Raw genomic sequence first — 57,671 nt, forward strand, 5'->3', positions numbered from 1 at the left:
AAAACAATTATTTCTGACAGCTCAACTAATATAACACCGAAAGCAGCCCCTGTCAACAGTTAATTTCATAATTTGACAAACTTTTTTATTTCCACCTTAGAGTGTGTTTCAAACACACTCCAGGATCCACCCAGTCCACATCAGACATTCATCCCATCTGACACCTGGATTCCATCCCTCAGCCGCCCAGTCACAGCCAATTGCCAGCAAAGCTCAATAATTCCTATCGAGCGACATTTGCAGGATCTTTAGAAAATCTAAGCCCCGCAAGATCGGTAAATGCTTTTAGCTGATCTTGCGGGGCTTAGCTCTTCTTCCCCTCTATCTCATGAAATTATAAACCTTTTTAACATAATGCCTGATCGGATAAGAACTATATCCATACACCCCCGTCATCCAGCCAGCCCAGTCAGCTTCCGGATCATAATATCTATTATCAATCCTTACCCAACAATGCCCCGTAAATCCATCCGGCGCATGATCTCTGGTTCCCGGTATTCTGCCATCAATTAATTCTATCTTTTTATATCCCAGTTCTTTTGCAAATGCTGCCAATGTGCTGGCAAATCCATAGCAATTTCCAACTTTGGTATTAAGCATTGACAAAGCTGTCTTTCTGCACCATCCTGCTTTTTTTAAATCAGGATCTGATCCACCATACTGAAATCCGGCGTCATCTACAATGTATTCCCAACAGGCATGTAATTTCTGATTTTTACTCATTTCAGAAGTTGTAAGTCTGGAAACCAAATTCATTACCCGCATCTTCAACAATGCATTTGTATCCTTTCGCGCTTTTCCACTTGATGTAAAATATAACTGTCCATCTTCCCGTGTACGATTCTGATAACATCTTCCTTTAGAATCCGCATAATATAAATCATTATGATAAATAAAATATCCTGTTTTCGGTTGACCATTATCTGAAGCGATACAATACTTTTTATTCAGAACAGTCCGCATCTTTCCCTTCTGATTTTCCAAAAGATGTCCATTCTCATCAAAAACATATGCTTTATTTCCAATCTTACTGCCACCTATATATGCATATCCATCTTCACCAAAATAATATTTATATCCCTCATATCGTTTCCATTTATTTCTTACCATTTTCCCTTTATAGTAATAAAATATTTTATTTCCTTCCACACGCAATTCTCGCACTGGCGTTTCCACTGGTGTTATTTGAGGAATCTCTGATATGACTGGTATTGCTGTATCTCCCTCAGCGCCATGTACAGGAATTGTTAATACACTGACAACCATCGCTATGCCTAATAATATTTTTATCTTTTTCATGTTTTTTCACGACCTCATATCACTTTGTCAATTATATACCATATTATTACTATTCACTTCATTTTCCATGACATAATATTTCTGATCTCTCAACTGAAAAGCAGACAACCGGATTATAATTCCAGTTGTCTGCTTTGTATAAATCAACCTTTCAGTCTGCACACCATATCCCACAGTGCTTTTGCAGAGTTAAAATTCTCCGGGATAATATCTGCAGGAGTGATCGTAATGTCATAAGTATCCTGCAATTCACTTACAATAGACAGAATTGCAAAGGAATCAAGAATTCCATCATCAATCAAAGTATCACAGTTTCCAAAATCTGCATCCGGCTGGATCTCTTCCAGTAATTCAATTAATTCTTCCATTTTTTCATATCTCCTTATTTTTTATTTTTTCAGCAATTCCATTATTTTTTGGTATTGCCATGGTCTTTTATTTCTCTGAATTTAAAAGATCTGTATGTATACCATCCCGCACCATGCGCAGTCCTTCTCCCTCTGTCCAGAAATAGATTCTTGGAAGAGGACGGCTGAGGAATAAATAGATTCCTTCTGTGACGGAATAAGCACCTACCCGTTCAAATACCAGTATATCATGAAGTTGCGGTTTGTGAAGTGGAAATCGCTTTACGACCACATCGCTGACCGTGCAAAGTGCGCCGCAAAGATTCCAGGATTCTTCTTCTCCCCCTGTCTTCTCATTTCCTTCTGTATCAAGCTGTGTACAGTACGGCTGCTTCATTGCCATAGCCTGTCCATAATAATTCAGGTGATTGATACCACCGTCCATGATCACATACGGCTGTTCTTTATTCACCTTCATATCCACGATTGATGTCACATAATATCCACAGGCTGCTGCCAGAAATCTTCCCATCTCAAGAACAACCTTACCCTTGAAATTAAGACTTTCCAGAAGTACTCTGAACTCACTCAGAACGTTCTCCACGTCCTCGCTCTTATCCTTCTTAAAATATGGAACAAAAAACCCCGGGCCATACTCAAGCACCTGTGCTTCAAATCCACTTTCAGATTTCAGCTCCCCGATAAATTCATCTAGATGCTCCAGCTCTGTTTTCATCTGACTGAGTTCTTTCTTCTGAGTTCCGGAATAGAACTGAAGACCTTCTATCTCAATCCCCTGATAATCTGTTCTGTCAGAAATAATCTTCCTGATATCAGATTCATCTACACCAAACTGATTTCCGCTTGTCATGCGGATCAGCACCGTAATCTTCATGCCAAGTCTCACTGCAGTATCATTCAGAATCTGTAAATGCTGCAAAGACTCTACAGTATACACGCCCTTTCCGCCATATGTAGAAAGTACATATTCCATATCTTCGGGGTTCTTATACACACCCGAAAGAACAATTCTTTCCATCGGCACACCAACACGCTCACAGATTCTGAATTCACCTGGTGAGCACACTTCAAATGTCGGAACTACATCCATCATGGGTCCTGTAAGAAAAGGATTTGCCTTCATAGCATAACATAACTGTGCGCTCTCTCCAAGACAGATCTGCACTTTTTTTACAAATTCCTTCATCCTATCCAGGTCAAAAACATAAGCTGGAGTTGGAGTATGTTCTTTCTCAATCAGCTCTTTTATAAATCCATAGGAACTCATTTCTTTTCCTCCTGATACATAGCTGTAAGAGCTTTTCTGTCAATCTTTCCATTCTTTGTAAGAGGCATGCTCTCCACCTGGCGGAATACATTCGGAACCATAAAAGCAGGTACATACTGCCCCAGCGCTTTTGCCAGCGGTCTTCTCTCGATATCTCCTTCATAAAAAGCTACGATCTTGCTCTTAACTGTATCAAAAATACAGCAGCTTCTCACAATCTCCGGAACCTTATCCATAGCAGCCTCGATTTCTCCAAGCTCAATACGATGTCCCATATGCTTAATCTGGAAATCCTTACGTGTTGCAAAGCACAACTCACCACGCTCATTATAATAAGCAAGATCACCAGTTCTGTACATTGGCTCCAGATATCTGTCATTCAGTGGGTTCTGAACAAAGACCTTCGCAGTCTGTTCTCTGTTTTTGTAATATCCCAGTGCAAGTGCACTTCCGGTTACGCAGAGTTCACCATTTTTATTTTTCTCTGTGATCAGCTTGTCTTCTTCATCCAGAAGGAATACTTTTTCATTTGGAAATGCCTTGCCCATAGGAAGTACATCTCCAGGCTGAAACTCCCTGTCTACAATATAATACGTACAGTTACATGTGATCTCAGTTGGTCCATAAATATTTACATACATAACATCCGGCAGATATTTTCTCCAGATATTCAGATGTTTCACAGGCATAGCCTCTCCTGAGAAAAGAATCTTCTTAATCTTATCCGGAACTTTATATTCAAATCCGTTCAGAGTTGAGATAATACACAGCGCAGATACCGCCCACACCAGCGTAGTCACTTCTCTCTCGATCAGATAATCAATCAATTTCATCGGGAAAGAGAATAGCTGCTTCGGAATAATCTGGACAGTTGCTCCTGTCTTCAGTCCGGAATAAATATCTTTAACAGATACATCAAAATCCCAGGGTGCCTGATTTCCCATCACATCTTTATCTGTGATATCAAAAAGCTCTGTAAAACAATCGATAAAATCAAGCACTGAACGATGTCCTACCACAACACCCTTGGGAACTCCTGTTGACCCGGAAGTAAAAATTCCATACAACGGATCCACATCCAATGCCTGTTCTCTAATCTCATTTAACACAACTTCATTCTCCTGCTCGGCTGCAAGATCCGGAGCCATCAGAACCTTTCCTTTGAACTCCAGTTTCTCCAAATCCTTCAGATATTTCTCAGATGTAACGATCACATCACTGTCCAGAATTCCAAGAATCTGCTGAAGTCTGCTCGCCGGCTGTTTGGTATCCATCAGTACATAAAAGCATCCTGCATAAACAGCACCCATGAAAACTCCGATGGTTTCTACGCTCTTCTCCATAAATACAGGCACCGGATTTCTCGGTGTGAAATGTTTCGCAAGTGCAGTTCCTGTTCTGCGTGCAGTCTGCTCCAGTTCTTTAAATGTGCAGGATGCATGTTCATCTGCAAAAGCTGTCTTATCCGGATATTTCCGTGCGGATTCTTCAAGATATTCCAGAATACTTGTCTTCATATGTAATTCCTCCCCTCTGTACTTCACAAGGTTTTTATATTAATTTATTACTGTCTTTTTGCAGCCTTGAAATTACTTCCTCTGTCCGGCACTCTCCAACACCTGTGCCAGCACTTCAGAGTATTCTTTTGCAGCATCCCCATTCATATGTCCGTCATAATCTGTATATGCTTTCAGGTCATGTGTAAATGCCTTAAAATACTGCGTATTAAAGTTAAGATACTCTACGCCCTGTTCTTCAAAGAACTGCCCGAAATATTTCCATGCTGCATTATAACTGTCACTGTAATCCTTCAGAGTATTTATTGGAATTGGCGTAGTTACTGCCACAAACTCTATATCATTTTCCTTGCAGAATGAAATCAGCTTCTTCAGATATTCCATGTTTTCTTCATTTACCTTACCCTCTTCATAGAGCTTCGGTTCTGATTTCTTAAGCTTCGTCACATCCACCGGATATCTCTCAATAAATCCACTTTCATGATATTCCTGAGAATCACTCTTCAGATGAGATACGCCATAATCACCGGTTACTTTCTGAGTAAATGTATCTTTGACTTTCGGTAATTCATAACTGAGAGAATATTCATACCATGGGAAAAGCACAGTACGGAAATTACATTTCGCAATAGAATTCCAGAAATATTCTACCTTTGCTTTTGAAAATGGAAACTCATGATAAAAAAGCAGGTAGTTATTTCCTTCTTCCTTTTCAGATACAAAATATCCCGGGTCAACCTCATAGATAATTCTCTTCGGATTCTGTTTCTCTTTGATCAGTTTAATCAGATAATACGCATCGATTCCATACTCGCCGCCAACGCAAAGATTATGTCCACTGCGTCCGGTAACTTCCTGCATCACCTCCGGATCAATATCCATCTTTCCATGGGAAGTTCCCACGATAATGTCATCAAACTGCTGTGTCACAACTGCATGCACATCATTTCTCATAAATGTACATGGATAAAGTGCCAGGTCAAGTGCTGCCAGAAGAGCCACACACACGACCAATACCAGGAACGTTTTTAAAACTTTCTTAAAATTGTGCATAAATAAATCCTCTCGCTACTGCTGTTGATCCGAAGAATCCGATGGATGCCAGCAGACAAAAATAAATTGCTACAGTAATTGGCAGACTCAGTCCTGCAAGTGATTCTCTTATCTTCATGCCACGTTCCTGAAGGACACTTACGATAAACAGAATCATGCAGCCAACCGCCAGAATTGCCAGTGCATAAGGCGTAAAGGCAGTACCTTCTTTACCAGCCGGAATCAGGAGTAACTGTGACGGAGTAAACTTAGTCATGGAAAGTTTCATCATATGAAACGCCTGTCCCACTGTATCTGCTCTGTCAAAGAACCAGCTGATATTTACAAGAATAAACGTACGGATGATCATGAAAACATGATACCAGTTCTCTTTTCCAGTGATGTTGAATTTCTTTTTCCAGTTTCTGTAATACTCTGCCATAAGTCCGCTGAAAGCAATAATGATACCGTTATACATACCATACACAATGTACTTCCATGCCGCCCCATGCCATACACCAACAACGAAGAATACAATCAGGTTTGCAAGACAGATTGGAAGGGTACGTCCCGTTTTTTTGCCAAATACTTTCTTGCCCCATTTTCCGAATTTACTCATCCATCTGGATAAGGTAACCGGATAGAACACATAATCCTTCATCCAGGTTCCAAGTGTAATATGCCAGCGATGCCAGAAATCTGTAATAGAAATGGAGAAGAACGGACGCTTGAAGTTTTCATCCAATTCTATTCCAAACATAGAAGCGATACCAATTACTACATCCATACCACCGGAAAAATCTGCATACAGCTGAACGGTGTAAAACAGCACTCCAAACAGCGCCAGTCCACTGTACTGATCCGGATTGTCAAAAATTGCATCAACAAACACTGCTGCCCAATCCGCCAGAATCATCTTCTTAAAGAAGCCCCAGAGAATACGTTCAAAACCTCTGGTAATATTTTTCCCCTCAAATTTATGAGGCTCATAAAGCTGATGTGCCAGACGGCTGTATCTTCCGATCGGTCCCTGCAGAATCTGTGGAAAGAAAGATACGAATAACGCATATTTCACAGGATTTTTCTCTGCTTCACATCTCTTCCAGTACACATCCAGAAGATATCCGGAAGACTGGAAAGTATAAAACGAAATACCAAGAGGAAGCAGAATATCCATTCCCCTTAAATTCATGTGGAATAAAGCATTCAGGTTCTCAATCGCAAAATTCGTATACTTTACGACACCAAGCATTCCAAAATTTAACAGTAACCCAAGGACCAAAAGATTTCTTGCACCTTTATGGCTTCCTTTCGCTTCTGTTTTCTCAACAACAAGTGCGATCAGCCAGGTAACCAACGTGGAAAAGAGAAGAAATCCTACGTAGCGGACACCACCCGCCAGATAATAGATGTAGCTGAAACATAATAAAACCAGCCACTGGAATTTGTGAGGCACGATATAATAAACCAGTACACTTGCCGCCACAAACAATAAAAACAAGTTTGAAACTAATGACATGATCTATCTCCCTGAATATGTACAACACTGTCTGCTTTATACTCACCAATGCAACTCGTAACAACGTAATTTATTTTATATGATCAGACAGTAATACATTCCTTATTTTTCTGACAAACAAAGGCACCGCACTATAGTATTATGTCGTAACCGTTCATCACCCTCTTAAGATAGTAACCTTTCGAACAGTTACATTATATCAAATAATGCAGCGCCCCTGTGTTTAATTATTCTTAAATTTCCTTAATTTAATAATCCATCATCCAGGCATCCGTCTCCGCCATCATCGGAACCGCCGTCGTCTGATCCGCCATCATCTGATCCATCATAGTCGTAATCGTAATCTGAATCATAGTCATAATCAGTATCGTAGTCGTAATCATTGCTGTAATCATAATCATTGTTGTAATCATAATCACTGCTATTGTCATAGCTCTGAGTTGACTGAGACTCTGATGCCTGTGCAGCTGCCTCTGTTGGTTTCGGAGCTAAAGCTTTCTCTGTTTCCAGAGTATTGAATTCTTTCTTCTGGCTGATACTGTCAAATACCAGATATGCGATATCTCCTTCCAGATGAAGCTCTGCTTCTTCTGTGTCACCAAATGGGAAGGTATGAATTTCTGCTGTTGTTCCATCTTCAAAAGTTAACTGAATGTTATATTTCGGAATTTCTTTCTCAGCATCATCTTTGCCTTCGCCGTCAGATTTTTCATCTGTCTTTGCGGTATCATCTGCTGTGTCTTTGCTGCCTTCGTTTTCTTTATCCTTTGCGTTTGGATCAAACCAGAGAACCCTTTCCTCGTCTGCTTCAAACTTATCTTCCTCTTTCAGGAAGTTATCCGGATACTCTTCGTCTTTTTCATTCTTTACAGCAACACCGGTGATTACTTTGCCTGTTGTATTTTTCAGTTTTACAGAAAATGCTCCTTCCGTATCCTCTTCCGGCTTCTCACCGATTGTCTTTAAATCTTCGTCTTTATTCTCATCAGCTTTATCAGCATCTTTCGTATCATCTGCTGCGTCTTTGTCTTCTGCTGTGGAATCCTTATCTGCATCTTCTGAAGTCTCAGTCTTTGCTGTAGTGTCTGCTGCCATAGCTGCCTGGCTGAATACAAGGCTGCTTCCAAGTGCTGCCATCATAAATGCTGTTACGATTTTTCTTTTCATTGCTTTAATCCTTTCTGTCATTCTTTATTGCTTTTATTTCCTCTGTATCTCTCTTTGCTTTTTTCTGTTTCATTCAGAATTCAAAGTTCATAGAGACAATCGAGATGATTTTCAATTAAAATAACTCCAATTATCTGTGATCTGCTTCGACTATATCTAATTTACTCTCTTATGATTATTATCATATTGATAAGTATTCTTTGCACCATATCTGAATCCATATCCTGTATATTGTTTACCTTTTGATTTATAATCATGGTAGAAGTTTGGATCATATACATAAGGTATTGTTTTGCCATTAGATTTTTTATCAATTTCTACCCATCCATGAGGACCTTTTCCTTTTTTGGTTAAAACATAGCCTTTAACATAATGAGCATCATATCCCGCAACCTTAGCCATCCAGTAGAAAGTAGCTGCCATTACATAGCAGTCTCCTGTTCCTGTCTTAAATCCATACAGACCATATTCAGTTGGCGTTTTCTTTGAAATCTTTATATTTCCTGCATATTGTAAAGATGCAGACCAGTTAAATGCCTTTCTCAGATTTCCTTTACATTTTATAAGTCTGATTGCCGCCATTGTTTCAACTGTTGATAATTTAGTTGCCTGGCCATTCTTTTTAATCTTATAGTAAGTTTTAGAGTTAAATTTGTAATATGGTTTGTTTGTTACAAGCTTACCATTTTTATCAAAACAATAAGTATATTTACCAATCTTCTTTGCCTTGTTTACAACTTTCTCTCCGTTTTCATAGTAATACTTAACTCCATCAACGGTTTCCCATCCGCTTTTTACGGTTGGCTCTGGAAGCGGCGCCGGAGCGATTGTTGTATCATCTGATGTATCGTCTGATACATTATCAGCAGTTGCTTCTACATAATCACTAACAGTTGACTGATCTGCCATAGCTGGCATTGCAGGTGTTACCGCCATAATTGAGCTGAGTAATAATGCGGTGAGCTTTTTTCTGTTCATAATCCTTTTCCTCCTTTTTATCCTAAAAGCAGCCGAACGAATAAGCGCATCCTCTTTCGCTGCTTATACTTGATTTACACTTCTATATGTTATCCCATCTTACTGTCTTACCGTAATACTTGCGACAACTTCTGCACTGCTTCCTTTTCCGGTTGGGCGTACAACATTTAACTGTACATAACCATAAACATATGTGACATCTTTACCGTTTCCATCCAGCATACAGGTATTAGACTTGCTTACTGTACATTTCTTATATTTTCCAAGAACTTTCTTGATCTTTGACGCATTATTCTGTTTCGCAAGTGTAGAGGTTGCTGCATATTTTCTGTATAAAGATGTTTTCTTATTATCTACAGCTCCTGTCTTAGGATTGAAGTAATACAGCTTTGGAATATCGTACTTGCTTATACGTCCTACGCGGATTCCCTTCACTGTATGACCACTTACGTCAAATCCATAATATACTTTATCAATCTTCTTAATCAGAATACCATATTTACCAACCGTATCCTTATCTGCCTGATAAGCAGCTCCGTTTTTTCCGAAGTAATAACGGAATCCACTGGAAGTTACTCCCCATGTCATAGTAACCTTCTGATTATTTTCATCATAACCATATCTCTTACCTGTTTTTTTGTCCGTTTTTACCTTAACAGTCTTAACATCCTGTGCTGCATGTACCGTCACTGTTTCTGCTACAGTAGCTAACGGTGTCAGCATAAGAAGCATGCAAAGTACGACTGCAAGGACTTTCTTTAATCCTTTCATTCTTCTTTCTCCTCTCAGAATTTAATTCTATATTCTACTGTGTATGCAGGACGTGTAGCTGCACCAAATAAGGTTCCGTACATATTGTCATAGTAAAGTCCATTGATTGTTACAAAACTATGTCCGTCCGGAATCGTAATGACATATGGCTCATATCCCAGTTCCTTCGCGATTGCTGCCACACTGCTGGCAATTCCATAACAGTTTCCTGTCAGACCATTCTGGAACATCTGAAGGGCATATTTATAAACCCAGTCCTTTGTCTTAAATTCCTGCGGTGTAGGATCCATATATCCTACAAAATTCGTATAAGCCATAATGTAATAGAAGCATGAACGGAACTTTTCATAGTTGCTTGCATTGGCATTACTATGGCGTTCAATAAAGTTTCTTGCCGCAAGTTTGCATCTCGCCTGTGTCAGATTTGATGCATACCCGTTTTTATTAAACTTAATTCCGCCTACGGTCTCATTTGTTGCGCACTTGCCGTTCTTATACACATAGTACATTTTACCATTCAGTTCATTCCAGCCTGTAACGACCTTTCCCTTGGCATTAACGAAATATTTCACGCCATTGACATTCACAATCGTTTTCTTTCCTGGCATAACTCTCTGTGCATATTTATTAAATACATAATAAGTACCATTTACTTTATAAGATCCATCATGCGCAGCAACCCCATTTGATTTAAGCCAGTAAAGTTTGCCATTTACTTTCTTCCATTTACTTTTGACTAGTTTGTTATTTACATAATAACGATATATACTGCCTTCCTTGCGCAGTCCGTTTTTCGGTTTCGGTTTCACTGTTGGCAATGGCTGAATCGGCGTCGGCGTTACTTCTGGTGTCGGTGTTACTTCCGGTGTCGGCGTTACTGTCACTGTTGACTCACTTCCACCATCCTGTGGCAAATCTACTGCATATACACTGCCTGCTCCAAATGTGAGCGCTGCAGTCAATACCGCAGCAGCCAATGACACTTTTAATCCTGCAAAACTTTTTCTCTTCTTCATCATTCGATTCCTCCTGATCAGTTTTTCTGACTGCATCCTCCTTTGTGTTTTATATTGCAATTATAGTATATTGGAGAGGGTATTTCAATTCATCAGATAATTTTTTTACACAAAAAACTGCCGGATTTTCTGCAATTTTAAAAAATCCGACAATGATTTGTAGTTACTGTACGATTACCATTTTTACCTCACTCCAGTTAGAATTATTTCGTATACCTGATACACAAATTCTAACATAATATTTCTTTCCAGATTCCAAATCATTCTTCACACAGACTTTTTTATCCGTATCATCCACAATCGCTTGCTCCATCTCTGTAAAATCTTCTTTTGTAGTGAATTGTATCCAATAATATGTCGCAGGAGCATCATATTTCCATGTAACTTCTATCGTTCCTTTTGACTTACTTGAACACTCCCATTTTTCTATTGGCTTCGGAATGATCTCAAAAGTTGTAAAACCAGAAATGACTCCGGCTTCACTTCCAGAGTAAAATGTTTTACACTCGGTTTAGAACTGATAAATTTGAAACCATTTTCTTTTGCATACTTTTCTACACTTGTACCTGCATTTCCATAAATCTTAAATCCATTTATTTTTTTCACAGAACCAATCTTAGAACCGTTTCTATACCCAAACGCATTTGCTCCAATAGTTACATTTCCATATAGATCCTGTAGTTTAATCGATGTAGCCCCACAATTCATAAATGCAGAACTCTGGATTTCAGAAACTCTGTAAGATAACGAAATAGTCTTTAAATTTTTGCAATCAGCGAAAGCGCTTCTTCCAATAAATCTTATCTTTGGCATAGAAATACTGCTCAATTTTGTACAATTCGAAAACGCAGACATAGATACCGTCTCAACTGATGGCAATTTTACATTTGTTAATGCGCAATTTGCAAAAGCAGAAAGACCAATACTTCTTACTTTCGGCATATACACTTTTTCCAGATTTCTACATGCTGAAAACGCAAGATTCCCAATACCTAAAATACTTGGCATAGAAACACTTCTGATTTTTGTGCTGTTAAACGCATTGATACCGCGAATGTATAAAACCTTTTTGCCTTTTATTGTTTCAGGACTTTTTACATCTTCCTATTGCACTTCTATTTTTCATCTTAAACTACCATACAGGACGCTATCTTTAGCATTACTATTCATATTTTTATAAAATTCCGATGAATATTTTACATAAACTGTATTATTTTTCTTATTATATGTATAATTTGCTGTATATGATGTATTTACCTTTTGTGGATTGTTGCTTCCCGCCCAGCTGACATAATTATCTGTGTAATACGCTTTTATTTTATTCGCACTAATCACCTTATAATATCCCGTATCTTTATTTCTCCAGCCAGTCTGACATACTGTTCCATTTGAATTAAAAACAGTTGTATATTGTGAACTAAATTCCATTGTCCAGTCACTTACTCTATTCTTCCAGATTTTTTTACTCCAAGATGGAGCTTTCGCCACTGCAACCTTACATTTTTCTGTTTTTCCATTAGTGCGCACAGTCACTATCGCATTTCCTGCTTTCTTTGCCCGGAGTTTTCCTGTTGAAGAAACTGTCACAACTGACTTATTGCTGGATTTCCATACATACTGCACAGGTTCTGTTGCATTTACTTTTAACTGAAAGGTTTCTCCTATTTTTAGTGTTACCTTCTTTTTCTTAAGCGAAAATAACGATGCATTCGCATTAACTGAACATGCAACCATTATTATCGTTAATATAGCTGTTAAAATAAACGTTATTAACATTCTCTTTTTTCTTTTCATAGTTCTTTTTCCTCTCTTTCTGCAGTTAAATATAAGATTTTTTAGACCATCATTACTAAAAATATTTTAAAATTTATTGTCTGCATACATAATACAAAAACTACCTCTACATGTAAGCTTCCCTATATATATAACGTTTTTTCCATCATATGTATATGCATAACATTCATCAGCTATTTTAGCTCCTTTAAAATCTAATTTCGATCTTTTTCCACAAAATAATTTTAACATTCTGTGTTTATCCACACAATATGGGGCATATTTTGTGGACAGTATTGGTTTATTATCTGTCCACATATTTTCATGTGAAAATCCTGCCACAAGATTCCTTGATTTCTCATTCATCTTTGTATATTTCGCCCCTTGACGAAAATGCCCTCCTAAGGTGTATCATAAGCCTGTGTTAAAGGAGGTAAACTATTATGTTTGAGACATTAGAAGAAAAAACCGAAGAGAAAGCAATGGTGCAGTTCCTTGAGCGCTTTACAGACTATCCATTTCTGGTAAAGTTCAAAAATTCCGAGTATCACATCGGAGAGGGGGAACCTACATTTACAGTAAATTTTAAAAAAGTAATTCCTCTCACAGATCTAGTCAAGAGTACTTCTCTTGCATTAGGCGAAGCTTATATGCGTGGAGATCTTGACATCGAAGGAAATCTTTACGAAGCACTTGATCATTTTCTTGGACAGATGGGTAAATTTTCAACCAACGAATCAGCCTTAAAAAAGATCATGTTCAGCTCCACATCAAAAAAGAACCAGGAAAAAGAAGTAACCAGCCACTACGACATTGGAAATAATTTTTATAAATTATGGCTGGACGAAACAATGAGTTATTCCTGTGGTTACTTCATTCATGAAGATGATACGCTATATCAGGCACAAGTAAATAAAGTAGATTATATTCTTAAGAAATTACATCTTGAAGAAGGTATGAGTCTTCTGGATATCGGCTGTGGATGGGGCTTTCTGTTAATCGAAGCCGCTAAGAAATACAAAATTCATGGCACAGGAATCACCTTAAGCCATGAACAATATGCTGAATTCCAGAATCGTATCAAGGAACAAGAACTGGAAGATTATCTTACTGTCGAATTGATGGACTATCGTGATCTTCCGAAACATAATTATCAGTTTGACCGCGTTGTCAGTGTTGGTATGCTGGAACATGTCGGACGTGATAACTATCAGCTCTTCCTTGATTGTGTAGAGAAAGTTCTGAAACCAGGCGGATTATTCCTGCTTCACTTTATCAGCGCACTCAAAGAACATCCGGGTGATCCATGGATCAAGAAATATATTTTCCCAGGCGGAACTGTTCCAAGTCTCAGAGAAATCCTGAATCATATGGCAGAAGATAATTTCCATACACTGGATATCGAGAATCTCCGCTTGCATTACAATAAAACTTTACTCCATTGGGAAAAGAATTTCCGCGACAATATCGAAAAAGAAAAAACAATGTTTGACGAATCATTCCTGCGTATGTGGGATCTCTATCTGTCAGCATGTGCCGCAACATTCCATAATGGAATTATCGATATTCACCAGATTCTCATGACCAAAGGCATTAATAATGATCTGCCAATGACACGTTGGTACTAAAAATATAAAAATACTGTCTGGATTTCGAGTATGAAATCCAGACAGTTAATAAAGTCTCTATATTTTTTATTCCATTATTTGATATTATACCCCTGACTGTTCCAGAAACTTGTTGGATTCGGGTTATTTAATATAGAATCACCAACGCTCTTACTTGCATAACTTTGTCTTCCATCTCTTACTTCAACATGTGTATGAGCTCCTGAACTATATGATATTCCTCTCCATGCCTCTGTTGCAATCTGCTGACCTCTGGAAATAGTCTGTCCGACCTTCAGAGAAAGTGGTGCTGAATGAAGATAAATAATAGTTTTATTACTTGCCGCATTATAAATCGCTATTGTTGATAACCCTCTTCCTCCATTATATCCATACGCAACTCTTACTACTACGCCATCAGTCAATGAATATACTGGTTTTCCAATTCCATATTTTATGTCAATTCCTTCATGGCGGCCACTTGTTGTCCTGTATCCATCAAATCCACAAGAGATATATGCCGCATTGGATTTATACAATCCATAACTCAAGTTTACTTTTGTATTATTATTATTCTGAGTTGTAGATACGGATGTCAGTTTCCACTTCTGTGCGTTTGTACGGTTTCCGGTATATACCCATACATTATTTCCATTTTTTACCTGTCCATTTTGCACATCAAGATAGCATCCATTTGCATTAATAATATAATAGTATCCGTTTCCAGCATCAACAAAGCGCCATTTCTGCGCATTTGTATTGTTCTGCTCCCAAATCTGGACATTTGTTCCACTTGCACTTCCACCGCCGTTTACGTCCAATGATTTGCCGGAATTAACATCTTTTATTCTGTAATATCCATTTCCCAGACTTATAACATTCCATTTTTCATTATTGGTATTATGATAAGGATAGATCTCAACATTACCGCCATTAAATGTCGCATAGTTATTTACGTCCAGAACATAATTCGTATTTAATGCTGTTGCAATTTTATATGTTCCGTTTGCAATATTTGCACTACCGTTTCCACTATTTGTGTTTTTAATATAAGAATTGGCATTTGCATTCGTAACAAAACCATATTTATATCCATTTGATACAGGATATTTCACCTGTGTATAATCTCCATACGTTCCCAGAATCGTAACCTTATCTCCTCTTGAAATATATCCGTATGAATATCCATATGGTCTGCGGTATGTCGTTACCTGTGCACTTGCAGTATATGTATTGCCTGATGTTCCTGTCAGAATCGCATTTGTTGGAATATATCCTGTCTTTGATCTTGATCTGGATATCGGATAAGAAACTCTGCAATAACGATCTGTAACACTCAATACTGTGATCTCATCCGAACCATAAATCGTTCCGTAACGCCAAGTTAATCCAGAGTTACTATATACGGTTGTATTGGCATTGCGAATCAGATAACATTTTCTCGTATATGCAGCATATGTTGGTATATTTAATACCATAGATACCATTAGAAACGCACAAACAACTGCTATTACACTTTTTAATCTTTTCTTTAAATACTTCATTCTAAACTTTCTCTCCTTCCCATAATAAAACTTTTTTCGTTCTTTTTCAGTTCTTAATTTTCTTTCTCATCCCCCTTCCATCTTAAATGCAGTCAGATTATTAGGTATTTCTTTCAAAATATAGTTTAATATTCCTTGCATTTTTATAATGTATCTGATTTATATAAATTTATATTATCATTTTTTATTTTTTCTCACAATATGGGGCATTTTTTGTGGACAAAATTTTACGTATAGCTGTTACACTATAAGATTTTGCTAATGACTAAAACTACAAAAAGTGATATTATGATTTTATAAAACCGAAAGGACGTTTCAGTTATGTCAACATTTTCAGAGATTTTGAATAATCTCAAAGAAGAAAAAAATATAAAAGTCCAGCCACTTGCCCGCTATTGTGAAGTGGAACGCTCAACTATATATAAATTTATGAACGGAAAAAGACTTCCGGGAAGTATTGACATTGTAAAAAAAATCGCACAATTCATGCAGCTTACCCCTTCCGAATCTGAGCTTCTTGTGAATGCCTGGAAAGAATCTCAGATGGGTAAGCAATATCATTCCCGGAAAAGTGTAGAGGACTTTATATGTCATTTTCCTTCCAGATCAGATAAACCTTTACCGCCTATAGCTCCGTTACCTTCATCATCCCAGGTGTCTGATAATACATTTGTTGTGCTCTCATCTCAACAATATATTGACAGTTATGTCCATCAGATGATTTTGTCAGAAGCAGGAAAGCCAAATGGCAAAATAGGTATGTTTCTTCAGCCAGATTATCCATTCCCGTTCCGACTTCTCGCCAGCCTTAATCCCACTGGCAATTTAGTTATTGAACATATCTTGTCTTTAAATAACAATCCACAAAAGCAATTATGTAATCTGCAATATTTAAAAGAAATATTTCCAATTTATACTAATGGACTTGATTACGAGACTTGGTATTTCTACAACAATACCCAGCATAATTTTTACTGTCTTTCAATCATGCCATACCTGATTCTTACTTCTGATTCCGCAGTCATGTGTACTGCTGATTACCAGACTGGTTTGTATTATCGGGATCAGGAAACTGTCCGCACTCTTTGGAAAATATTTGAGAAAAACCGTAGCCAGTGTCAGCCACTTTTTAAACCAATACCGATATCCCCTGAAAATTATCTGTCCGTTTTTCAGCATATTGATGATGCCAAAGATGATCCTGACAAAAAAATCATCGGACTTCAGCCTGAAGCTTGCATGACACCTTTTATCACTGGAAAACTATTGGAAGATGTATTTAACCATGATCTTCCTCAGGCAGATATTATGCTTTCTATGATTGAAAAGATATTTTTAACCAACAAAAGGCGAGTAAAATCTGGTAAATTTTTAATTTATTTTACAGAAGCAGGTATGAAGCACTTCGCCGAAACTGGGTTAATTGAAGAATTTCCCGATGCTTTTTATCATTCTTTTACACCCAAACAACGATTGCCACTTTTAGAAGAAATTAAAGCCTGCTGTCAGAAAGATTATTATCGTATTTTAAAAGGTCCACTTCAATACCTTCCGGCAAATTTACATTTGTGTGTAAGAGACTCAGATTGTGAATTAACTTATCACACAAGTAATGGAAAAACTATTTTCCTTATCGTTTGCGAGTCTCAGTTTTTTCAGATGTTCAAAGATTATCTGGAGCAGATGGATAAGGAAAGTTACTACTCCCCAGAAGAGGCCAGTACATTAATTCAAAATATAATCAACACTCTTCTCTGAATAATCAAGTAAATATTCGTAATACACTTTCGCTACGTAGTTCTCCAATAAATAACTACGCAGATTACTCAAAATACAAGACGTCACATCCTCATACTGTTTTTTATAATTATACCTCTTACTATTCTTAAACTTGATTGCATAAATAAAGAAAAGAGATTCTATCAGTCATTTAACATTTAAATCTGATAGAATCTCTTTTCTTTATATTAATATTTTAGTTTTCTATTTTTAACAATTCTATGCTCTCATCCATTCTGGTACAATAATAGTCACACATTTCTTTCATATTAGAAATATGTTCTTCATTACTGACGTCATAAACGCCAATCACCTTAAATCCAGCTTTCTTAGCAGTTTCAGCTGCATGAAACGCATCTTCAAATGCTACTATATTTTCAGGTTTTGCCTGCAGAGTCTCTGCTGCCTTCAGATAGATTTCAGGCTCATCTTTTCCGGCTCCTACTTCTGTACAAGTATAAATCCACTCAAAATATTTCAGAATTCCATTTCTATCCAGCGCAGCTTCCACAAGCTCTTTGTTTCCTGAAGTAGCAACCACCATTCTTATCTGTTGTTTACTCATCCACTCCAGTGTTTCCTTCACACCAAGCTTTAAAGGTGCTTCAAAGCGATAAAAATCACTTACTATTTTCAGAACTTCTTTTACGATCTGCGGTACATTTTTCTCAAGTCGGTATTCTTCCTTCAGATAAACAGCTCCCTGCTCCAGACTCATTGTATGTAACACATCTCCAAGCCCGTCTTTCGCCATAATTCCCAGACTTATAAGATATCGTTCTCCAATATTCTCCCATACAGGCATGGAATCCAACAACGTTCCATCTACATCAAAAATCGCACCCTGAATATTATGAGCAATATTATTCTCTATGGCATTTACAGTACCAGTCATATGATTTTTATTTTCCATTACTGCTAACCATCTGCATCGAACGCTGCTTCAGATCTTTCGCAGCTTCTGTGATATTCTCCTGCGCGAAAATCGCACTGATCACTGCAATCCCATCTGCACCATATCCGGAAAGTTCGTCCACATTGTCCTTAGTGATACCGCCAATCGCTACTACCGGAATTTTAACCGCCTGGCAAATATCTCTCAATGTTTCATGTGAAACACCAGTTGCATCTGTCTTAGTACTGGTAGTAAAGACAGCTCCCACACCCAGATAATCAGCTCCATGCTTCTCTGCAAGAAGAGCCTGTTCAACCGTCTTAGCAGATACACCAATAATCTTATCTGCGCCCAGTCTCTTACGTACATCTCCGGCTTCCATATCGCTCTGCCCCACATGGACACCATCTGCATCGATTGCCTTCGCAATTTCTACATTATCATTAATAATAAACGGAACTTTATACTTTCTGCATAACTCCTTAATCTCTCTGGCCTCTTTCATAAAGAGTTCTTTATCCAGATTCTTCTCTCGCAGCTGCAGAAAAGTTACCCCGCCCTGCAAAGCTTTCTCAACCTGTTGATAAAGAGATTCACCGTTAAGCCAATGCCTGTCTGTAATCGCATACAGAACCATGTCCTCTTTTCTGCAATTCACAATATCAGTCCTCCATCATATGGATTGCATCTGTCGTTTTCTTATACTGCTCTTCTACTTTTGCAAAAAGTTCTTCACAACCGTCGGTTTCTCCTCCTCTGAGCTTTTCTGTAATATTAAAGCTAACCTGATAGAGATTGTCAAATCCAAGGTTCTGGCATACACCTTTTAATGTGTGAGCAGCACGAAAAGCCTCCTCACCATTTCCCTGTGCCAGATTATCCTTCAGGCTCTGGAAACTTCCATCATCCAGAAATTTCTTCGCAAATTTTTTAATAAGTCCCTCACTTCTTAATCTTCCAAGAACGCCTTCGTAATCAGCACCCATCTGTTCATAACACTCTTTTACAGTCATATTTTTCTCCTCTTTATTTCTATTAACATCCTTCTTCAGAAAAGAATCTATACACTACTATCCCAAAATCACAAACGTATTTTTATCATTCCTATGTAATAAGATTTCTGAATTTCAAACCCGCGACTCTATAATCCGCCAGTTTCTGCAACAGCACTATTTTATCACACCATGTAGCCATTCTCAAGTATTCTTCCAAAAAAGCACTTCTTAATCTTTCACAAAAAAAGGGCTCAAAAATCGACATTTTACTCTGTAAAGCTTTAATAGCATAAAAAGGCACTTCCATATGTAATCATCTGTCACATAAAAAAGTGCCCATTTAATATTTTAAGTTTCCAATGAATTAATTATTCCTCTATTGTTCTATCTTTCGGATTAGTTTTATCTGAAGAATCCCTGACTCTGGAAATATTGGATAAATGGATTATCACTCTCATCTGAATCATCTGATTCCTGATCATCCTCGTTTCCGAAATCTTCCGTTGTATCTTCATCGGAATCGTCTTTAGAATCCTTTTTTTCTTTTTTCTTACTATCTTTACTGTCGCTGTCTTTTCCGGCATCAGTGTTTTCATCCAAAGTTACCTTAACAGTATCTTCTTTATAACTTGCACCGTCCGGAACCTGTACAGTCAGCTCTACTTCTTCACCTGGCTCATAATAGGAAAGATATTCAATGAGCTGGTTAATGCTGGAAACTGTTTTTCCATTAAACTCAGTGATAACGCTGTTTGATTTCAGCCCTGCTTTATCAGCAGCTCCGCCTTCTGTTACTTCTGATACAAATACACCTGCCGGAATTCCATACATCTGAACTGCCTCAGAGCTTACAGATGCTCCCTTAATTCCAAGTACGCCATGTTCAGAGTCATCCAGTTTATCTCTGGAAGTCTCATTCATCAGGTCCTGAAGAATATCTGTTACATCAGAAATTGCAATCGCATATCCCATACCTTCAACTTCTGTAGATGCAAGTTTTGCAGAGTTGATACCTACAACTTCGCCTTCCATATTTAAAAGAGCACCGCCACTGTTACCAGGGTTGATTGCTGCATCTGTCTGGATCAGATTTACACCGTCACTGCTGTCATCGCTGCCATCAGTTACTGTACTGTTTTCAGAATCCATTCTACGGTTCTTAGCACTTACAATACCAGTAGTAACAGACTGTCCATATCCAAGAGCATTACCAATCGCAATTACCTGCTCACCAACTTTAAGGTCATCGGAACTGCCGATCTTTGCAACAGAAATAGCATCCATTGTATCATCCTTAATATCATCCAGTGCTACAGATACAACCGCAAGGTCTCTCTCTTCATCAAAACCCTTTACAGATGCCTCTACAGCATTTCCATCTGCAAATGCAACAGACAATGTATCTGCATCCTCTACTACATGGTAGTTTGTAGCAATCAGAAGTTCATCATCATTCTTACCTACGATAATACCTGAACCACTGCCCTCTACTTCCTGTTCCTGCTGCTGTGGAGCATACCCATACATTCCGTAAATTCCATAATAGCTCTGTACTTCCTGAACTGATTTAGTTGTGATAGATACGATAGATGGAAGTACCTCTGCTGCGATATCAGATACATCCAGACTTCCTGTTGTCTTGCTGCTTGTATCTTTACTGTCATCTGCTTTAGAATCGCTCTCATCTGAATCTGCTTCTTTTTCAGATTTAGCAAATGTTAAAGTTGTCTCATTTTTATTTGATGCAGCCTCTACTGTTGTTGCTCCATCCCATCCTGCAAGTTTATTTACTCCCTCAAAGCTTCCTGCTGCAAGTCCTCCTGCAAGCACTGCACATAAGCTAAGTGTAAGACCTTTCTTAACGATCTTTCTGATTTTATCATTTCTATTGTCTTTATTCATCATAATAAAGTCCCTCCCTGAATCTATATCAAATCCATAAAACAATATGTATTTTTTTGTTTTACTTTTATTTCTCTCTGTTTCCTTTTGATGCTTCTAAGTATAGAAATCATTTGTGTTCTTTGTGTGGGAAAAATGTGTTTAATTTGTGACGATTTCATATGTTTCCGCTTTACTTCCGATACATCCTGGAAATTCTTTTTACATTATATCCCGGAATCTGTGCTTTCCAGTTTCCCACCTGACTGCTTAATACCTTTTCCGTATACTTCAGTGAATTGGAACTATCCATATTACTAAAGACATTAAATGCTGTTTTCTTCTTACCGTTGGCATCTTTTAATCCCATTGCCAGACCCTGAGCTACTTCATGAGCCTCATCTTTATAGCTTCTTACAATAAATGCATCAATTATCGGATTGCAAGCCGCCTTATAATATGCCAGCGCCAATGCTGCTGCCTGATTTGCCTGTCCACCTGTAGAAGAAAATCCCTGTTCAGAAAGAATCACTCTCGTATTGGAACCATATCTGCTCTTCACATAATTAGTCAGCGTGTCAATATTTCTCATTGTAATGAATGTTGTGGAATTGACATTGCTGGTAAACATAGATGCATTTGCCCCGGACCAGAACTGAGGATCTGAAAGCGGTTGATTATAAGCATGATACGCCAGATTCCAGTTAACATTCTTCTGCATCTCAGAAATTTTGGTTGCAAAATTATCTAAAGTTGATTTTGCGCTGTAGCAGACACTGAATGCATTTTTCTGGTTCCAGCAGTTATCAAGGCAGATAAATACTTTAGAACTTCCACGGCTGCTGCGAACTGCATTATACAGACAGCGGAATGCTTCACTGTACATGGAAATAAATTTAGAGAAGCTTACATTTCCTACATAATAATAACCACTTGCACTATTCACTTCATTTCCCAGAATCCAGTTACTTATATAGCAATTATTTCTGCCGAATTTCTCTCCCAGATATGCAAACATTGCCTCCATTGTCTGTCTTGTTGCAGCGTTGTCTGTATTCCATCCATAGTAAGCAGTCTCTGCATATGGGCTGTTTCCGGTTGTCAGACTCTGTGTACTTGCATTCTTGTCAATACTGATCTGTGCCGTCACCTGGATTCCTTTTGCATTACACTGCTGAACCAGATATTCATATCCATACAGCCCATTAAAATGGTATGTCTTTCCGTTATACTTATAGGTTTCTACCCCACTGTCTTCTCGCATCAGATCTGATATATACAGATTAAAAAATACGTTCTTGGACTTTGTATCAGTCACTTCGTTAAAATTCGTAGCCTGAATTCCTTTTTTTGTTTTTGGTACAAAATATGCTGCTGTATTTGAGCTAAGTTTCTCTGGATTGCTGACATAACTTTTGGAACTGATTACTGTATAAGCAGTCTTGGATTTCTTTACTCCCACTGCAAATTTACCCTGCGCATATTCCAGATGCCCGGAAATATCCAGTTTAAATGTAACTTTTCCATTTGACATCTCAGGTTTCTTAACCTTAGCTGCCGCTTTCTTCACCTTGCCGGAATTGGAATCTACATATAACAGATAATAATAATTATCCACACTTTTTACATAATTGGCAATATTGGCAGATGCAGTGATTGTCTTTGCTTTTGTTCCTTTCAGTGCAGTCAGTGACGCCGCCTTTACTGAAGGATTAACTTCCTTTATCCACTTTGCATATAAAGTAACCCCGCCCTTTGATCCTTTTTCAATCACATCTATTTTTTGTTTGTACTTACTGTCTGTATACCATCCCACAAAATGATATCCTGAACGTGCGGGCTTTTTTAGTTTTATTTCAGTCTCTCCAGTATACGTTTTGGGGTTAGACGTGCTGTTTTTTCCCTTATTAAGTTTATATGTAATTTTATACTCTGCTGCTTTTTCCCAGATTGCATATAATGTTATGGTTGTTCCGGTTGTCGTTTCAGGTGTTACCATTCCTTCTGCCTTCGACTCTTCTGTTTCTTCTGTCCATTCAGATTCTTCAGCTAATGATGCACTTTCCATTTTTTCTTCTTCAGCGGATAATATCTGTGCTGTATTTCCAGCACTTTCTACCGTTGGATTCAGACCTTCTGATTCCATTTCTCCCATTTTCTTATCTTGTACCGCTGAATCCGTATTTGCCGAATCTAAGTTTTGTATTGCCGGATTTTCACTTTTCAAAAGCTTGCTGATGGAATCTCCCGGTTTATAGGCTTCTCCGCTTCCATCTTCTTTTGTATTCCATTCTTTAAAAACATATCCGGCTTTTCCTTTTAATGCTTCAGGTGCTTTTGCATCATTAACGTCTGCATATGCTATCACATACGTTTTTTCGATTTTCCCTTCACTGTAAAGCTGTATTGTATATCCTTCAACTGCCTGCCCGGTATTTACTTCTTTTTCCTTTTCAGACTGTTCTGGCGTTTGTTCTTTTGTATCATTTAAAATAATATTTTTCGATCCATTCTCTCCGTCTGATATATCCTCCATTTTCTTCTTTTTTTCAGATTCTCCTGTATCAAATTCATATTTTTCGTTATTCTTATCACCTGTTCTATTTCCCAATTCACTTTCCGAATTATCTCCAAACACATCAGCTACCATTTCACTGCTTTCTGCCGAAAACTCTGATGCCCACAATATCTGCTGCGGTACACCAGATGGTATTATCATAGATGCTGCCAAACCTATTGCCATAAACTTTTTCCATTTTCTCATGCTTTCTTTTCCTCTCTTTACATGCCAAATATAAGAAGCCTATCGGATATTCACAATCCATTTTTGCTCCCCAGCCTTCTCAAACAACTACTTTATAATTTGTCAAGAGTCACCTGATTATTATAGCAATTCTATATCTAATAATTAGCTTTTTTTATAGTATAACATTTAAAAAATCTTCATACAATGAAAAAGAACTACTGGTAAAAAAATTATCAAGTAAAGTAAAAAAAACTGTCAAAATTAACTTTTTCGCCAAAAATCTTTGGAGAAATCAGTTAATCTTAACAGTCTTTTTTCGACTTTCATGCTATTGCCTAATCAACCGTTCCTATTTTGTTTAGCGGCCAGTAACGAACTGCTACTTCTGCCACTATCGCATCTTTCTCTACAAATGTATTCTGCCAGTATCTTGAGTCCATACTATGATTTCTGTTATCTCCCAACATGAAATAACAACCATCAGGAACCGTATACGGTCCAAAGCTTCCCTCTGGTGTTTCCGGGCAAAAGCTGTCATCTAATGGTTCTTCCGAATCATTGATGTAAACTTTTCCATCCACAATATTTACCGTTTCACCAGGCAGGCCAATTACTCTTTTTACAAAAAGCAGAGATGGATCATCCGGATATTTAAATATTACAATATCAAATCTCTCCGGATCCTTCGTCTTATATGCAAGGCGATTACCAAATACCCTGTCTCCTGTCATAATTGTCTGTTCCATAGATCCTGACGGCACTCTTGCATTGATATATACAAAGTGTCCTAACAGGAATGCTATAACAAAGACAAAGAGAATAATCTTTGCATAGTCCCATAAATCTTTCCAGACAGACTGACCTTTGTTCTCCTGCTCTGCCTGGCTTTTTTCTTCATTTTCCATCTTCCGTCGTACCTCCAAAATTCATGCTATTGCATCATTTATCGATAATATAACATTTATTATCTTTAAATATGTAATAGCTGTTTTGCAAACGATGCATTGGATATAGTTTATCACATCTGTTCCATATTCACCACTTAATTTTTTATAAAATTTGCCGTTCATGTTTCACGTGAAACATTATCTTTTTAAGGATTTTCTATCATAAAAAATGAGCGTATGTTTCACGTGAAACATACACTCATTTTTAGTCAAACGGATATTTTGTTAAATCTCCTGCTGATAATGTTCCAGGAAATCTCTGATTTTTCCTGCTGCTTCTTTTAAAACCTCTATTCTCGGTAAATAAACTACCCTGAAGTGATCCGGCTGCTGCCAGTTAAATCCACCACCATGTACAAGCAGGATTTTCTTCTCTTTTAACAGATCCAATGCAAATTTTTCATCATTTACAATATTGAATTTCTTTGTATCAATCTTAGGGAACATATAAAATGCTGCCTTGGGTTTAACAGCAGTAATTCCCGGAATATCTGTCAGCGCATTGTAAATATACTCCCTCTGCTCATAAATACGTCCACCTGGAACAATATAACTTTCTACACTCTGATGTCCTCCTAATGCAGTCTGAACAATGGACTGTGCCGGTACATTAGAACAAAGTCTCATATTTGAAAGCATCTTGATACCTTCTATATAATCTTTTGCAATTGCTTTATTACCGCTAAGAATCATCCATCCAATTCTAAATCCGGCAATCATATGTGATTTTGATAATCCACTAAAAGTAACACAGAATAAATCCGGAGCCATTGATGCAATAGAAATATGTTCTGCATCATCCATTACCAGGCGGTCATAAATTTCATCAGAGAAAATAATCAGATGATGTTCTCTGGCAATATCAACAATCTGCTGCAATACTTCTCTTGGATATAATGCACCTGTTGGATTATTTGGGTTGATAATAACAATTGCTTTCGTTCTGCTGGTAATCTTTCTTCTTATATCATCCATATCCGGATACCATTCTGCCTGCTCATCGCAGATGTAATGTACAGCTTTTCCTCCTGCCAGAGTAGCACATGCTGTCCATAACGGATAATCCGGAGACGGAATTAAAATCTCATCTCCATTGTCTAACAAAGCTGACATACTAAGATTTATTAACTCGCTGACTCCATTTCCTGTATAAATATCTTCGATTGATATATTAGGAAGTTTTTTCAGCTGAGCGTACTGCATGATTGCTTTTCTAGCAGAAAATAAACCTTTTGCCGGAGAATAACCTTCACATTCTGTCAGTTGCTGTCTCATATCATAGATAACTTCATCCGGTGTTCTGAATCCAAACGGTGCAGGATTTCCAATATTCAGTTTCAAAACCTGAGTTCCTGCATCTTCCATACGTGCAGCCTCCTCTACAACAGGACCTCTTACGTCATATAGTACATTGTTTAATTTTGATGATTTCTTAAATTCACGAACCTGTGCTTCCTCAACTGCCTCATTATTATTTTCTTTCATATTATTATTGTTATAATCAAATTTCATATTTTCCATCTGAAACTCTGCCTCGTTTGTCTCTTTCTTTAATGTTTCTACTGTTACATCATTTCCTTTTAACCAATCGGCATCTACCTGTAATGTATTTGCAAGAAAATGAAGAATTTCTGATCTTGGAGTTGTTTTTCCACTCAAATACTGGCTTACATGGCTCTTTCCAAGCTTTACACCCTGCTCAGCTGCCGTCTTAACCAGATCAATCTGCTTCATATTTTTCTGTTCCATTGCTATCTTCAATCGTTCAGCAAATTTATTATTCATATAAAATTACCTCCCAGCTTACTTCTCAACGCATAATATTGTTTATTTTACTATAATCAAACAAATAAAATCATCAGCTTTACTACTTACTTGATTCAATAAAGTCAAAGGATATTCGCAATCAAGGCAGGGGGACTTCCTTGATTTTGTCAAATTAGAAGTAATAATTTTCATATCTTTCCATATATTATATATAGAACCAAAATATATCTTCCCCCAGAAACTTTTATCACTCTTCGTAAAAACTATTATTATTTTAAAAATATGTCCAAATAAGTTCAACATAGTTCACTTTTTTATGTTGTGCAGCCATATGTTCTGTTCATTTTGGAACCCGCAAGATTACGCGGTTTTTACTTTGTCATTATACTATAATTGAACTAAAAATTCAACGATAACTTTCACATTTTTTTGTAATTCAATTGGCCCCTACTTTCAGTTCAATTTGTAGTTTAAGTTTATTTTGAACTATATTGAACATTTTATTAACATGTTTAAATATTAGTTCAATTAGTTCATTTTATTTATTGAACCAATATTTGAACTTATTCTGAACTTTTCTTCATGTTTTAGTTAATGGTTCACTCATGTTCAATTTTAAAGTTCAAGCATGGTTCAGCTTATTTTCCCATTTATTTCGCTATTTATTCAAAATACCCTTATTATCACGCTTAATACGGTTCAATTTTGCTAATTTTTATCTTATATCCTATATTTTTATTCTTATTTTAATGATTCCGAAGTGACTTTTTATATTCTTCATCCCAAAAGAATTCTACCTATAGGATTCTTCGCCTTCGATGAACCCCTGTAAGCAGCATTCGCTTTCTGCCGCAACGTGCTCCCACCTGATAGGACTTTTTGATGTGATTTTATGTAATAGTACAGCGAATATTAAGTAACTGCTATATTGACTTGTCTGATTTTTCATCTGCGACGTTGTCGTCAATCGCCGTAGCCACCGCTACGCCTCATTCCTCCGCCTTGCAGCTGAAGAAATCATTCTGCGTCAATATAGCAGAGACTTAATTTTCGCTGTACCAGGAAATTTATTGGGGATTTCTATTACATAAAATCACATTAAAAAAATCCCCTGCTCTGTATAAAACAATAAGCAAGGGATTTCTTTGATGTCAGTCACATAATAACTACACATCTCATATTTAATTTTTATTCGGTACTGTAAATTATTATGCTTATATCTTGTCAATCGGATATTCGCAATCCGCTTCCGCTACTTGCTCATAACCGAATAACTGCTTCGCAGTTTATCAGGAGGGGCTTGTACCCCTCCTGATACAAGCAAGTCCCCACCCACTGCTTATTGCTCTTCGCAATTGAAGCAGGGGACTTACTTGATTCGGTTAAATTCACTCAATCTCAGTGTTCAAAGTATATTGTAGCACTATTTATTGTACTGTAAATATTTCCTATCCTGTTTATAATCCTTTTAATACTCAGGTTTTACAATTTTACCTGCCACAGCACAAGCTGCTGCTGTTTTTGGAGATGCCAGATAAATTTCTACTTTTGATGTTCCCATACGGCCAAGGAAGTTTCTGTTATTTGTGGCTACTACGCGTTCTCCGTCTGTAAGAATTCCTCCTGTACGACCACAACATAATCCGCATCCAGGATGTGTGATAATAGCTCCTGCCTCTGCAAGTACATCCATAATTCCCATATCTATCGCCTGACGGTATATTTTGCGGCTTGCAGGCGTTACGATCAGTTTTACATATTTTGCTACCTTCTTGCCTTTTAAGACCTCTGCAGCGGCTTTAAGGTCCTCCAGACGACCGTTTGTGCAGGAACCAATGAATACCTGATCAATTTCCGTTCCTTCAAGGTCACTTACATCTCTGATCTTGTCTACCTGAGAAGGACATGCCATAACAGGCACAAAGTCTTCTGCGCGATATGTAATCGTCTTCATATATGTTGCATCTGTGTCTCCTGAAAGGCTTTTCTGGAAATCATTTAACTCTATCTCGCAATATTCTGCTGTCTTTTCATCCGGTGTAAATAATGCACATTTAGCACCTGCTTCAATTGCCATGTTAGCCATTGTCATACGGCTTGCAACTGTCATGTTTTTCACTGTACTGCCAGTAAACTCAAGCGCTCTGTAAGTTGCGCCATCAGCTCCCAGATCACCGATCAGACGCAGAATAATGTCTTTTGACATAACATTCTCCGGAAGTTCTCCGTCAATTACTACTTTGATGGTCTCCGGAACCTTGATCCACATCGTTCCTGTTCCCAGGATACTTGCCATTTCTGTATATCCGATACCTGAAGAAAATGCACCAACACAACCATAAGTAGTTGTATGGCTGTCTGTACCAAATACAATATTTCCTGGTTTTACATAGCCTGCTTCTGTCATTAACTGATGACAGATTCCGTCACTTCTGTGAACATTTTTCATGCCATATTTTTTTGCAAAAGCATCTCCTGCATGGAAATGCCTTGTATCATCTAACTGACTTGCAGGAACCAGATGATCATAGATAAGGACAACTTTATCTGGATCCCAGAGCTTCGTAAAGCCCATTTCCTCGAACTTTTCCGCTACGAATGGAATAAATATGTCATGAATCATAACTCTGTCTACATTGACCGTTACGATGTCTCCTGGCTTTACTGTTTTTCCAACATTATTTCTTATGATTTTCTCAATAACTGTCTCGCCCATTTACTTCTCCTTTCTCATTAATCCAGTCCGTTTAATTTACGCATGGCTTTTACAAGTCCGCCTGCCTGGATAATACTCATCAGATTCTCCGGAAGAGAAGCGATTGGATACTGTTTTCCGTTATAATCTACGTGTTCATTCATTACTACAGTTACTTCATCGCCTTCTTTGATATCATCATGAATATCTGGCTGCTCAATTAATAAAAGACCATTGTTAATGGAATTTCTGAAGAAAATTCGTGCAAAGGACTTCGCAATTACGCACTGAATTCCCAGTGCTTTGATAATTTCCGGTGCCTGTTCTCTGGAAGATCCGCATCCAAAGTTCTTTCCGGCAACAATAATGTCACCTTTCTGAATCTGACCTGCCAGTTCCGGACGCAGAGGACTGAATCCATACTGTTTCATATCGTCAATTGTTTTCAGTGCCAGATACTCTGTAGGAATAATGATATCTGTATCAATATCATCATCCAGTACCCATACCTTTCCTGTAAATTTTTCCATAATCTTACCTCTTTATTTCTATCTGCATATTTATGATATCAGGGGCAAAAGACCTTTTGTCCCTAAAATCATATTTATTATAAGTTTCACGTGAAACATTTTATACTTCACTTGCTAACGCAATCTTTCCGGCAATAGCAGATGCTGTAACAGTTGCAGCTGAACCCAGATATACTTTTGAACTTGGATGTCCTGCACGTCCTTTGAAATTACGTGTTCCTGTACTGATCAGGACTTCATTTTCGCCGATAACACCCTGGCAGCTTCCCCAGCATACACTGCAGTTCGGGTTCATAACAATGGCTCCAGCGTCCATAAACACATCCAGAAGGCCTTCTTTTAATGCCTGACGGTAAATAGTCTGGCTTGCAGGCACAACGAGGAATCTGACGCCCTCAGCCACCTTCTTGCCTTTGATGATTTCTGCCCCGACACGAAGATCTTCAATACGTCCATTGTTACAGGAGCCAAGGAAAGCTTCATTAATTTCAATTCCACATGTTTCTTCTGCCGGAACTACATTATCTACAAAGTCCGGTTTGGCAACTACAGGACGAACTTTTGATAAATCAAATGTATATTCTCTTGCGTAAACGGCATCCGGATCACTGTGATAGATAGCTTTTGGCTCACGTCCATGTTCTTTCAGATACTCAATCGCTTTCTCATCTGCTTCGAAAATACCAGTCTTAGCTCCGGCTTCTACTGCCATGTTGCAAAGCGCCATACGATCACTGATGCTGAGTGTTTTTGCGCCTTCCCCTGTAAACTCCATAGCCTGATAATTACATCCATTTGCTCCGATTTCACCGATAATAGTGAGGATTAAATCTCTCGCATAAACTCCTTCCGGAAGTTTTCCGATAAGATTGAATTTTACACTTTCAGGTACCAGAACCCATGATGTTCCTGTAACCATACCATACAGGAAATCTGTGCAGCCTACACCTGTTCCGAATGCTCCCAGCGCTCCATAAGAGCAGGTATGACTGTCTGCACCAAAGATCAGTTCACCTGGACGAACATAGTTCTCGATCATAACCTGATGGCAAACTCCCTTTCCTTCCCAGAAGTCAATATTATTTTCTTTCGCAAAATCTCTCATTTTCTTCTGAGAAGCAGCCGTTTTCGGGCTGTCTGAAGGTACATTATGGTCCACGACAAACACAAGTTTGCCTGGATCTGCAATATGCGGATTTTTTAATTTATTGCGGTACATATCAACGGTAAGATGTGTTGTTCCATCATTACTCATTAGACGGTCAAGTTTAACTGTATGGATATCTCCCGGTTTTACGCTGTCAACACCGGCTGCCGCAGCAATAATCTTTTCTGCAATTGTCATTCCCATCTTATTTTTCCTCCTTATTCAGAGATGCGATCAGGCCGCCCTGATTTAAGATATTCTGCATATACTCCGGAAGTTTTGTGCAAGAATAAGTTTTTCCATTTGCTTCAACCGTTCCCTCTGACATATGAAGAATCATCTGATCACCTGTTTTCACTTCGTCCGGAAGATCTTTACAAACAATTACCGGCAAACCAATATTGATTGAATTTCTGTAAAAAATTCGTGCAAAAGATTTCGCTACAACTGCCTGTACTCCCAATGCTTTTAATACACCAGGCGCCTGCTCTCTGGATGAACCACATCCAAAGTTCTCTCCACCTACTACAAAATCACCAGATTTTACTTTCTTTGAGAAATCCGGATCCAATGATTCAAAAGCATGTCCTTTCATCTCATCCAGATTCGGAAGTAGCAGATACTGTGATGCTATGATCTGGTCTGTATCCAGATCATTATGAAATTTGAAAATTGTCCCTGTTTCCATAAAAATCATTTTCCTTTCTGTATCATTTATCTTTATGATTTGTCTTTATCATTTATCTCGCTTTAGCGATTTATTCAGATAAACTCTTTTCCTATTTTAGCACAAAAGACTAATGATTGAAAACGTCTTTTACAAAAATGGCCTTTGCATTTTTTTCTGCAAAGACCATAATAATTTTACTTCTATCAATTTTATCAAATCACATGTTTGTCACAATTTCTGTAATCAACTCTTTAAATGACTTCGCTACGCGATCTGCTGTTTCCTGAACTTCTTTGTGATTGAGTTCTTCTTTGGAAATTCCTGCTGCATCTCCACCCCATTTCTGTGCCAGTCTTACTTCTGCCGGAGTTTCATAGTTCGGGCCTGTAAACTGAACGTATACACCCTCCTGAAGCTTAACGCCACATTTATCTGCGCATTTTCTGATCACATCCTGTAAACGAAGGCTGTATACTTCGCTCATATCCGGAAATCTTGCACCAAGTTCATCGATATTCTCCCCAATCAGCGGACTAGGTACTCCTGTTGTAATGTGATCTGTAATCATCATAAAGTCTCCAGGCTTATATTCCGGGTTTGCGCCGCCTGCTGCGTTTGTCAAAATGAGTTTCTTTGCTCCCATCATTCCCATCAGTCTTGTTGGAAGTACAACATCTGTCATTGGATATCCTTCATAATAATGAACTCTTCCCTGCATGATTACTACCGGAACACTCCCAACATATCCAAATACAAATCTGCCTTTGTGCCCTGCTACTGTTGAAGTCGGGAAGCCCTCGATATCTGTATAATCAACAGTAGCCTCTATCTTGATCTCGTCTGCAAAGTCACCAAGTCCTGATCCCAGGATCAGTGCTACTTCCGGTTTAAAATCTGTTTTCTTGCGTACACTTGCAAGGCAAGTTTCCAATTTCTCATATAATTTACTCATTTACTGCTAAATCTCCTTTATTACTTCTTTCTTTTTCTGTTATGATTGACACTTGCTAATAAAAAGATTAGCGTATAACGCCCTCAGCCGAAACATGTGTCATGTGAAACAATCTCTGCATCATTTTACAGCTTCAGAAACTATCCATATTATCATTGACAATCTGTCTAAGTCCCTCATATTGCTCCTGAGTAATCAATATCTGATTTCCTTTTTTAATGATCAGTCCATCACCAGCAAATTTCTTTACTCCTCTGCTGACACTTTTCAGGCAAAGTCCTGTCTCATCAGCAATATTTTGTCGGCTTTCGTTGATGCAAAGCTGTCCATTTTTGTTGAATTTCTCAAACCATTCTACCAAAAGAAGCGCCAGACGATCCGCTCCCTGAAGGAAAAGATACAGTCTGTTTCTCCTACTCTCTTCCAGCAGAGATTCACATGTAATCTTTGATTCCAGTCGAAAAATATCTATATCTGCATAGATCCATTTTTCATATTTAGCTCTTGGCAATTTCACAACTATACATTTCGTCTCTGTTTCCCAGGTAGTCTGATAATTTTCAAGTTCCATGATTACTTCCATTCCACCCAGTGCAATCAGATCCTTCGGTTTCATAAAGTCATACGCAATTCCGGAAATTCGGTAATCTGTGGCTTTTGCTCTGCCCCTTCCAATAAAAAAATCGTATCTGCCGGTTCATTCTCTCTGATAAAAGTGGTCCCCGGCTCCAGTTCTTCGCTCTGAAGCAAGTCCATAACCCACAATGGTGCATTGCGGAAATAAAATTCAAATTGTTTTTGTCTTTCTCTATCCACTTCTTTCAGAAACGGCAATGCGTCATGTAAATATTTGTGCTTCATATGCATTCCTATACCTTCTGTATTTTTATAACTGTTATTTACATTAATTCATTTAAAATAGAATGTCCGATTGTTCCCTCCGGCATTTCTACGCCAAAGTTATCTGCTACGGAAGCTCCGATCACAGCGAATGTATCTTCGTCCTTAATCTCACCACCGTTTTTCATGCTCTTGGAGTAAGCAATAAATGGTACATGTTCTCTGGTATGATCTGTTCCTGTATAAGTCGGGTCATTTCCATGATCCGCTGTGATAATAAGCAGATCATTTTCTCTCATTTCCTCTAGCAGAACGCCCAGATTCTTATCAAATTTTTCAATTTCTTTCCCATATCCTTCTACATTTCTTCTGTGTCCCCATAATGCGTCGAAGTCTACGAGGTTAACAAAACACAATCCTTTGAAATCTTTTTTGCAGATTTCAATTGTCTGCTCCATTCCATGTACAGAACTGTCAGAATGATGTGTCTCTGTAATTCCCTCTCCGCAGAAAATATCGTTGATCTTTCCTACCCCGATCACGTCGAAGCCTTTATCCTTAAGCGCATTTAAAGCAGTAAGTCCTGTAGGTTTCAGGGCATAATCATGACGGTTGCTTGTACGTTTAAATTCGCCTTTTTTCTTTCCTACATATGGTCTTGCAATAACTCTTCCAACTCTCCATTCGTCCCTCAATGTAATCTCTCTGGCGATCTCGCAGCAGCGATACAGATTCTGAAGATCAAATGTTTCTTCATTTCCGCAGATCTGAAGTACAGAGTCTGCAGATGTGTAGACGATCATTGCGCCTGTTTCAATTTCCTCTTCTCCCAGTTCCTCGATAATCTCTGTTCCACTCGCACTTCTGTTTCCGATAACCTTTTTACCGCACTGTTTCTCCAGTTCAGCAATCAGTTCTGGTGGAAAACCTGTCTCTGTAAAAGTTTTGAATGGTTTCTCAGTCTTGATTCCCATCATTTCCCAGTGTCCGGTCATAGTGTCCTTACCATTGCTTGCTTCACTCAGACACATATAACGTCCGGCCGGGCTTTCCACGCCTGTCATATTTCCTGCCGAATGGAGATTCAGCATTCCTAATTTTGCAAGATTTGGAATTTCAAGAGAACCCATTTTCTCAAGAATATGTCCAAAAGTATCTACCCCCGTGTCACCAAAATTTGCTGAATCCGGCATTGCCCCGATTCCCAGAGAATCAAGTACAATTACAAAAATTCTTTCATAATTTTTCATGTTTTCTTATCTCATCTCTTATATTTTGCTGTTATACTCCGGTACAGCCTTTCTTTTACAGCTTCTCCTGCAAAGACCGCATCTACTGCATTTCTCATCAGAAGCAGGACCTCCTCATCCCGGATTCCGTATTGTTTTTGAACAAATTCCAGTTCTTTTGTTAATGTTGTGTTGCTGACAGTTCTGTTATCTGTATTGATAGTAACTTTCAGACCTGCGTCAAGGAATTCTCTGAGCGGATATTCTGCTGTACTCTGTACAGCTTTTGTCTGTAAATTGCTGATCGGGCACATTTCGATGCCGATTCCTCTGGCTGCCAGCTTATGCTGGAGTTCTTTGTTTCCTCTCATTGCAATTCCATGACCGATTCTGCCCGCTCCGATATTTACTGCATCTATAATATTCTGCGCATTTCCACATTCCCCTGCATGAATTGTAAATGGCATTCCGATTTTATGTGTATTGTAAAATAGATTCATAAATTCAGTCATGGGATATGATGCTTCTGCACCTGCAAGATCTGCAGCACATACGCCGAAGCCCAGATATTCGCGGGCAGTCATTATCATTCTGCTGTTTTCTTCTTCACTGTGATGTCTCATAGCGCAGGTGATCACACCAAATTCTATGCCAAAATCATCTCTTCCCCGTTCCAGACCTTTCAGTAGTGCTTCAATAACTCTGTTGCAATTCATCTCTTCTGTCACTGACAGCAAAGGTGCAAAGCGAATTTCTGCATAACAAACGTTTTCTCTGCTCATGCCTCTCAACACATCATATCCGGCTTCTTCCAGCCCTTTTTCATCCATAATGCATTGTCCCGGCAATGTGAATTTTTCCAGATATTGTGCAAGACTGGTACAGTCATCTGATACACTCAGTTCCTCCTGGTGTACTTCTCTTCCCAGACGCTTTTCTATATATTCACGACTGAGTGCCCCATCCAGATGGCAGTGCAATTCTATCTTGGGTAATGCGATCAGTTGTTCCTGTGTCATGATGTTTCTCCATTTCGTATTTCGTATATACTTTAGTAAGTGTTTGGAAAAAGGCTTTATGCCAGGTTCATTGGACCGAATCCCAGTGGCAGCAGCTCTTTCAGGGTATAAATATCATAATGTTCCTTATCCACTGCCAAAACAATCTTAAACGCCTCCGGGTTACAAAATTCCATCATTACCTGTCGGCACACACCGCATGGAGCCGCGTATTCGGTCAAAACACCGCCTTTTCCGCCAACAATGCAAATCGCATCAAATTCCTTTATCCCCTCGCTTACAGCCTTAAAGAACGCAGTTCTCTCAGCGCAGTTAGTAGGTGTGTATGCTGCATTTTCAATATTACACCCTGTATAGATTTCTCCATTCTTCGCAAGCAGTGCTGCGCCAACTTTAAAATTGGAATATGGTGCATAAGAAAATTTCAACTGTTCAATTGCTGTCCCGATTAATTTATCAATCATCGTTTTGTCTAAATTCTGCATAATCTACACCTCCCGTTAATTACTGTCTTTATTTTTCATTATCAAATACTTACCTTGCGTAATTATTATGTCAATCGGATATTCGCAATCCGCTTCCGCTACGTGGCTCTACACCGAATAACTGCTTCGCAGTTTATTGCTCTTCGCAACCTCCGCAGGGAACTTACTTGATTCGGTTAAATCAATAACCAGTTGCTTCTTCATTCTTTACAATCTTAATGATTCTGCTCGTTCCCAGTCTGTCTGCACCCAGAGAAAGAAATTTCTCAGCATCATCCAGAGAAGAAATACCACCTGCTGCTTTCATTTTTACATTTGGTCCAACGTGTTTGGAAAACAGTTCGATGTCTTCAAATGTTGCTCCGCCACCGCCAAATCCTGTTGACGTTTTGATATAATCAGCTCCCGCCGCTGTTACGATCTCACACATTTTGATTTTCTCTTCTGTAGTGAGGAAGCAGGTCTCAATGATAACTTTGAGATTTTTTTCTCCGCATGCTGCTTTGAGAGTTCTGATCTCGTTCTCAATCAGATCATATTTCTTATCTTTTAACCATCCGATGTTAATTACCATATCAATTTCCGATGCACCGTTTGCAATGGCATCTTTGGTCTCAAATTCTTTCGTTGCTGTTGTTGTATTTCCATTTGGGAAGCCAATAACTGTGCATACTGCCATTTTTCCGTTCATGTATTCTGCTGCTTCTTTTACATAACATGGAGGAATACATACAGATGCGGTTCCATATTTCATTGCATCATCACAAATCTGCTTAATTTCTTCCCATGTGGATGGTTGAAGAAGTAATGTATGATCTACATGTTTTAAGATTTCTTTAATTTCCATTTTTACTTATCCTCTTTTCTTTCTGTCACTGCCAGTTCCGCTCGTTGCGATTATTCATTCATACTCACCAGCTGCTATTTAGTCTGATCTTCTTTAATCATTTTTCTTATGGCCTCTACAGCTACACGAATAGCCATATCTGTGTCGTGAACTACCGGATTCTCCAGACCAAGTTTCTCTCTCTCCTGATTTGCTACTACCATGAAACAGGAACCTGCTCTTACACGAAGCTTTCCGGCTACGATAAAGAGAGCTGCGGATTCCATTTCGGATGCAAGGCATCCCATACGTTTCCATGCCTCCCATTTATTGATAAGTTCATAGCTTACAGGCATTTCTTCCGGCTCATGCTGACCGTAGAATGCGTCTTTACACTGCACAACGCCTGTATGACACGGGAAACCTTTTTCTTTTGCAGCCCCTACAAGAGCATTAATCACATCAAGATTTGCTACCGCAGGATATTCGATTGGCGCATATTCTCTGGTAGTTCCTTCCATACGGACTACACCTGTGGCAATCACTACATCACCACTCTTTACTTCCGGCTGCATTCCTCCGCATGTACCAATTCTCACAAATGTATCTGCACCGCAACGGTACAGTTCTTCCATTGCTATGGATGCGGATGGCCCACCAATTCCTGTTGATGTTACACTTACCTTTACACCGTCGAGTGTTCCTGTGTATGTAACATATTCCCGGTTATCCGCGATCAGCACCGGATCATCAAAATACTGTGCAATTTTGGCACATCTTTTGGGATCTCCCGGCAGGATCACATAACGTCCTACTTCGCCTTTTGCCACCTGAATATGATACTGTCTACTTGCGTCTTCTGAATAATTTTTCATGGTCTTTCCATCCTTACTAAAGTTTTTTCGTAACTGTTCAGTAATTTTCTATCCTGTGATAAGATAATTCTTATTGTTTTTAACCCAAACTGAAAAAATACCAAACAGCTACAATTCAATTTTTCACGTGAAACATTTTTCACTATTTACTTCCATTCGTATTTATTTTATACGCTTCCACGGCTTTATCTCTGTCCTTTATCGTACGGGATACCCTCTGCTTTCGGTGCTCTGGAATTCTTTGACACAAATACAAGAACAATCAGCGAAATAATATACGGAAACATATTGTATAAGGTACTTGGAAGCTTTAATGCTACCAGTACGTCAAATCCTGTATAAACATTTGAAAGTGCACGGAACAGACCAAACAGAAGTGCTGCAAGTCCGATATTCACCGGTTTCCACTGACCAAAGATCATAACTGCAAGTGCAAGGAATCCAAATCCCGCAACACCATTCTCAAATTTCCATTCACTGACACCGGCTGTAATATAAACCAGTCCGCCAAGTCCGCCCAATACTCCAGAAATCAAAACACCTGCATATCGCATTTTGTAAACGTTAATTCCTACGGAGTCTGCTGCCTGCGGATGCTCACCACATGCCATAAGACGGAGACCAAACTTAGTCTTATATAATATGATATATGATGCGACAAGAATCAGCAATGCCAAAAGCATAAACCAGCTAAATTCGAACTTCCCAATGTTTACAAGAAATGCTTTTTTTGCTTCTTTGTACGCAACTGTTGAAGAAACATTATCAATACTTTCTGACATATTGATAGTTCTTACAATTACTACTGCTGCTGCCGGTCCAAGCAGATTCAATGCTGTACCTACAAGTGTCTGATCTGCATTAAAATGAATTGCCGCAACACCAAGAAAAAGAGAAAATACCATTCCTACGATCACACTGCCAAAGATTACTACCAGAATCACCAGAGGTGTCGCCATAGTTGACGGAATATATTTCATCATCAAAGCTCCTCCGAGAGCTCCCATAACCATGATTCCCTCAAGACCGATATTTACAACACCACTATGTTCAGAAAAACAGCCGCCAAGTGCTACCAGAATCAGAACAGATGCAAATATTAATGTATACTGGAGTAATAAAACCATTATTTTTCTCCTCCTTTCGCCTGTTTTGCGGCTGTCTTCTCGTCTCTTTTATCCAGATAACGATTAAGCCAAAGTTTAAAGAAGAATACAAATCCGCAACGGTAAATGATAAATGCTGAGATCAGATCAGAGATCTGTGTACAGTACATTGTTTTGTCTACATAGCTTCCACCACTCGTAATGTGCTGGATGAAATAAGAAGAAAAGATTGTACCAATCGGATTCAGACCGCCAAGGAATGCTGCTGCGATTCCATTAAATCCCATTCCCGGAACGGTTGTCTGCTGTACCATCCAGGTTTCAATGCCACTCGGGTAGAAAACTGCATCTCCAAGGCCTGACAGACCTCCGGCGATCATCATTGTTACAATAGTGTTCCTCTTTTCTTTCACACCACAATATTTTGCGGCATTTTTGTTCATTCCGGTTGCTTTTAACTCGAAACCAAATTTGGTTTTTTCAAGAACAACCCATACAACAACTGCCATAATCACTGCAATTGGTAATCCAATAGTCACAAATTTGTTTCCGGAAAAAGCTGATCAAGACCGGCATTCGGCATGAGCGCACTTTTATTTCCACTTGAAAGATCAATGGTATATGGTGTGGACTCTGCTTTTACCTGCGAAAGCAGCATATTTATTCCATACAGTGAAATCCAGTTAAGCATGATACAGGAAATAACTTCATTTACGTTAAAATATGCTTTCAGGAATCCGGAAAGTCCACCTGCCAATGCCGCCAGCACAACAGCCACAATCAAACATATATACCACGGCATTCCGAATTTCAATGCAAAGCACAGAGATGCTCCTGCTCCTATCACATACTGTCCGGCTGGAGGGCATATTTTGTCCGAGATTATTATGTAGAAATGGATTTTGATGATAATATAGTAAAGACGGAAGTATTTTACTTGCCAGAACATCAATAACAAATATGGGAAAGAGGTGGTACTACATGGGAATAATTAAATATTTTAGAAAAAAGTACTGGGAAGCAGCCATTTTCAGAGGTGGGCGGCGTATACCATTTACCTGTGATGGATTAACAGCTGTTCCTGATAGCGCCTATGCACTGTTTACAGAAAAAGAATTGGAAAAAATTTACTACGATAGAAATGAATTTTATAAGAAGCTAATGCAGATGATTGTTACGTACTAACCAAAATTTTCTATTTGCAAATTATCTGAAAGGATGTAATATAGTTCTAAACAGTCCAACCATTAAGGGAGGCATTTCCATGAAAGCACATAAATACTGGTCCATCGGTGCGCTGGTTTCCATGATCGGAACTTGCTACACTGGCTATAAGGATATGAAATCAGCTCATAAATATTTTGCATTCAGTTCACTAATCTGCATGACTATGGCCATTTACTCAGGTCATAAAATGATTTCTGGCAAATCCGGAAAAACTAAAGAAATCGTAGCTAAAGAAGCTGCGGAATAATAAGGGGAATAGGGGAGTATTCCATTATATGAGGGAATAAGGAGCTCTTCTCTTTCAGGCTCCCGCCCCCCCTCTTCTCATACACACTCTCAGGAAGTTTCCATATCTGTTCTTAATATATATATGATATATAATATTTGTTTACACATCTACTCTCTTATGCGAAATAACTTTTCTGAATTTTTAGTTGTTAATTCAATTATTCTTTCTTTTGTAGTTCCTCGAATAGACGCTACTTTCTCTGCAATATTCCATAAAGAAATTGATGTATTCGGCCCTATTCTCTCTGGTAGATTAATATACGGAGCGTCTGTCTCAAGAACAATGCTTTCTTCAGGCATGAAACGTACCGCTTTCCCTAATTCCTCTTCATAAAATATTTTGCCGCCAATTCCAAAATAGTTTACTCCCATATCGTAGTAACTCTTCGCTTTTGCAATATCACCGTCAAAGCAATGATAAACAGCACCAAATTCCAACGGATGTTTTTTGAAAATAGAAATAGCATCCTTGTCAGCATCTACATTACATCTATTATATTCCAATTCTTTTTTCGCTCCAGAGCGAATATGAAGTATTGCCGGAAGTTGATATTTATTTGCATAGTCAATAAAAATTTCAAAAAATTTTTTTTGTAACTCCTGATGTTCTAAACAAAAGCTTGAATAACTATAATCCAGGCCTGTTTCTCCAACCGCAATACACTTTGGACTACTAAGCAATTCCGCATACTCGTTCCACCGTTCTTCATTCCATTCATGGACTTCTTTTCTTAAATATTTAGGGTGAGAAGCATGTGCATAATAAATCCACTTATACTCTGGCTTATCAAATAACCTTTTCATTTCGAAATTCGTCCAATAATTAATTGCAGGTACGATACATTTTTTGATATTAGATTTATAAATCGCTTTTAACAATTCTTCCCTATTTATTTCATTAGGCATATTATCAAAACACTTATGAAAATAATGTGCGTGAGTGTCAAAGATATAGCAACTGTCATCTAATAAGCAACTATCACTCAAATTATTGTCTCTCATTATTTGATTACCTCTACATTTTATCTTTTCATCCAAATTACGACTGTTCTCTTTCTAATACGGTTTCCCATGACAGCGGGACTATTATGTCACCGCTGTTTCGGTCAGGTACCGCCTGACTCTCTTCAGATGGGCTAATCATGTCTACCATCAGGTGCTTTTCCAAAATCATCGGGCCCGTTATAATAGTAATGATCATAATGTCCTTTTCCATCTCCACGTCCCCATACATCAATTCTCGTGTCACTCTCTCGAATCAATTCGCCATTAGGACCTTCATATGCACGCACTCCACGACCAGCATCCAGAATATCCTTTTCCAGCGATTGATCGGCATATCTCGACGTATCATATGTTCCATTAAACTTTCCATCCCAATCACTCATCTTTTAATCCTCCTGCATTAATTATTTGTGGTTTCCCACGACAGCCCGTCTTCTTAACGCTGTTTCGATCAATTACCATTAGATTCTCATCAGGTGGGTTCTAATTTATTTTCAAATTTCATTTATACGCTCATTAATTTCACAAATGTCCTAATTCGGCATTTCTATTCCCAAATCAAAAATCGTCATTTGATAATATTCGATTTTTTCACAAGAAAAAAGTGTGAATCGATGTCTTTTCTTAAACTGATTTATGTATTCCCATAATTCTTTTTCTATTTCATCTCCTGTCTCATCTAAACTATTAAAAATCAAACTGTACGGATCGTAATAAAGCCCTTTTATTTTTGAATATGTTTCTAAGAACATATATACTTTTTTATCTGGCAATGTATTATATTTTGCATAAAGTTGACATATCACATTATTTGACACCTCAATAGTTACAAAAGAATCATCTGGATTCATTTTTCTCCTTAAAAACAAAATAGTTGTATTTCCAGCAGCATGCAATTCAATATAATCCATCAGGCAATTTCTTTGGTGGATTGCCTCTATGCACATGTCAACTCCATCTTGTGGCATTGTTATAACATATTCATTATCACAGTACTCGTAATACCTATTTTTATAACGTTCTCTTATTAATGTATTTTCGTATGTTTTACCAATCTTATATTCATAGGCTAATGCCAGACTCCTTATTTCTTCCTCGACATTTTCCGGCCTTGGCAAACGAACTTTTATCTCCGGCATCTTATCTTTCAACTCAAAAAAACGTCCATACTTATAAACAATTTCATCTCCCACCTGTTTCTCAAGTTTATTATAAAGTGCTCTATTAAACCCCTTTCCTACGAAAATACCATCGTTACGATAAAGCATTTCCAAATAACTCCATTGCGCTGAAGAAATTTGATCCTTATTGATATAGTCTGAATACAACTCGTATACCTTACGACAAATTTCTATTGTATTTTCAGAATATAATTTACAAAGCAGCGGAGGTTGATTTAGTATTTTTAATAATTTTAATGGTAATCCAAAATCTAATATTGTGGTCGGTGATGTTCCAATTATATTGTATCCCGGTATAAATTCGATATTATATGCAATGTTCGCAAGCTGACTCTTATAGAGTATTTCTCGCACTCCGCTTCTATGGCTTGCAAAATACAAATGATATAATGCTTGTGCAAGATTATTCTGTGAATAATCACAATATTTCCACGACGGAAAGCATTCGCTAACGGATTTATACAAGTTCTCCATTTCCTGTTCCGAAGTCATAATTGCATCTTCATTCATTGCTTTATTAATATAATGAAAATACTCTTTCTCATCCTCCATCTTCAGCCTATGGCCTTCACAAATAATAAATCGTTTGTAAATACATGAATTTGGCACATGCTCCCATACATAGATCTCTATATAGGCTTTGCAACTGGAATTGTGAGATACATAAGTAAAGATATGTATTTTTTCGCCATACAAATAAAACATATTTTCCATTTGCACAAATTCAATTTCATCAACAAGCGGGTACTCCTTATAATCCAAGCAATTTACTTCTTCTGAATTCTTATCCATTTCTCTTTCAAGTGCTCTTACAGAAAACATTTACATACCTTCCATCTGATTATCTACAAGAATGGTTACCTACTTTAAATGATTTGCTCCTGCCATCTAATTAATTCCGTATTCCAAATCCCGAATCACCAATTTCTACGGGAATATCCACTACATCGATTTTTCTAATTATAATCAAGTCATTACTGTTTTCTACCAACTTTAACGTCTGTTCAATTTGACACTCTGTTCCCTGTATCTCAACTGTCACACTGCTACCTGAATTATTCCTAACCCAACCTGCGGTTCCAACCCGTTCGGCCATATCACACATTATGCGGCGAAAACCACATCCTTGAACATTTCCCCAAATAATCATTCGTTTTCGAATTATTCTTTCCTTCCCCATAGCTAATCTCCTCCTGAAATAATTGATTATCATACTCTTTGATCAAACACCTTAAGTACGGAATAGCACGAAACTAAAGGAATGCAATAGAACACTAAATGATTTTTGAACTCATTCATAGGTATTGTTGATATAAGAAATTCGCTCATGTATTTATGTAATTCAAACATTCTATATACATCAAAAATGGAAGTATCTGGACCAAACATTCCCAACATCAACATACGTTTATTAGAATAAATGCGAAGATAAGGGAGAAATAATTCGTCAATATCTGTATTTCCGCAGATCACTTTAATTCCTTTTTCTTCAGCATACCTTTCTACCAAAACTAATAAATCTGACAAACCATTTATGAGATCGTCATGACTTCTATCATTTGCTATTTCAATGGTCTTTTTTATCTGATTAATCAATGTTTTTCGTGGCAGAGTTTCCATCATCACTGTTGTATTCCCCTCTTTCTATCCCTATATACCGGTCATACTACACTACTTTTTCCAAAGATTTCTTTCGCACAGACATCATATCAAGAAATATATCGGATATATAGACAAGTTTACTACGCATTTATTTCACACTCTTCCAATCAAGGCTTACAGTATCTAACAATACGAACTCTTCTGATCCTATCGCTGTTCTGCCATCACTTTCTGTAGAAAACACATCACAGGACAAGATATTACCCTCTTGATAAATCTTTTTTACTGGCGTATGTCCTACAATTTGAAGAAAATCTGATTCTTCTTTATACATCCTTGCTTTATAATATTGAGGACGATACCATAATGGGCTAGAGTCTTGCCATAACTGAGCTGCATCCATCTTATTTATGATATCACTCAAGCTACTTATATCGTTATAGGCTGAAACAGGCAGATTATAGCTTTTAATCACATCATAAACGAAGGAACTTGTAAGTCCTCCATGACAAAAAATGCAATTATCCAAGGATTTAATGAATACTGGTTGATTATTTTGAGGAAGAATATTGCTCAGTTCTTTAAATTTTTCAATCACAGTTTTACCTGCAATCGGTGAATACCCTGTCTCGCGTTGCTGCCAAAGATATGATATATCATGATTACCAATAATATATATTGACTTTGGATAGTGTTTAAAGAAAGCAATGGCTACATCCATAGTGTCTATATATGTTTCAATTGAATACTGTTTCTTCCAATCATCCACCAAATCTCCAATAAAAACTAACACTTCAATCTCATATTCTTCCATTAGTTCTTCCGCACGTTTAAACATCCAAGGTTTTAAATGGCAGTCTCCCATAACCAATACTTTCATTCAAAGCACCTTCTTTCTATTTCTCTTCTGATTCTACTGGTATATATAATTTATATTGTTTTTTCCACACAATACGTGTGAATAATCCCAAAACAATTTCTTCTAATCCGGTCAAAACTATCACATGTTCAATGATTACAATTATTGTAATGATATTTCCTACGTCACTATATATGTAATCCATCCATACATTGAATTTTGTCAAAAGAAACCAATTAACAGGTATTGAACAAAATCCCGTCAATACAAACATCCATAAATTTTCATTTTTCCTGCAAAAAGGCATCGTTCCAACCAAGGCAAACATTAAAATAACAACAACAGGTATTAACCATAACGCTTCATAATATGCCGACAAAATTGAAATCAACATTGGTAAAAGCACAAGACCGGATAAACGACTTTTCTTTTTCATAAGTAAACATCTCACCTTTACGACTTACTAGGGACTTTATTCAAACAAAAGCACTCACAAGGCTAAATACATTGATCAAAAGAATAATCGGTAGCAATATCTGCATAATCACAATGATGTAACACGCCATGATTGTAACTTCCCCATTAATTCCCCTTCTCCTAATTATTATTTTCCCCTTAGGATCTCGAATTAACGGCTTTGCTTTTTCAAGAAAATCTTTTCCAAGAAATTCCTGGTAAATTCCTATGCCATCTAAACCTTCAACTAGACTGCAATTAAATACGGCTGTTATTACATTAAAAAATGCTCCAATTAATAAAGCTACCGGATTAAACCATCCCGTTTTTAGCAAACAGAGGCATATGCCCGCCAAAAGCAGGTTACTTTCTATCCCTCCTGCCGAAATCTGTGCTCGTTTCATGCGATTTTTTACATTATCATAGGTAATCATCACATATGCGCCGGGAAGAAAATAATGCGTCATGATTCCCATTTCGTAGAATCTGCCTCCATAATCAAGACATGCAGCTACATGGCTCAACTCATGTAAGAGTATTCCAAATGCAAAAATTAGATAACCATAGAAAGTCCCAAAATCACTTTCTGGTCCGATCCACTCTTGAGTCAAAAATTCCCATACCCCCAAAAAGAAAATTGGCAACCAACATAACATGAGTATTTTGTTCCACAATCTTCCAATTACCCGATACCATCGTGTAACTTTCGGTGACCACAACGGTATGATTACTGACCCAATTCCAACAGAAAGTAATCTTTCACCATCATCTAACAATTCCTCTTCTTCCAATTTCTCTAGCAGGTGAGCGACTTCGTTTCTGTTCATATAAGGATCAATTTTATATGGATTCGTTTCCCCATCTAACTTGCGAAGAAATCGTGCAGCTCGGACGTTCATTTCCCAACTCATTTCATATACTTCATTTCTCACCTCAACAGTATTCCTATCTTTTCTTTTAAAAATCAGATAACGATCCATCTTGGGATATGCCATAATATTCACCTCCAATTTTTGCTTTTGGAAACGGCACCTCACTCCTGAAATATTATTTTGTATTCAACATTGTATTAAAATACTTCAGTAATACATCTTTGGCTTTTTGGGTTTTTACAATATTTAGCCATTCAAATTTCGGAGTCATTATATCATCAGCATCAGCTATTATTTTTATGACATCATCATACCCCAACATTTTATCTATTCGAGCTTTATTTTTGCTTTTATTTACATAAGCAGACTTAAAATGAAGTCCCATTTCATCACCTAAAAGAAATGCAAAATCCAGTACTGTTGAACCTGTTTCTATTTCATAAGTGTTTCCTTCTGCATCATGAACCTGTATCAAAGGTTTTGCTGACTCAACATGTTTTTCAAGATATCTTGATAAAGCTCTCGTAGCTTCACGGGTTCGAACATATTCAAACCACCGAATTGTTGCATGTGGAATATCCAATTCTGGATTTTCTTTATGGGAATCGTGAACTATTTCCACCAGATCACCTTCATTCAACTTAGCATACAATGGAATACGTTCCTGCTTTTTATTTATCAATGCATAACGAGCGCATATTCCTATTTCCGGATGAATAGCAAATGCAAAGTCAAGCATAGTAGCTCCTTCTTCAATCTGTACCATTGTTCCATCCTTACGATATACATTGATAAAAGGTTTAAAGCTTTCTCCTGGTTCTGCAGTATCAATTTTACTAAATTTTTTTAATCCAAACTCCCCACCTAAAATGACTCCATTCATTTTGTTCAGATAATCTGATTCTTTTTCTACAAATAAACGATATTTATTATTATAACAATCCTCCAGCACAAAATAAGAGCGAGTATCTTCTGCATTTCTTTTAATTTCAGTTACTGTAATACGATAGAAACCCTCCAAGAGTTTCTGATAAAAATGGAAAAATACATCCATAGCAGTAAACGCACATTCATCTTTCACAATGAAATAAATATCATATAATTCCACTTTTTCTTTGCATATATTTTTTTCCAAATCTGTCAGGATATTAGAAACCTGTGCGGTTACATTACGAAAAATACTTTCCATATATCTTTGCCTGTATCCACAAGAAATAATAAATTTGGACAATGAATCTTCCTTGCAAATGCCATCAACGGAATCACCAAAAAAGATAGTCGTAAGATAATCCTGCACTTCCTTTACACCATATCGGTTTTCCCATAAGAGTTGTTCATATTTTTCTTTTACAACTCTGTAACATTCTGGATTCTCAATCCCAAAGCACAAATCTTCCAATTCATAAATCAGACGAAAAACTCCCATTTTACGTGCCAATGGGATCAGGATTTCTCTTGTATGTTGTGCCTTTGCCCTCTGCTTCGTATAGGGGAAAGCAGCAATGGTTGTCAGATTATGAATGCGATCCGCAATTTTTACATAAATTGCCTTAGGATTTTTCTCAATTTCATTCAGTAGTTTTACATCTGATAACACATCTATGTCTTTTTTCTCCATCTCTGGATCTCCAGATGTGATAACATTTACTGCCGAAAGTGCATCTACTGTATCAGCTACAATTTTTCCGAATCTTTCCATCAAATATTCTACGGTTACATCACAATCCTCTACAACGTCATGCAAAAGAGCCGCTGCCACCAAATCACTTTCAAAACCTAAATCAGCAAGAATCTGTGCTACCGCTATAGGGTGTAAAATATATGGCTCTTTATTTTTTCGCATAGCTCCTTTATGCTTCTCCATTGCAAACTGAAAAGCATCATTTATCAGTTTTGTATCTGCCATAACTCCATGTGCATACATGGTCTTTATAATTTTGCCGTATTTTTCATGAATTTCTTTGATCTGCTCTTCTGTATATTCATTTACCGTTTCAGGTGCCACTACATCACTTGCTGTCTTTCGTGCTAACAATCTGTCTTCCATAGTCAGCCTCCTCGTACTATTATCCACGATTTCTCGGATTAAATTTTTTTACAAAATGATACCATTCATCATCATCAATATATGAAATCTTAATTGTGCGAAAGACATTGCTTTCCACAATGCTGTTAATCAATCTTGTAACTTCTCCCTGAATCAAACTTTCTCTGTATACATCAGACAGTTCTGTTTCAAAATTTTCAGATATTTTTTCATGTTCTAATCGTTTCTGATATAACTGTTTTATCAGTTTAAGCAGTGGTTCACACTTATCTCCCGGCTTAATGGATGGATAACCCAATAATAACTTTCTGGCTATCTCTTCTTCTGAAATATCCATATTAAATCTCGATACTCCAAGCATCTGCATACAAGGAAATGATGTTCTTCCCTTTGAGGTTGATACCATTGCTCCAAGACCGCCAATGTAATATCTTCCAGTTCCATCTGGTCTATGAAGAACAACGAAAGCATGATCTTTATCTCCATAATCCAGTGTAAGGTAAACATGTCCACTAGTAATTTTCACCACTCCTTGATATAAATGGACTGATGAATAGCTTTTCATTTTGACTACGATAGTATCCAACGAAGTAACTGTGTTATTTTTTCCACCACCCCATGTCAGAAACTTTTCACGCATCTCTTTTACTTTCAAACCAAACTGTGCCATACAGGCATATTCTTTGCTATCTCTATTTTTATAAATTAATAATAAACCGCTATTTAAAGCTTCTTTTGCCTCTTTGTTGTCACGTCCTTTAAATGCAGCTGTATCATAATAGTAAAAACAGTAAAGCCCACACAGCTTATCGGCCTGCTCTCTGCTTACGTCCGTCGAAAACTTGTTTTCAGCTTCAACTGTAATATCAGTACTCAGTATTTCTGACATTGTATATTGGGTTTCTTTTTCTAAGTTATAAAAAAACGGGTAAATTCCGGGAATCTGTCCGGATTTTAAGATTTTTACAAGAGTTGCCTGTGCAATTTCCATTCTTTCTGCAAAAGCCTTCTGAGATGGATATTTATTTTTTATAATGTACATCAGATTTTTTGGTAATAACTCACTTGCCATTTTTTCATTTGCTAACATAAAAAAGACCCTCCTCCGTCAAAATACATTTTGATAAGTTGGGTCTATTGTATCATTTTAGGATAAATGTTCAATATATTAATCGTCAATTATATTCACAAAAGCAAATTATTGTATAAAATATTTCACAAAAATGAATTATTTCATTCATTCTCTATTAACTATCTCTTGCAAGATAATTAACTATATTTCCTATAAGCTACTTTGTCTTAAATATCAGAGACATCTCTTTTTCTCTTCGGTTCAAAAATGTCATCCCGATCACGGGGAACTTCAATAGGGACATCACCAATCGTTGTTCTTAATATCTTTTTGATATAGCCGTTTCTTTTTCACCACATTCATTATTAGAACAAACCTGCAGTATCGCTTCGAACATGGAGCCGAAAATATTCTTCAACGCATTCTGCATATTCTCTACGCTTTTAAACAGGTACTGATTTAGGATAGCTTTCGCCAGCTAGCGGTTTGGAGTTATCTCGTAAACACTTACGTTACCTCTTTTCTTTCTTACCATAGTGAGTGTGTTCATACTTCCCTGTCATCTTAATACACTCTGTAAAAGAAACAAAGTGCGTAAGTTTTGAAAGTTATTAATGCAAATCGTCTTACAAAAATATTTATACATTTCCACTGTTCTTGCAGATTTATTCAATTTTTTATCAATACCAATACAATTTCAATCTACATCACATATATTATTTACTATAAAAAAATTTGCTATTTCTAATATATCTTCTTTTTTAATTTCACATTCATCTCCCATGCTAGTATTACAAATCATTTGCAATATTTCAGACAAAGAATGTTTCCCATCACATTTTTCTAAAATATACTCTGTCGTGTCATTTATTTCATATACATCACCAGCAATACAGTCCATAAGAAACCCTTTTCCACTTTCCTCCATATGAAAAGTAAACTTTTCTTTTAGCAATAATTTAGTTGACAAATCCATAATATCTTAACCTCCACAAAATTATCTTATACGGAAACACCTGTATCCATATTCTAAAGGATACAGGTGTTTAAAATAGCTCATACTTTAATTAGTATTTTATCTTGAGCTACCGCCGCAACAAGTGCATGCAGATTTTTTGCTGCCCGAAACAACATTTGTCACTTTTTTAATAATTGGTTTTTTCATCAATTTCACCTCCTATACTAAAAATTTATATTAAATAAGGATATTCCTTATCTGCATAATATTCTACACTTTTATAAAGTCAAATGTACCTGCTGCTAACTTATCCACAAAATACATTTCATCATCGTGAATACTTAAGTAGTCACATTCATAGGGTTTAACTTTACACCATGGATAAACTGATAAAATATTTCCTGTCATTCCAACTGCTTCTGCACAACAACCAGCTGTACACATATATATAAATTCACATTTATTACATTTTTCAACATCTGTCGGATTTAGTTTTCTAAATTCCTGATATTCAGATGATTGCCATATTTCTTTTAGTGAAGATTTAAAAATATTTCCCATAACAAAAGATTTGTCTCTTAAAAATGAACAAGGAAATATATTTCCATCTACCCCAACAACGCACAAATGAAGTTGACACAAATGATAGCAACATCTTAATACAGATGCTTTTGTATTTTTGGAAAACTCAAAATGTTTTTCGGGAGACAATTCTAACATTTTCCAGTTATTTACTGCTCTTCCAGTACTAGCTGGTCGATTAAATATATACCTAAATCCATGCTTTTTCGCATATTTTTCAAATTCATTAATTTGCGAATATGTTAGTGTATTTACTGCAAAACATAATAACACTTTATCCTTATTAGGACTTTTCGAAAGGTTTTCAAGATTATTTTGTACTGTTTCCCAATATCTATCTGAACTATTTGTAAACTTTTTAAAAGTATCTAATTTCATTCCATATATCGAAATCTGAACTTCGAATCCTTTCTCCATCGCATATAATGCATCTTCACTTTTAAAAGATCCATTTGTAACAATTGAATGAGTTGAATTTGGTTTAATATTTTCTTTTACTAAATCTATAAAGCTTCTAATATTACTATGTAAGAAAGGTTCTCCTCCAGTCAATCTAATATCACAAGTTTCATCTGGCTGAATATTTAAAATAATAGATTTAAATTGTTCAATAGATAATTCTCGGCAACCTCCTGGTTTCATTTCTGCATAACAATGGACACAATGAAAATTGCATTTATCTGTCACTTCGATATACAATAATGTACAACGTTTATCTGTATAACAATCATCAAAAAGATTGTATTCATATTTTTGAGGATTTAATTCTTTTCCTTTATCATATGAATTTATCAAATCATAATCTAACATCTGTTGAACTAGTGACTCACAAATTGAATTAAACGATTTATTTTCTAGCATTGTATGGGCAACATTTTTAGATACAAGAAATACCTTTTTTTTATTAAAATCATAAATAGCTGCATTTTTGTATCCTTCTACAATTTTTACCCCATTACGTAAAAACATTGGCCTTATATCCAGCATTGTGGATCCTCCCCCATATAGTCTCCAGTGACAGCATAAGCAATACATCTATTTCCACCGCAATCATCTAAATGTTCACATTCACCACATTTCTGAAATTTGTTTCTTTGTCTCAAATTCCACAAAACCTCAGAATTGTACCAAATTGAAAAGAGAGAATTCTTTTTAATGTTTCCAACAGAAATCGGTAATCTTCTACAAGGCAAAACTGTGCCATCTGGTAAAATTGTTATTGTTTGTATTCCAACAGGACATCTGCCTGTCTTTCCAAAATGAGTCCAAAGAGGCCTTGTAGTGTTAATACTCATTCCATTTTCAGGCAAAGAATTTGCATATTCATTTAATTTAGAATACACTTCTTTCAATTCATCTTTATTTAGCATTACACTCTTATCGCTTGCCCCCATCGGAACTACAAGACTAAAAGTTAATTGTTTTACACCTAAATTACTTATAAAATCAATAAACTCTTTAGAAATAGGTACACTATATTTGCTAATTACATAATGAACAAATACTTCTATTTGATTGCTTACTAACCACTTTATTGAATTAATTGCCTTCTCATAATTTCCCTCACCACGAATAAAATCATGTTTTTCTTTTGTTATTCCATCTATGCTAATTTGAACTGCTACTTTTGTATCCAATATTGCTTTTTTTAATTTATCCGGAATAAAGGTGCCATTTGTTAAAATTGCTATTCGAGAAATAAAGCTTTTCTTTCTTATGTAATATAATAAATCAGATAAATAAGGATACATTACTGGTTCTCCACCAACTAATGAAATTTCTCCGTCAACATTCCATTTTTCAAAAGTTTTATCTAATTCATCAATTACTACTAATAATTCCTTATATTCCCACTCATTAATTGTTTTTCGTTCACCTTCATAACAATGCCTACATTTCAAATTACATTTATCTGTCAAATGTAATTGTACATGAAAAGGATACGATAAGTCCATAAGCCTCCTCCCTTCTCTCATCATTATTTTTATATTTTTCATACATTTTGTCTTATTTTTTTATATATTTTATCACATATTACCAAGAACTTCAATTGAATCTTCAACATTACAGAGATTTTGCCTTTAGCTTGTTACTGTCCAGTTATCCCCGGAAAAGTAACTATTCCATTAAACTCTTTCATATCTACTCTTCCGTTTCTAGAAAAGATGGCTTATATCGTTTATTTGCAGATTGTGGTACTACGATTTCAAAAAAATAATATCCCAGATAGCGGAGAGCTGCTTTTTTCTTCCGGTAAAAACTTGCCCGGCTCATCCCCAATTCAAGCATAATTTCGATGTCTGTCATTTTTCTGTGCCTGCAGAAGCAGCCATAAAGCACATCATAATATTCGGTTCCAAAATTCGGGGTGAAATATTTTACCAATGTCATTGCCCGGTTAACCATATCGCATAGTCCATAGATCAGAATGATATTATTTACTTCTTTTTTCAGTTTTCCTAAATTCATGCGGTAATCGTAAGCATCCATATACTGAAGGGCATAGGCCATATTCTCATTGATCTTTTCCTGACACTCCTGCTCTAATTCATCCAAAACCATCTGATTTTCCAAAATCAAATCCTGATAATTGTTCATCAGTGCTTTAATCTTTTCATAGTACAGATCCATTCTCTCTTCTGTATGTCGTGCTGCATTTAACGTAATTTCTTTAAACGATCTAATCGCATAATCTCTCTCTGTCATTATCAAAATCTCCTTTTCGTATTGAATCGTCTTTCTCTGACGTTCTACACTCCCATCCCTGTGATTTTGACGGAAGCTCAATAAGAATTATTCTTGAGCAGAGCCGCATCTGCATGGACAATATAGTGGGTATATTGTTTCATGGACATAGATGTAATGCCCTTATATGTCAATCTGAAAAGAGCAAAAGGGAAAGGTCAGCTCTTCTGCAGATCTTGTTTTCATTCTTAAATCTTTACGCACTCTTGCGCTCCATAAACCACTTATCAAATTCATAGTATAGATGGCATTCCTTACCATCTACCAATACCGTATACATGATTCCAGTACCACCTGCCTTACGGCTCGCACATCGTTCTTTTGATTTTACCTTATCAATGATGTACTTCATTCCATCTTCCCAGATAAATTCTACGGGCATCATAACACCATCAGTACTAAATTTTACGGTTACTTCAACATATACTTTGCAACTTTCCAAAGGAACTACCTCCCATTAAAATATCCTACTGGATGTACAGTGTGGGATTTCTGTGCATCCAAACTTGATAAGACTTTATCCTGATACATAAATGCTCTCTGGACACTGTGATAACCAAACCGTCGTCTGATTTCATCCACTGCTCTGTCTAACTTCTCCTGTTTTTCCCGGCGTTGTTCATTCATAAATAAATCTAACTGCACCGGTACTGTTCCCATTACCAGATCATCAGCACGAATGCCAAGGCTTCTGATCGGACGTGACCAATGATAATTTTCCTTGAATAGCTGATAAGCTGCTCTCATAATCTCATCTGTAATGTCAGTGGGTTCTTGAATTTTTTTCTGTCGTGAAAAATGATACAGATCATTGTCCCGGATAGAAATTGAAACTACATTACATTTAAAACCATGTTTCCGTAATCTGGCTGCAACACTTTCTGCCAATGCCATCAGAATAATCTGTACATCCTGATCACATTCCAGATCTCTCGGTGTTGTCATACTGTTACCAATAGATTTGATCGGAGCATGATATAATTCTGCTGCAACCGGCGAATCATCCCATCCGTTTGCAAATGAAAATATCACAAGTCCCATCTTTCCAAGCTGCCGTTCCAGAAAACTTGGATCTGTTCTTGCCAATTCTCCAATTGTGCGAATACCATATTTCTGTAAAGTTCTATTCGTTGATCTGCCTACATATAGAAGATCTGATACCGGAAGTTTCCAGATTAGTTCACGATAATTCGTCCGATTAAATTCTGTAATTCCATCAGGCTTTTTATAATCGCTTCCAAGTTTTGCAAAAATTTTATTCCAGGAAATTCCAATGCTTACCGTAATACCCAGTTCTTTCTTTACCCTTCTGTTAATTTCTTCTGCAATTTTTCTTCCGTCACCTTTCAGTGAAAAACTATCAGTTACATCAAGCCAAGCTTCATCACATCCATACGGTTCAACTTGATTCGTATATTCCGAATATATTTCTCGCAACATTGAGGAAAACTTCAAATATAAATCCATCCTCGGAGGTACAAATATCAAATCCGGGCAAACCTGCTTTGCCTGCCACAATGCCATGTCAGTCTTAACGCCGCTTCTCTTCGCAATATAATTCGCCGTCAATACAATTCCATGCCTCGCTTCAGGATCTCCTCCTACAGCTAATGGCTTACCAACATATTCTGGATGATATAGCATTTCCACACTAGCATAAAAACAGTTGGCATCACTGTGCAATACTACTTTTTCCACATTTTCACCTCCTTTTAGAACGTGTGTTCTTTTTTCTATACAGGCATTATATATCGTTTTTAAATCTTTGTAAAGTAGCAAATATGTTGATTTTCTGGATTTTAACGCTATTATTGTTGATTTTTTATCTTCTATGGGTTATAGTATATATAGGGAATAAATACCTGCATATGGAGGTGTATGATGATAAAGAAAGATTTTGGATCCATTATTGCTAATAAAAGAAAAGACCGAAAACTGTCTCAACCACAACTGGCAGCTCTTCTGTGTGAAAGAGGCTTAGATGTAAAAGCTCATTCTATCAGTAAATGGGAAAAAAATGTAAACCTGCCAAATGTTTTACAATTTTTTGCCCTCTGTGAAATTCTTGAGATTTCCGATATAAATAGAACATTCCAGATTGGAACGGATGAGAAACTTTTCTCCAAATTAAATGACGAAGGACAAGCCAAAGTTCTTGACTACATGAACCTATTAATGAAAAGCGGGGAATACATTCGAGAAGAACCAATCATTTATCAATTTCCACGAAGAACTCTCAGTCTCTATGATCTCCCGGTTTCAGCTGGAACAGGACAATTCCTTGATTCCGACCGTTTTTCCGAAATTGAAGTAGGTGATGAAGTATCTTCCTGCGCTGACTTCGGCGTCCGGGTATGTGGTGACAGTATGGAGCCTCTCTATCTGGATGGACAGATCATCTGGATTCATAAACAAGAAACTCTTGAAGAAGGAGAAATCGGTGTCTTTTTCCTCGATGGTGATGCTTATGTAAAGAAATATCATCAATCTGATTCCGGTATCCAACTTATTTCTCTAAATAAAAAATATGCTCCTATCCAAGTCACTTCCGGCTCCACCTTAAAAACTTTTGGAAAAGTAGTTGGCTAATTTTAAAAGGCTGATGCATTAACAGCTCACTTCTGCTATGCACCAGCCTTCTATTTTATATTTCTTCGTACCAAAAAATTTCTTCCACAGGTTTTTCAAAGAATTCTGCAATATCATATAACAACTGATATGTAGGATTTTTAAATTTATTTCTCTCCAGTCTACTTATATTATCCCTGCAATTTCCCACCATATCAGCAAGTTCTGATTGTGTAAATCCTGCTTCCGTGCGAAGCTCCTTTAAGCTCGTCCTTAGTTCTTTCATTGGCAAAAATCTCCACCTATTTCTGCGCCATATATCCATTTCATAAACATCCTGCAATGCCTCATCTTTGGAAATAAACTGCTTGTCTAAATTTGATGTATCTCCCGGAAGTGTATAATGAACATTCCAATGATCATTTTCTGCCTGCACTGCATATAAGCCTTCCTTTCCAAGAAGCAACAAATAATCTGCCTGTTCTTCCAAAAATATTACACCGTTAATCATTTTTCTATTATTTTCCATTTTCCTACTTTCCAAATCTCGAACTACAGAATTTACTCTTTATAATATAAACGTATGAAAACGGAAAATATCACAGCAATTTTTAAACTTTTTTATTTTTGTGCAATATCACTATAATTTCTGTTGCAGTTTAATCATTCTGTTTAAGATTCGAATAACATCACTATTGTACACATAACTCTCAAATAATTCATCTTGATTTTCCTTTTTCTGAACAATCATCGTAAGTAACGCACAGCATACATCATAATCTGCTTCTGGAACACGATTTAATTCTTTCTGAAAATCTACTGGTTCTGTGATCATATAGTCATGGTAATTATTTTTTAATCCAGGCCATGCAGCCAAAAGTTCTCTACTTACTTTCGGCTGCATACCTAGTCGTGATTCACCGACCTTATGACCTTTGTTACCGATGCCTCTCGTAAGAATGTATTC

At 37.2% G+C, this 57,671-nt stretch carries 60 protein-coding genes and 1 pseudogene (1 of these 61 running past the window's edge); 5 read left to right on the plus strand and 56 right to left on the minus strand.

Annotated features, from left to right (window positions below; genetic code table 11):
* Positions 1–321: 321 nt before the first annotated feature.
* The 14 genes from ACTNC0_RS15955 to ACTNC0_RS16020 all read right to left on the minus strand — a co-directional run bounded on the left by ACTNC0_RS15955 (position 322) and on the right by ACTNC0_RS16020 (position 13,073).
* The gene (locus tag ACTNC0_RS15955; protein ID WP_441088151.1) at positions 322–1,299 is read right to left on the minus strand and encodes a transglutaminase domain-containing protein; all 978 of its coding nucleotides are present in this window, start codon (positions 1,297–1,299) and stop codon (positions 322–324) included.
* Positions 1,300–1,442: 143 nt separating this feature from the next.
* Positions 1,443–1,667: an acyl carrier protein gene (locus ACTNC0_RS15960; protein WP_441088152.1), complete on the minus strand. Its 225-nt coding sequence runs from the start codon at positions 1,665–1,667 to the stop codon at positions 1,443–1,445.
* Positions 1,668–1,734: 67 nt separating this feature from the next.
* Positions 1,735–2,934 (minus strand): diaminopimelate decarboxylase family protein, encoded by a 1,200-nt coding sequence (locus ACTNC0_RS15965; protein ID WP_441088153.1) that lies wholly within the window; start codon positions 2,932–2,934, stop codon positions 1,735–1,737.
* Positions 2,931–4,451 carry an amino acid adenylation domain-containing protein gene (locus ACTNC0_RS15970; RefSeq protein WP_441088154.1) on the minus strand — a complete coding sequence of 507 codons (1,521 nt, stop codon included), beginning with the start codon at positions 4,449–4,451 and terminating at the stop codon, positions 2,931–2,933. Before ACTNC0_RS15970 ends, ACTNC0_RS15965 begins: the two co-directional genes overlap by 4 nt.
* 72 nt (positions 4,452–4,523) lie before the next feature.
* A complete protein-coding gene (locus tag ACTNC0_RS15975) occupies positions 4,524–5,504 on the minus strand; it encodes a hypothetical protein (RefSeq protein ID WP_441088155.1) in 981 nt (326 codons plus the stop codon).
* Positions 5,491–7,002 (minus strand): MBOAT family O-acyltransferase, encoded by a 1,512-nt coding sequence (locus ACTNC0_RS15980; RefSeq protein ID WP_441088156.1) that lies wholly within the window; start codon positions 7,000–7,002, stop codon positions 5,491–5,493. The genes ACTNC0_RS15975 and ACTNC0_RS15980 overlap by 14 nt, the downstream gene beginning before the upstream one ends.
* Positions 7,003–7,245: 243 nt before the next feature.
* Positions 7,246–8,169, minus strand: coding sequence for a hypothetical protein (locus tag ACTNC0_RS15985; protein ID WP_441088157.1), 924 nt, complete (start codon positions 8,167–8,169; stop codon positions 7,246–7,248).
* Between the two features lie 156 nt (positions 8,170–8,325).
* Positions 8,326–9,147: a transglutaminase domain-containing protein gene (locus ACTNC0_RS15990; protein WP_441088158.1), complete on the minus strand. Its 822-nt coding sequence runs from the start codon at positions 9,145–9,147 to the stop codon at positions 8,326–8,328.
* A 99-nt stretch (positions 9,148–9,246) separates the two neighbouring features.
* Positions 9,247–9,918: a hypothetical protein gene (locus tag ACTNC0_RS15995; RefSeq protein WP_441088159.1), complete on the minus strand. Its 672-nt coding sequence runs from the start codon at positions 9,916–9,918 to the stop codon at positions 9,247–9,249.
* A 14-nt stretch (positions 9,919–9,932) separates the two neighbouring features.
* A complete protein-coding gene (locus ACTNC0_RS16000; RefSeq protein ID WP_441088160.1) occupies positions 9,933–10,937 on the minus strand; it encodes a hypothetical protein in 1,005 nt (334 codons plus the stop codon).
* 160 nt (positions 10,938–11,097) lie between these two features.
* A complete protein-coding gene (locus tag ACTNC0_RS16005) occupies positions 11,098–11,247 on the minus strand; it encodes a hypothetical protein (RefSeq protein ID WP_441088161.1) in 150 nt (49 codons plus the stop codon).
* 113 nt (positions 11,248–11,360) lie between these two features.
* Positions 11,361–12,014, minus strand: coding sequence for a leucine-rich repeat domain-containing protein (locus tag ACTNC0_RS16010; protein WP_441088207.1), 654 nt, complete (start codon positions 12,012–12,014; stop codon positions 11,361–11,363).
* Between the two features lie 42 nt (positions 12,015–12,056).
* The gene (locus ACTNC0_RS16015; RefSeq protein WP_441088162.1) at positions 12,057–12,728 is read right to left on the minus strand and encodes an Ig-like domain-containing protein; all 672 of its coding nucleotides are present in this window, start codon (positions 12,726–12,728) and stop codon (positions 12,057–12,059) included.
* Between the two features lie 66 nt (positions 12,729–12,794).
* Positions 12,795–13,073: a hypothetical protein gene (locus ACTNC0_RS16020; RefSeq protein ID WP_441088163.1), complete on the minus strand. Its 279-nt coding sequence runs from the start codon at positions 13,071–13,073 to the stop codon at positions 12,795–12,797.
* A 77-nt stretch (positions 13,074–13,150) separates the two neighbouring features.
* On the opposite strand from ACTNC0_RS16020, the gene ACTNC0_RS16025 reads away from it, so the two are divergent.
* The gene (locus ACTNC0_RS16025; protein ID WP_441088164.1) at positions 13,151–14,335 is read left to right on the plus strand and encodes a class I SAM-dependent methyltransferase; all 1,185 of its coding nucleotides are present in this window, start codon (positions 13,151–13,153) and stop codon (positions 14,333–14,335) included.
* Positions 14,336–14,409: 74 nt separating this feature from the next.
* Here the strand turns inward: ACTNC0_RS16025 and ACTNC0_RS16030 are convergent, their stop codons facing one another.
* The gene (locus ACTNC0_RS16030; RefSeq protein ID WP_441088165.1) at positions 14,410–15,858 is read right to left on the minus strand and encodes an RICIN domain-containing protein; all 1,449 of its coding nucleotides are present in this window, start codon (positions 15,856–15,858) and stop codon (positions 14,410–14,412) included.
* 321 nt (positions 15,859–16,179) lie between these two features.
* Between ACTNC0_RS16030 and ACTNC0_RS16035 the strand changes: the two genes are divergently transcribed.
* On the plus strand, positions 16,180–17,616 hold the full coding sequence (locus ACTNC0_RS16035; RefSeq protein WP_441088166.1) for a helix-turn-helix domain-containing protein: 1,437 nt from the start codon (positions 16,180–16,182) through the stop codon (positions 17,614–17,616).
* Positions 17,617–17,833: 217 nt separating this feature from the next.
* Here ACTNC0_RS16035 and ACTNC0_RS16040 read toward each other — a convergent pair whose 3' ends face one another.
* The 22 genes from ACTNC0_RS16040 to ACTNC0_RS16145 all read right to left on the minus strand — a co-directional run bounded on the left by ACTNC0_RS16040 (position 17,834) and on the right by ACTNC0_RS16145 (position 40,089).
* Positions 17,834–18,550, minus strand: a complete 717-nt coding sequence (locus ACTNC0_RS16040) for an HAD family hydrolase (protein WP_441088167.1) — start codon at positions 18,548–18,550, stop codon at positions 17,834–17,836.
* Positions 18,540–19,190 (minus strand): thiamine phosphate synthase, encoded by a 651-nt coding sequence (gene thiE, locus ACTNC0_RS16045; RefSeq protein ID WP_441088168.1) that lies wholly within the window; start codon positions 19,188–19,190, stop codon positions 18,540–18,542. Before thiE ends, ACTNC0_RS16040 begins: the two co-directional genes overlap by 11 nt.
* Positions 19,191–19,194: 4 nt before the next feature.
* Entirely contained in the window at positions 19,195–19,545 is a 351-nt protein-coding gene (locus ACTNC0_RS16050) for an Hpt domain-containing protein (protein WP_441088169.1), read from the minus strand.
* Between the two features lie 384 nt (positions 19,546–19,929).
* Positions 19,930–21,432, minus strand: coding sequence for a S1C family serine protease (locus tag ACTNC0_RS16055; protein ID WP_441088170.1), 1,503 nt, complete (start codon positions 21,430–21,432; stop codon positions 19,930–19,932).
* Positions 21,433–21,601: 169 nt separating this feature from the next.
* Positions 21,602–24,172: a DUF5722 domain-containing protein gene (locus ACTNC0_RS16060; protein WP_441088171.1), complete on the minus strand. Its 2,571-nt coding sequence runs from the start codon at positions 24,170–24,172 to the stop codon at positions 21,602–21,604.
* Between the two features lie 317 nt (positions 24,173–24,489).
* Positions 24,490–25,059 (minus strand): signal peptidase I, encoded by a 570-nt coding sequence (gene lepB, locus ACTNC0_RS16065; protein WP_441088172.1) that lies wholly within the window; start codon positions 25,057–25,059, stop codon positions 24,490–24,492.
* Positions 25,060–25,326: 267 nt separating this feature from the next.
* A complete protein-coding gene (locus ACTNC0_RS16070; protein WP_441088173.1) occupies positions 25,327–26,886 on the minus strand; it encodes an aminotransferase class I/II-fold pyridoxal phosphate-dependent enzyme in 1,560 nt (519 codons plus the stop codon).
* 1,450 nt (positions 26,887–28,336) lie between these two features.
* Positions 28,337–29,584 carry a 3-isopropylmalate dehydratase large subunit gene (locus ACTNC0_RS16075; RefSeq protein ID WP_441088174.1) on the minus strand — a complete coding sequence of 416 codons (1,248 nt, stop codon included), beginning with the start codon at positions 29,582–29,584 and terminating at the stop codon, positions 28,337–28,339.
* A 17-nt stretch (positions 29,585–29,601) separates the two neighbouring features.
* Complete coding sequence (locus ACTNC0_RS16080; RefSeq protein ID WP_117676597.1) at positions 29,602–30,093, minus strand: LeuD/DmdB family oxidoreductase small subunit; 492 nt, start codon at positions 30,091–30,093, stop codon at positions 29,602–29,604.
* 100 nt (positions 30,094–30,193) lie between these two features.
* Positions 30,194–31,444 (minus strand): 3-isopropylmalate dehydratase large subunit, encoded by a 1,251-nt coding sequence (locus ACTNC0_RS16085; protein ID WP_441088175.1) that lies wholly within the window; start codon positions 31,442–31,444, stop codon positions 30,194–30,196.
* A 1-nt stretch (position 31,445) separates the two neighbouring features.
* Positions 31,446–31,928, minus strand: a complete 483-nt coding sequence (locus tag ACTNC0_RS16090) for a LeuD/DmdB family oxidoreductase small subunit (RefSeq protein ID WP_117676595.1) — start codon at positions 31,926–31,928, stop codon at positions 31,446–31,448.
* Between the two features lie 199 nt (positions 31,929–32,127).
* Complete coding sequence (locus ACTNC0_RS16095) at positions 32,128–32,862, minus strand: purine-nucleoside phosphorylase (RefSeq protein WP_441088176.1); 735 nt, start codon at positions 32,860–32,862, stop codon at positions 32,128–32,130.
* Between the two features lie 133 nt (positions 32,863–32,995).
* On the minus strand, positions 32,996–33,478 hold the full coding sequence (locus ACTNC0_RS16100; RefSeq protein WP_441088177.1) for a Crp/Fnr family transcriptional regulator: 483 nt from the start codon (positions 33,476–33,478) through the stop codon (positions 32,996–32,998).
* A complete protein-coding gene (locus ACTNC0_RS16105; protein ID WP_441088178.1) occupies positions 33,475–33,729 on the minus strand; it encodes a hypothetical protein in 255 nt (84 codons plus the stop codon). The genes ACTNC0_RS16100 and ACTNC0_RS16105 overlap by 4 nt, the downstream gene beginning before the upstream one ends.
* A gap of 32 nt (positions 33,730–33,761) precedes the next feature.
* The gene (locus ACTNC0_RS16110) at positions 33,762–34,952 is read right to left on the minus strand and encodes a phosphopentomutase (protein ID WP_441088179.1); all 1,191 of its coding nucleotides are present in this window, start codon (positions 34,950–34,952) and stop codon (positions 33,762–33,764) included.
* 11 nt (positions 34,953–34,963) lie between these two features.
* The gene (gene add / locus ACTNC0_RS16115; RefSeq protein ID WP_441088180.1) at positions 34,964–35,950 is read right to left on the minus strand and encodes an adenosine deaminase; all 987 of its coding nucleotides are present in this window, start codon (positions 35,948–35,950) and stop codon (positions 34,964–34,966) included.
* 56 nt (positions 35,951–36,006) lie between these two features.
* A complete protein-coding gene (gene cdd, locus ACTNC0_RS16120; protein WP_441088181.1) occupies positions 36,007–36,435 on the minus strand; it encodes a cytidine deaminase in 429 nt (142 codons plus the stop codon).
* 181 nt (positions 36,436–36,616) lie between these two features.
* A complete protein-coding gene (gene deoC, locus ACTNC0_RS16125) occupies positions 36,617–37,282 on the minus strand; it encodes a deoxyribose-phosphate aldolase (protein WP_441088182.1) in 666 nt (221 codons plus the stop codon).
* A gap of 74 nt (positions 37,283–37,356) precedes the next feature.
* Positions 37,357–38,136, minus strand: coding sequence for a uridine phosphorylase (gene udp, locus ACTNC0_RS16130; RefSeq protein WP_441088183.1), 780 nt, complete (start codon positions 38,134–38,136; stop codon positions 37,357–37,359).
* Positions 38,137–38,321: 185 nt separating this feature from the next.
* On the minus strand, positions 38,322–39,263 hold the full coding sequence (locus tag ACTNC0_RS16135; RefSeq protein ID WP_441088184.1) for an ABC transporter permease: 942 nt from the start codon (positions 39,261–39,263) through the stop codon (positions 38,322–38,324).
* Complete coding sequence (locus ACTNC0_RS16140) at positions 39,263–39,781, minus strand: ABC transporter permease subunit (RefSeq protein WP_441088185.1); 519 nt, start codon at positions 39,779–39,781, stop codon at positions 39,263–39,265. Before ACTNC0_RS16140 ends, ACTNC0_RS16135 begins: the two co-directional genes overlap by 1 nt.
* Positions 39,778–40,089, minus strand: a complete 312-nt coding sequence (locus tag ACTNC0_RS16145; protein WP_441088186.1) for an ABC transporter permease subunit — start codon at positions 40,087–40,089, stop codon at positions 39,778–39,780. Before ACTNC0_RS16145 ends, ACTNC0_RS16140 begins: the two co-directional genes overlap by 4 nt.
* Before the next feature lie 134 nt (positions 40,090–40,223).
* On the opposite strand from ACTNC0_RS16145, the gene ACTNC0_RS16150 reads away from it, so the two are divergent.
* Complete coding sequence (locus ACTNC0_RS16150) at positions 40,224–40,427, plus strand: hypothetical protein (RefSeq protein WP_441088187.1); 204 nt, start codon at positions 40,224–40,226, stop codon at positions 40,425–40,427.
* A gap of 79 nt (positions 40,428–40,506) precedes the next feature.
* Positions 40,507–40,716 carry a DUF6219 family protein gene (locus ACTNC0_RS16155; protein ID WP_441088188.1) on the plus strand — a complete coding sequence of 70 codons (210 nt, stop codon included), beginning with the start codon at positions 40,507–40,509 and terminating at the stop codon, positions 40,714–40,716.
* Positions 40,717–40,865: 149 nt separating this feature from the next.
* Here ACTNC0_RS16155 and ACTNC0_RS16160 read toward each other — a convergent pair whose 3' ends face one another.
* From ACTNC0_RS16160 to dinB, 17 genes and pseudogenes are all read right to left on the minus strand, one after another.
* Positions 40,866–41,759 carry a TatD family hydrolase gene (locus tag ACTNC0_RS16160; protein WP_441088189.1) on the minus strand — a complete coding sequence of 298 codons (894 nt, stop codon included), beginning with the start codon at positions 41,757–41,759 and terminating at the stop codon, positions 40,866–40,868.
* A 134-nt stretch (positions 41,760–41,893) separates the two neighbouring features.
* Complete coding sequence (locus ACTNC0_RS16165; RefSeq protein ID WP_441088190.1) at positions 41,894–42,145, minus strand: hypothetical protein; 252 nt, start codon at positions 42,143–42,145, stop codon at positions 41,894–41,896.
* Between the two features lie 150 nt (positions 42,146–42,295).
* Positions 42,296–43,765 carry a PcfJ domain-containing protein gene (locus ACTNC0_RS16170; RefSeq protein WP_441088191.1) on the minus strand — a complete coding sequence of 490 codons (1,470 nt, stop codon included), beginning with the start codon at positions 43,763–43,765 and terminating at the stop codon, positions 42,296–42,298.
* Between the two features lie 70 nt (positions 43,766–43,835).
* Positions 43,836–44,123 (minus strand): acylphosphatase, encoded by a 288-nt coding sequence (locus ACTNC0_RS16175; protein ID WP_441088192.1) that lies wholly within the window; start codon positions 44,121–44,123, stop codon positions 43,836–43,838.
* Between the two features lie 29 nt (positions 44,124–44,152).
* Entirely contained in the window at positions 44,153–44,569 is a 417-nt protein-coding gene (locus tag ACTNC0_RS16180; protein ID WP_441088193.1) for a hypothetical protein, read from the minus strand.
* A gap of 124 nt (positions 44,570–44,693) precedes the next feature.
* Positions 44,694–45,425, minus strand: a complete 732-nt coding sequence (locus ACTNC0_RS16185; RefSeq protein WP_441088194.1) for a metallophosphoesterase — start codon at positions 45,423–45,425, stop codon at positions 44,694–44,696.
* A 16-nt stretch (positions 45,426–45,441) separates the two neighbouring features.
* A complete protein-coding gene (locus ACTNC0_RS16190) occupies positions 45,442–45,840 on the minus strand; it encodes a hypothetical protein (protein ID WP_441088195.1) in 399 nt (132 codons plus the stop codon).
* Positions 45,841–45,880: 40 nt separating this feature from the next.
* Positions 45,881–46,855 (minus strand): hypothetical protein, encoded by a 975-nt coding sequence (locus ACTNC0_RS16195; RefSeq protein WP_441088196.1) that lies wholly within the window; start codon positions 46,853–46,855, stop codon positions 45,881–45,883.
* 52 nt (positions 46,856–46,907) lie between these two features.
* On the minus strand, positions 46,908–48,779 hold the full coding sequence (locus ACTNC0_RS16200) for an HD domain-containing protein (protein WP_441088197.1): 1,872 nt from the start codon (positions 48,777–48,779) through the stop codon (positions 46,908–46,910).
* Positions 48,780–48,798: 19 nt separating this feature from the next.
* Positions 48,799–49,869 carry a hypothetical protein gene (locus ACTNC0_RS16205; RefSeq protein ID WP_441088198.1) on the minus strand — a complete coding sequence of 357 codons (1,071 nt, stop codon included), beginning with the start codon at positions 49,867–49,869 and terminating at the stop codon, positions 48,799–48,801.
* Positions 49,870–50,081: 212 nt separating this feature from the next.
* Positions 50,082–50,201 (minus strand): annotated as a pseudogene (locus ACTNC0_RS16210) (transposase); the annotation flags it as partial.
* A gap of 347 nt (positions 50,202–50,548) precedes the next feature.
* A complete protein-coding gene (locus tag ACTNC0_RS16215) occupies positions 50,549–50,827 on the minus strand; it encodes a PqqD family peptide modification chaperone (protein ID WP_441088199.1) in 279 nt (92 codons plus the stop codon).
* Positions 50,828–51,079: 252 nt separating this feature from the next.
* On the minus strand, positions 51,080–52,378 hold the full coding sequence (locus ACTNC0_RS16220; protein ID WP_441088200.1) for a radical SAM protein: 1,299 nt from the start codon (positions 52,376–52,378) through the stop codon (positions 51,080–51,082).
* Entirely contained in the window at positions 52,366–53,388 is a 1,023-nt protein-coding gene (locus ACTNC0_RS16225; RefSeq protein ID WP_441088201.1) for a radical SAM protein, read from the minus strand. Before ACTNC0_RS16225 ends, ACTNC0_RS16220 begins: the two co-directional genes overlap by 13 nt.
* Positions 53,389–53,533: 145 nt before the next feature.
* Positions 53,534–54,097, minus strand: a complete 564-nt coding sequence (locus tag ACTNC0_RS16230; protein WP_441088202.1) for a hypothetical protein — start codon at positions 54,095–54,097, stop codon at positions 53,534–53,536.
* Positions 54,098–54,332: 235 nt separating this feature from the next.
* Positions 54,333–54,578 carry a hypothetical protein gene (locus ACTNC0_RS16235; RefSeq protein WP_441088203.1) on the minus strand — a complete coding sequence of 82 codons (246 nt, stop codon included), beginning with the start codon at positions 54,576–54,578 and terminating at the stop codon, positions 54,333–54,335.
* A 5-nt stretch (positions 54,579–54,583) separates the two neighbouring features.
* A complete protein-coding gene (gene dinB / locus ACTNC0_RS16240; RefSeq protein ID WP_441088204.1) occupies positions 54,584–55,834 on the minus strand; it encodes a DNA polymerase IV in 1,251 nt (416 codons plus the stop codon).
* Positions 55,835–56,017: 183 nt separating this feature from the next.
* Between dinB and ACTNC0_RS16245 the strand changes: the two genes are divergently transcribed.
* Complete coding sequence (locus ACTNC0_RS16245; RefSeq protein WP_441088205.1) at positions 56,018–56,725, plus strand: S24 family peptidase; 708 nt, start codon at positions 56,018–56,020, stop codon at positions 56,723–56,725.
* Between the two features lie 55 nt (positions 56,726–56,780).
* Here the strand turns inward: ACTNC0_RS16245 and ACTNC0_RS16250 are convergent, their stop codons facing one another.
* Together ACTNC0_RS16250 and ACTNC0_RS16255 are read right to left on the minus strand one after the other, a co-directional pair.
* Positions 56,781–57,233 (minus strand): helix-turn-helix transcriptional regulator, encoded by a 453-nt coding sequence (locus ACTNC0_RS16250; protein WP_441088206.1) that lies wholly within the window; start codon positions 57,231–57,233, stop codon positions 56,781–56,783.
* A gap of 111 nt (positions 57,234–57,344) precedes the next feature.
* Positions 57,345–57,671, minus strand: part of the annotated coding region (locus tag ACTNC0_RS16255; RefSeq protein WP_441088208.1) for a hypothetical protein (this coding region is incomplete at its 5' end). Its footprint extends 62 nt past the window's final position; 327 of its 389 annotated nt are in view.

The sequence above is a fragment of the Blautia sp. HCP3S3_B11 genome (assembly GCF_052064435.1).
Taxonomy (GTDB): domain Bacteria; phylum Bacillota; class Clostridia; order Lachnospirales; family Lachnospiraceae; genus Blautia_A.

Bases quoted from the DNA above. Each gene is read 5' to 3' on its own strand.
- ACTNC0_RS15955 (WP_441088151.1), bottom strand. From the start codon at position 1,299: ATGAAAAAGATAAAAATATTATTAGGCATAGCGATGGTTGTCAGTGTA.
- ACTNC0_RS15960 (WP_441088152.1), bottom strand. From the start codon at position 1,667: ATGGAAGAATTAATTGAATTACTGGAAGAGATCCAGCCGGATGCAGAT.
- ACTNC0_RS15965 (WP_441088153.1), bottom strand. From the start codon at position 2,934: ATGAGTTCCTATGGATTTATAAAAGAGCTGATTGAGAAAGAACATACT.
- ACTNC0_RS15970 (WP_441088154.1), bottom strand. From the start codon at position 4,451: ATGAAGACAAGTATTCTGGAATATCTTGAAGAATCCGCACGGAAATAT.
- ACTNC0_RS15975 (WP_441088155.1), bottom strand. From the start codon at position 5,504: ATGCACAATTTTAAGAAAGTTTTAAAAACGTTCCTGGTATTGGTCGTG.
- ACTNC0_RS15980 (WP_441088156.1), bottom strand. From the start codon at position 7,002: ATGTCATTAGTTTCAAACTTGTTTTTATTGTTTGTGGCGGCAAGTGTA.
- ACTNC0_RS15985 (WP_441088157.1), bottom strand. From the start codon at position 8,169: ATGAAAAGAAAAATCGTAACAGCATTTATGATGGCAGCACTTGGAAGC.
- ACTNC0_RS15990 (WP_441088158.1), bottom strand. From the start codon at position 9,147: ATGAACAGAAAAAAGCTCACCGCATTATTACTCAGCTCAATTATGGCG.
- ACTNC0_RS15995 (WP_441088159.1), bottom strand. From the start codon at position 9,918: ATGAAAGGATTAAAGAAAGTCCTTGCAGTCGTACTTTGCATGCTTCTT.
- ACTNC0_RS16000 (WP_441088160.1), bottom strand. From the start codon at position 10,937: ATGATGAAGAAGAGAAAAAGTTTTGCAGGATTAAAAGTGTCATTGGCT.
- ACTNC0_RS16005 (WP_441088161.1), bottom strand. From the start codon at position 11,247: ATGGAGCAAGCGATTGTGGATGATACGGATAAAAAAGTCTGTGTGAAG.
- ACTNC0_RS16015 (WP_441088162.1), bottom strand. From the start codon at position 12,728: ATGAAAAGAAAAAAGAGAATGTTAATAACGTTTATTTTAACAGCTATA.
- ACTNC0_RS16020 (WP_441088163.1), bottom strand. From the start codon at position 13,073: ATGAATGAGAAATCAAGGAATCTTGTGGCAGGATTTTCACATGAAAAT.
- ACTNC0_RS16025 (WP_441088164.1), top strand. From the start codon at position 13,151: ATGTTTGAGACATTAGAAGAAAAAACCGAAGAGAAAGCAATGGTGCAG.
- ACTNC0_RS16030 (WP_441088165.1), bottom strand. From the start codon at position 15,858: ATGAAGTATTTAAAGAAAAGATTAAAAAGTGTAATAGCAGTTGTTTGT.
- ACTNC0_RS16035 (WP_441088166.1), top strand. From the start codon at position 16,180: ATGTCAACATTTTCAGAGATTTTGAATAATCTCAAAGAAGAAAAAAAT.
- ACTNC0_RS16040 (WP_441088167.1), bottom strand. From the start codon at position 18,550: ATGGAAAATAAAAATCATATGACTGGTACTGTAAATGCCATAGAGAAT.
- ACTNC0_RS16050 (WP_441088169.1), bottom strand. From the start codon at position 19,545: ATGACTGTAAAAGAGTGTTATGAACAGATGGGTGCTGATTACGAAGGC.
- ACTNC0_RS16055 (WP_441088170.1), bottom strand. From the start codon at position 21,432: ATGATGAATAAAGACAATAGAAATGATAAAATCAGAAAGATCGTTAAG.
- ACTNC0_RS16060 (WP_441088171.1), bottom strand. From the start codon at position 24,172: ATGAGAAAATGGAAAAAGTTTATGGCAATAGGTTTGGCAGCATCTATG.
- lepB (WP_441088172.1), bottom strand. From the start codon at position 25,059: ATGGAAAATGAAGAAAAAAGCCAGGCAGAGCAGGAGAACAAAGGTCAG.
- ACTNC0_RS16070 (WP_441088173.1), bottom strand. From the start codon at position 26,886: ATGAATAATAAATTTGCTGAACGATTGAAGATAGCAATGGAACAGAAA.
- ACTNC0_RS16075 (WP_441088174.1), bottom strand. From the start codon at position 29,584: ATGGGCGAGACAGTTATTGAGAAAATCATAAGAAATAATGTTGGAAAA.
- ACTNC0_RS16080 (WP_117676597.1), bottom strand. From the start codon at position 30,093: ATGGAAAAATTTACAGGAAAGGTATGGGTACTGGATGATGATATTGAT.
- ACTNC0_RS16085 (WP_441088175.1), bottom strand. From the start codon at position 31,444: ATGGGAATGACAATTGCAGAAAAGATTATTGCTGCGGCAGCCGGTGTT.
- ACTNC0_RS16090 (WP_117676595.1), bottom strand. From the start codon at position 31,928: ATGGAAACAGGGACAATTTTCAAATTTCATAATGATCTGGATACAGAC.
- ACTNC0_RS16095 (WP_441088176.1), bottom strand. From the start codon at position 32,862: ATGAGTAAATTATATGAGAAATTGGAAACTTGCCTTGCAAGTGTACGC.
- ACTNC0_RS16100 (WP_441088177.1), bottom strand. From the start codon at position 33,478: ATGAAACCGAAGGATCTGATTGCACTGGGTGGAATGGAAGTAATCATG.
- ACTNC0_RS16105 (WP_441088178.1), bottom strand. From the start codon at position 33,729: ATGCATATGAAGCACAAATATTTACATGACGCATTGCCGTTTCTGAAA.
- ACTNC0_RS16110 (WP_441088179.1), bottom strand. From the start codon at position 34,952: ATGAAAAATTATGAAAGAATTTTTGTAATTGTACTTGATTCTCTGGGA.
- add (WP_441088180.1), bottom strand. From the start codon at position 35,950: ATGACACAGGAACAACTGATCGCATTACCCAAGATAGAATTGCACTGC.
- cdd (WP_441088181.1), bottom strand. From the start codon at position 36,435: ATGCAGAATTTAGACAAAACGATGATTGATAAATTAATCGGGACAGCA.
- deoC (WP_441088182.1), bottom strand. From the start codon at position 37,282: ATGGAAATTAAAGAAATCTTAAAACATGTAGATCATACATTACTTCTT.
- udp (WP_441088183.1), bottom strand. From the start codon at position 38,136: ATGAAAAATTATTCAGAAGACGCAAGTAGACAGTATCATATTCAGGTG.
- ACTNC0_RS16135 (WP_441088184.1), bottom strand. From the start codon at position 39,263: ATGGTTTTATTACTCCAGTATACATTAATATTTGCATCTGTTCTGATT.
- ACTNC0_RS16150 (WP_441088187.1), top strand. From the start codon at position 40,224: ATGGGAATAATTAAATATTTTAGAAAAAAGTACTGGGAAGCAGCCATT.
- ACTNC0_RS16155 (WP_441088188.1), top strand. From the start codon at position 40,507: ATGAAAGCACATAAATACTGGTCCATCGGTGCGCTGGTTTCCATGATC.
- ACTNC0_RS16160 (WP_441088189.1), bottom strand. From the start codon at position 41,759: ATGAGAGACAATAATTTGAGTGATAGTTGCTTATTAGATGACAGTTGC.
- ACTNC0_RS16165 (WP_441088190.1), bottom strand. From the start codon at position 42,145: ATGAGTGATTGGGATGGAAAGTTTAATGGAACATATGATACGTCGAGA.
- ACTNC0_RS16170 (WP_441088191.1), bottom strand. From the start codon at position 43,765: ATGTTTTCTGTAAGAGCACTTGAAAGAGAAATGGATAAGAATTCAGAA.
- ACTNC0_RS16175 (WP_441088192.1), bottom strand. From the start codon at position 44,123: ATGGGGAAGGAAAGAATAATTCGAAAACGAATGATTATTTGGGGAAAT.
- ACTNC0_RS16185 (WP_441088194.1), bottom strand. From the start codon at position 45,425: ATGAAAGTATTGGTTATGGGAGACTGCCATTTAAAACCTTGGATGTTT.
- ACTNC0_RS16190 (WP_441088195.1), bottom strand. From the start codon at position 45,840: ATGAAAAAGAAAAGTCGTTTATCCGGTCTTGTGCTTTTACCAATGTTG.
- ACTNC0_RS16195 (WP_441088196.1), bottom strand. From the start codon at position 46,855: ATGGCATATCCCAAGATGGATCGTTATCTGATTTTTAAAAGAAAAGAT.
- ACTNC0_RS16200 (WP_441088197.1), bottom strand. From the start codon at position 48,779: ATGGAAGACAGATTGTTAGCACGAAAGACAGCAAGTGATGTAGTGGCA.
- ACTNC0_RS16205 (WP_441088198.1), bottom strand. From the start codon at position 49,869: ATGTTAGCAAATGAAAAAATGGCAAGTGAGTTATTACCAAAAAATCTG.
- ACTNC0_RS16215 (WP_441088199.1), bottom strand. From the start codon at position 50,827: ATGGATTTGTCAACTAAATTATTGCTAAAAGAAAAGTTTACTTTTCAT.
- ACTNC0_RS16220 (WP_441088200.1), bottom strand. From the start codon at position 52,378: ATGCTGGATATAAGGCCAATGTTTTTACGTAATGGGGTAAAAATTGTA.
- ACTNC0_RS16225 (WP_441088201.1), bottom strand. From the start codon at position 53,388: ATGAAAAATATAAAAATAATGATGAGAGAAGGGAGGAGGCTTATGGAC.
- ACTNC0_RS16230 (WP_441088202.1), bottom strand. From the start codon at position 54,097: ATGACAGAGAGAGATTATGCGATTAGATCGTTTAAAGAAATTACGTTA.
- ACTNC0_RS16245 (WP_441088205.1), top strand. From the start codon at position 56,018: ATGATAAAGAAAGATTTTGGATCCATTATTGCTAATAAAAGAAAAGAC.
- ACTNC0_RS16250 (WP_441088206.1), bottom strand. From the start codon at position 57,233: ATGGAAAATAATAGAAAAATGATTAACGGTGTAATATTTTTGGAAGAA.